The sequence below is a fragment of the Bradyrhizobium agreste genome (assembly GCF_016031625.1).
Lineage (GTDB): Bacteria > Pseudomonadota > Alphaproteobacteria > Rhizobiales > Xanthobacteraceae > Bradyrhizobium > Bradyrhizobium agreste.
Genome location: NZ_JACCHP010000021.1, coordinates 1 through 57,671, shown reverse-complemented (window position 1 = coordinate 57,671; position 57,671 = coordinate 1). Strand labels below are relative to the sequence as shown.

Genomic DNA, 57,671 nt, shown 5'->3' with positions numbered 1-57,671 from the left:
GGCGATCTCGCCGGCGACGATGAGGAGGAATTCACCGGCCGCGAGCGGCAATGAGAAGTGCCCGACCATGATCGCGGCGAGCGCGAAGCGGTAGAGGATCAGCGCGGTGGCGTCGTTGGCGAGACCCTCGCCCTCGAGCACGACCAGGATACGGCGCGGCATGTTCAGCCGGCGGGCGATCGCGAGCGGCGCCACCACGTCGGGCGGCGCGACGATGGCGCCGAGCAGGAAGCCGATGGTCCAGGGCAGGCCGATCATGTAGTGGGTGGCGGCCGCCACCATCGCCGTGGTGAAGATCACGGCGCCGACCGCGAGCAGCACGATCGGGCGCAGGTTTTTCTTGAATTCGCGCCAGCTCATCGCGACGCTCGCCGAGTAGATCAGCGGCGGCAGCACCACGAGCAGCACCAGCTCCGGCGGCAGCTCCACCGTCGGCATGCCCGGCACGAAAGCGAGGCCGACGCCGGCCAGCATCAGCAGGATGGCCGGGGCGACGCTGAAGCGTCGTGCGGCCAGTGCCACGCCTGCCAGCACGGCCAGCAGGATGAGAAAGGTCTGAAACTTCGCTTCCATGATGGTCTGTCTTGACCCGGAAGCGACGGCTACGTCAATGCGCGACTCACGCCAGCCGCTCGGCCACCATCCGGCCGATCCGCGCGAACGCGGATGCGATCTGCGCCGCACTCGGCGTGCCGCCCTGGGTATAGGCCGCGATCAGGATCGGCGTATCGGGCTTCGGCCAGGCCACCGCGATGTCGCCCGAGGCGTCCTTGCCGTTGTTGCCGGTCTTGTCGCCGATCTTCCAGGCCGCGGGGAGGCCGCCACGCAGGCGGTTTGCGCCGGTCTTGCAATTCACCATCCATTCGGTGAGCTGCGCGCGCGAGGCCGGCGACAATGCGTCGCCAGTCACCAGCCGCCGCAAATTTCCCGCCATCGCCGCCGGCGTCGTGGTGTCCCGGGGATCGCCCGGCTGCGAGCGGTTGAGCTCGGGCTCGTTGTGGTCGAGCCGCGAGGTGGTATCGCCGAGCGACCGCCAGAATGCGGTTAGCGCGGCGGGGCCGCCGATCCGCGCCAGCAGCAGATTGGCGCAGGTGTTGTCGCTGAGCTCGACGATGGCCTTGCACATCTCGCCGACCGACATCTTGCCGGCCGCGAGATTTTCCCTCGCCACCGGCGCGTATTCCAGCAGATCCGCCTGGCCATAGGGGATCATGGCCGCGAGTTGCTCCTCGCCGCGATCGACCCGCGCCAGCACGTTGGCTGCGAGCGAAGCCTTGAACGTCGAGCACATCACGAACCGCTCGTCGGCGCGCCAGGCGAGCTTTGCGCCAGTCGCGAGATTTTCCGCATAGAGCCCGATCCGCCCGCCGCTCTCGCGTTCATAGGCTTCGAGTTCGGGCGGCGCCTCTTCCGCAAGTGCCGGAGAGGCGGCCATCCAGCAGAGCGAGACGAGCAGGGAACGGCGATCGAGAAGCATGGGGATTTCCAGGCGAGTGGGGTGGGAGGTGTAGCCGACGCTGCATCCGCGTCGCAATGAAGCGGCGAGAGCTGCGTTCGCAATGACGGAAAATGGATAGCGAGTGCGTCCGATTTCGGGCAGCGGAAGTTTTTGCCCTCACTCCCTCAAATCATATCGGTACGACTTCGACACGATCTGCCAGCCGTCGGCGAGCTTCATCGCCACCAGATAGTCGGTGAAATAGCGCGGCGGCAGCTGGCAGCGCACCTTGATGAAGGCGGTCTTGTCGTCCGAACGGTCGATGGTGACAATGAAGTCCTCGCGCGGCTTGCCTTCGGCCTTGGCCGAGGCGCGCTTGCGCACGCGGTCGAGCCAGTCCGGCACGGTCAGAACCTGGAGCTCGCCCTTCTCGACCCAGCGCAGATCGGCGGAGGGATGGAAGATGGCGCCGAGCTTGTCGGCGTCGCCCTCGTAAAGTCCGTCAAAATAGGATTGCACGACGGCTTCGACGCTCGACCGGTCCTGACTCATGGATCGCTCCTTTGCATGATGGCTTCGGGCCAACTTAGTCATACACGTCAAAATGCGCTATGGATGTGTCAGCGATTTGCGCGAAGGCGTCACGATGACAGAATCAGAAAATTCGAACGCTCGCATTCTTGTCGGCGAATGCTATTGCCGCGCCGTGCGCTTCGAGGTGGCCGATGCATTCGCCTATGCGATGAACTGCCACTGCTCGAACTGCCGGCGCACCACCGGTGCCGCCTTCAAGCCGTTCGCCGGCATCCGGCAGGACAGGCTCCGCATTGTCAGGGGTGGCGACCTCCGGCTGATTTTCGGCGACGACACCACCCATGACGCGCATTGTGGCCGCTGTGGCTCGCTGCTCTATTCCCTGGTGCGGGAGGGACAGTGGGTCCATGTCGCTATGGGAACCCTGGTCGATGCCCCCTCGATCCGGCCGAGCGCCCAGATTTTCGTGGGCTCGAAGGCGCCCTGGCACGAGATTGCGGACGATCTGCCGCAATATCGGGAGCACATCGGGGTTGTCTGACGGAACCCGGTCCGCACCGCCGTTTGTTGGCGAACCGCGACAGCGCTGGCGCGACAAACAAAGGAGGGCGTCCGGCCTGTCGTCGGGGTCCTCTTCGTGACCTCCATCACAAGAGCCGGTCGTGGATGTTGCTAAAGCGGTCCCAAAGGGCCGCACGGCCCGGAACTATCGGAAGTCGTGTCATGCGCAGCTTGCTCAGACTTTGTCCGCTTCTCGTCGCACTCGGCCTGATGTTCGGCGCCGGGCCGGCTTTGGCCGGAAAACGCGTGGCGCTGGTGCTGGCCAATTCGGCCTATCAGCACGCGCCCTCGCTCGCCAATCCCGTCAATGACGGGTCGGTCATGGCCAAGACGCTGAAGGAGGCCGGCTTCGACGTCGTCGAGTCCCGGCACGATCTGTCGGCGCTGGACACAAGGCGCGTGCTGCGCGACTTCGCCGACGCGACCCGAGATGCCGATATCGCCGTGGTCTATTACGCCGGCCACGGTATCGAGGTCGAGGGCTCGAACTACCTGATCCCGGTGGATGCCAGGCTGGAGCGCGACACCGACGTCTATGACGAGGCGCTCTCGCTCGACCGTGTCCTGGTCGCGGTCGAGCCCGCCAAGCAGCTGCGTCTGGTGATCCTCGATGCCTGCCGCGACAATCCGTTCAGCAAGCGGATGAAGCGCACGATCGCCTCGCGCGGCATCGGCCGCGGCCTCGCCCAGGTCGAGCCGACCAGCCCCAATACGCTGATCGCCTATTCGGCCAAGGCCGGCTTCACCGCGCAGGACGGCGACGGTGCCAACAGCCCGTTCACCATCGCGCTGTCGAAGCATCTGACGACGCCGGGCCTCGACGTCCGCCGCGCCTTCGGCTTCGTGCGCGACGACGTGCTGAAGTCGACCGGCAACAAGCAGGAGCCGTTCGTCTACGGCTCGCTCGGTGGCGAGGACGTGCCGCTGGTACCGGTCAAATTGGCGCCGGCAGCGCCGGTGGCCAATCCCCAGGCCGATATCCGCCGCGACTACGAGCTCGCGCTCCAGGTCGGCAACCGGCCGGCGTGGGAAGCCTTCCTCGCCCAGCATCCGGACGGGTTCTATGCGAGCCTCGCCAAGCTCCAGCTCGAGAAGATCGGCGCCGAGCAGGCGCATGCGGCGGCGATCGAGAAGGCGAAGCAGGCCGAGGCCGAGCGCGACCGCCTTGCTGCGCTCGGCGCGCAGAAGGATGCGCAGGCCAGGGCCGCGGCCGATGCGAAGGCCGCCGAGCAGGCGCAGCTTGCTGCGCAGAAGGCCAAGGAGCAGGCACAGCAGCAGGCGGCCGCCGCCGAGCAGCAGCGCGTCAATCTCGCCGCTACGGCGCCGAGCGCTGCGCCGGCCACGAGCGCCGCCGGCACCAACGTCGCCGCGCTCACGCCAGCGACCGCGCCGGCCGATCTCAACCGCGCGGTGCAGAGTGAGCTCGGCCGCGTCGGCTGCTTCTCCGGCCAGGCCGACGGCAATTGGAATACGTCCTCGCAGCGGTCGCTGTCGCAGTTCAACCGCTATGCCGGCACCAAGCTCGACGTGAAGGTGGCGAGCACCGATGCACTCGATGCGGTCAAGGCCAGGCCGTCGCGGGTCTGCCCGCTGGTCTGCGAGCATGGTTTCAAGGCCGAAGGCGACAAGTGCACCAGGATCGTTTGCGGCGACGGCTATGTGCTGAACGCCGACAATGAATGCGAGAAGAAGCGCGCCGGCAAGCCCGCGTCAAAGCCCGCGACCTCGCGGCGCGACGACGGCGAGGACCGCCCTGCACGGCAGCGGGCCGGTGCTGCAGCGGGCGGCTACGGTGCAGCTGCGGCGGCTGGCGCGGGCCGTGCCTCGAGCGGCAGCGGTCAGATTTTCTGCAACGCTCTGCTGTGCCGGCCGGTCAAGCCCGGTTGCCACCTCGTCTATCGCGGGGGCGGCGGCCCCCACGTCGATGCCAACGTCGAGGTCTGCAACTGAAGGGGCACCGCTCCCCTGACCACCTAAACTCAGTTCTTCCGCTCGGCCACGAAACGCGCGGCGGCCTGCAGCACGGCGGCGCGGTCGCCGAAGATCGAGACGGCGCTGTCGGCGCGCGCGAGCAGGTCGCGAACGCGCTGCTTGGCGCCTTCGATCCCGAGCTGGGTGACGAAGGTGGTCTTGCCGAGCGCGGCATCGGCGCCGGCCGGCTTGCCGAGCGCGGCCGCATCGCCCTCGACGTCGAGCAGATCGTCGGCGATCTGGAAGGCTTCACCGAGCGCGCGGCCGTAATCGTCGAGCGCCTGATATTCCGCCTTCGAGGCCTGGCCGAGGATTGCGCCGGCGATGCAGCCGTAGCGCAACAGCGCGCCGGTCTTCATTTGCTGGATACGGGCGACATCGATCGGCTCGTTGCCGCCAAAGCGGCCTTCGCCGGCGAGATCGAGGATCTGGCCGCCGACCATGCCGCCGATGCCGGCGCAGCGCGCCAGCGCGCGCGTCAACAGCAGCCGCACATTGGCGTCGCGATGGACCTCGTCGCGGGTGATGATGTCGAAGGCGAGCGTCAAGAGGCCGTCGCCGGCGAGGATCGCGGTGGCGTCATCGGTCTGCTTGTGCAGGGTGGGGCGGCCGCGGCGCAGGTCCGAATTGTCCATCGCCGGCAGGTCGTCATGGATCAGCGAATAGCAATGGATGCATTCGAGCGCGGCGCCCACCAGCAGGGCCGACTCGCGCGGCACGCCGAACACGGCGGCGCTCTCGACCACCAGGAACGGCCGCAAGCGCTTGCCGCCGTTCAGGCTCGAATAGCGCATTGCGTCCATCAGTCGCTTGGGCCGTGCGATTTCGTCGTGCAGGATGTCGTCCGATAGCAGGCGCCCGAGCAGGGCTTCGGTGTCATCAGCGGTCTTGTCCAGACGTTTGGCGAAATCGGACGGGGGCGTGCCGGTCATCAAGAGGGGCTCCAGAACTAAAATTCGGCCGGACAATCCTTTATGCGCCCGCGCCAGTCAATCGTTGGGAAGGCCTAAAAAGTGCTGGAAAAGGCCCGAATTATCACAGACTTAATACTCCAGCCCGTGGCCGCTCGTCAGTTTGCACCGGAAAGGTCGATTTGCGCATCGTCAAGATCCTGCTGGTGGTGCTCGCGGTCGTGGTCCTCGCGCCCTATGTGATCGCGCCGTTCTACCGCACCGGCCACCCTGTTTCGACGCTGATGGCCTGGCGCAGCTTGCGCGGCGCGCCGATGCAGCGGGAATGGATCGATCTCGCCGACATGTCGCCCGCTCTGGCGCGCGCGGTGGTGGCGGCCGAGGATGCCCATTTCTGCAAACATCACGGCATCGATTGGGGCGCGCTGCGCGAGGCGATCGATGACGCCAGGGAGGACGGCACCGCCTTCCGGGGCGCCTCCACCATCACCCAGCAGGTCGCGAAGAACCTGTTCCTGTGGCAGGGGCGGGACTTCGTCCGCAAGGCGCTCGAATTCCCGCTGGCGCTTTGGATCGACTTCGTCCTGCCCAAGCAGCGGATTCTCGAAATCTACCTCAACATCGCCGAGCTCGGCCCGCAGGGGCAGTTCGGGGTCGAGGCGGCCAGCGCCTATGCCTTCGGTAAATCGGCCGAAAGCCTCTCGCCCCGCGAGGCGGCGCTTCTGGCCTCGATCCTGCCGAATCCGGTCAAACGCAGCGCCCGGACCCCGGGACCGGGCGTCCGGCGGCTGGCAGCCACCTATATGGCACGGGGGCAGGCAAGCTCGCTTGCGACCTGTTGGCGGGAAAATCGCTGATTTTAGCCCGTTCCGGGCGTATTTTCCGGCCCAAGAGCCTAGCTTTACGGCCAGCCTTCCTCTATAAGCGCGGCCTTGATCGGCATTCAGCTCGCCTCGTATTGCGGGTGCTGAGCCGTCCCTTCGCGGACGATGCCCTGATGACACCAATCCCTAGAGGATAATGAAATGGCCGTTCCGAGAAGAAAAACCTCGCCGTCGCGCCGTGGCATGCGCCGCTCGGCGGACGCCATCAAGAAGCCGACCTATGTGGAAGACAAGGACTCCGGCGAGCTCCGTCGTCCGCACCATCTCGACCTCAAGACCGGCATGTACAAGGGCCGCCAGGTCCTGAAGAAGAAAGAGTCCTGAAGCCAGGATCTTTCGCGGGCGGGAGATCGGACCCGCCCGGTTCGGCCAACCCATGAGATAGACGGTGACGGCGGCGGAGCGGATGCTTCGCCGCTGCATTGTTCTGTCCGGATATCTTGATCGAGAAGGCATCAAGCCGATGGTCGGTTTCCCGCTGCATTGCCCAGCGCACGCGCCGCCGCGTCACCTATGTCGCCGAAACGACGGTGCCGGCGCCGCGCAAGGCCAAGCGCAGGGCCGAAGCGCCGGCCGACGACGTGGAGTCCGAGCGCAAGTTCGAGCCGGTGATCGCGCCGCAGCCGGCGCCGCCCGCGCCTACCGCGCAATCCGTCGCCGAATCCGTGCTGATGGACCATCCGTCGCCAAAGCCGGCGCAGACCGCGCCCTCGTCGGAAATTCCCTCGCCGCAGCTGCAGCCGGGGAACGGCACACCGTCTTCCGACACGCCGCCGCGCTGACCGACCTCAAGCCACCTGCCGTGTCCGCGCGCTGACGCTTTGCAGCGGGCACTTGCTGCCATAGGCCATCAGCGCATCTTCGGAGGAGGCGCGGCGGAGCCGGGTCGTTTGCGGCAGCTGCTCGGCATTGGCGATCAATTGTGTGACGAAGCTCGGATCCGGGCGCGGCAGAGGTGCCTTGTGAACCCACTGCAACGTCGGCATCAGCGGCACCAGGGCCGTGCCTGTGCCGTTGTCCGCCCCGTCCGATCGATCCGTACTCGACATCGCAATCACCGTTGATCCGGCGAGACTGTCGCGTTTCGGGACGCGGGCGCCGGTGCGAGTCCTGTACTCGCAAGGCCTATGCCGGCCGGGCCGGCTTGGTTCCCCGCACCGGGGAAACGTGGTTTCCAAATTGTTTATCAACTTTGCCTAGGGTCGGGGACGAATCTGGCTCTATCCTGTGCCGGCTCAGGACTTTTCCACTGTCCCGAAACGAGGCGACTTTGACCCCTGGATTGCCGCAAGCCTCCGACATCCTGGCCGCGCTCGGCCAGGCCGTGTTCGCCTGGGACATCGCCAGCGATGCCATCGTCTGGGGTGAGCAGGTCAGCGCCGTGTTCCCCGGCATTCCCGCCGAGCGGCTCGCGACCGGCGCCGAATTCGCCAAGCTGATCGAGCCCGCGCAAACGCTGCGGACGGCGGCGCTGGCGCTGACGTCCCCGGTGCACGGCGCCGACGGCACCCCCTACCGGGTCGAGTACGGCGTGCGCATGAGCGCCTCCGATCCCGTGATCTGGATCGAGGAGACCGGCCGCTGGTTCGCAGGTCCCGACGGCCGTCCCACGCGAGCGATCGGCTCCGTCCGCATCAACAATGAGCGCCACGCCCGCGACGAGGAATTGAGCAGGCTGGCCCGGCTCGATCCGCTGACCGGGGAGCTCAACCGCTCGCATCTGATCGCGGCGCTGGCCGAGGCGATCGAGGAGACGACCCGCTTCCGCTCGACCGCCGCCTTCATGCTGGTCGGCATCGATCATCTCGCCCGCGTCAACGATGCCTTCGGCTTCGACGTTGCCGACGCCGTGATCCTCGACATCGCCAAGCGCATTCGCGCGCGCCTGCGCGGCGGCGACGTGCTCGGGCGCTTCTCTGGCAACAAGTTCGGCCTGATCCTGAAGAACTGCACCGTCGACGACATGAACGTGGCCGCCGAGCGCTTCCTCGCCGGCATCCGCGACGAGGTGGTGCCGACCAAATCCGGCCCGGTCTCGGTCACGGCGTCGATCGGCGCCGTCAGCCTGCCGCGCTATGCCCGCAACACCGATGAGGCCGTCAATCGCGCCCACGAGACGTTGGATGCCGCCAAGCGCCGCCGCTCCGGCTCGTTCGCGGCCTGGCGTCCGGATGCCGCGCGCGACGCACAGCGCCGCGTCAACATTCGCGTCACCGACGAGATCGTCACCGCGCTCAACGAGCGCCGCATCAGGCTCGCCTATGAACCCGTCGTCTCCGCGGTCTCGCGCGAGCGCGCATTCCATGAATGCCTGGTGCGGATGGACCAGGGCGATGGCCAGGTGCTGCTCGCGCCCGACATCGTGCCGGTCGCCGAACGGCTCGGCCTGATCCGCCTGGTCGATCACCGCGTGCTCGAGCTCGTGGTCGCCGAGCTCGCGGCGGCGCCCGACGTCTGCCTCAGCCTCAACATCTCGCCGGATACGACCATGGATCCCGACTGGTGGGCGGGGATCGAATCGCTGATGCTGGCTCATCCCGGCGTTGCCGAGCGGCTGATCGTCGAGATCACCGAGACGGTCGCGATCCAGGACATCGACGACGTCCGCGCCTTCGTCAGCCGCCTCAAGCATTTCGGCAGCCGCATCGCCATCGACGATTTCGGCGCCGGCTACACCTCGTTCCGCAATCTGCGCAAGCTCGGCGTGGACATCGTCAAGATCGACGGCGCCTTCGTGCAGAACATCACCCATTCCGCCGACGACCGCGCCTTCGTGCAGACCCTGATCGACCTCGCCCGCCGCCTCGACATCAAGACCGTCGCGGAATGGGTGCAGGATGAGGAAGCCGCGAACATGCTGCGCGATTGGGGCTGCGACTACATCCAGGGACGCCTGATCGGGCTGGCTTCGGCCGAGCGTCCGTGGGGCGTGCCGTCGGACAGTGCGCTGCCTGCTGTGAGCTGAGATGGCGTAGGGTGGGCAAAGGCGCACTTGCGCCGTGCCCACCATTCCTCTTTCATGGATACAGATCGTGGGCACGCTTCGCTTTGCCCACCCTACGAGACGAAGAAGTCCTCACGCCCCCTCGTCCAGTGCCACCAGCTCGCGCTTCTTGCGCAGCGACGGCAGCAGCGGTGCGATCAACAGCACCAGGGCAAGCGCGAGACACGCTCCCGAGATCGGCCGCTGCACGAAGGTCCAGAGATCGCCCTGCGACAGGATCAGCGACTTGCGCAAATTGTTCTCCATCATCGGCCCCAGCACGAAGGCCAGCACCAGCGGTGCCGGCTCGTAGCCGAGCTTGCGCATGAAATAGCCGATGATCCCGAACGCGATCATCACATGGACGTCGAACACGTTGTTGCTCGAGCAGTAGACGCCGAGGATCGTGAACAGGATGATCAAAGGGAACAGGATGTTGTAGGGCAGCTTGAGCAGCTGCACCCACATCCCGATCATCGGCAGGTTCAGGATCAGCAGCATGAGGTTGCCGATATACATGCTGGCGACGATGCCCCAGAACAGGCCGGGGTTCTGCGTGATCAAAAGCGGGCCCGGCTGCAGGCCGTGAATGACGAAGGCCCCGAGCAGCAGCGCCATCACCACGTTCGGCGGAATGCCGAGCGTCATCAGCGGGATGAAGGCGCCGCCGGCCGCGGCGTTGTTCGCCGATTCCGGGCCGGCGACGCCCTCGATCGCACCGTGGCCGAACCTTTCAGGGCTCTTCGACAGCCGCTTCTCCAGCGCGTAGGACGCGAATGACGCGACCACCGCGCCGCCGCCCGGCAGGATGCCGAGGAAAAAGCCGAGGATGGTGCCGCGGCCGACCGGACCTGCGCTCACCTTCCAGTCCTCTTTGCTGGGCAGGAGATGGGTGATCCTGGTGTTGATGACGTCGCGCTTGATCGCCTGCTCGGTGTTGAGCAGCACCTCGGCGACGCCGAACAGGCCCATCACCACGGGCACGAGGCCGATGCCGTCGATCAACTCCATGCGGCCGAAGGTCAGCCGCGGCTGCGCGGTGATGCTGTCGAGCCCGATCAGCCCAAGCACGACACCGATGCACGCCATCAGCAATGCCTTCGGCATCGAGCCCTGGGTCAGGAAGGTGAGCACGACGAGGCCGAGTACCATCAGGCTGAAATACTCGGCCGGGCCGAAGGCAATGGCGAGGCTGGCGAGCTTCGGCGCCACCAGCATCAAGGCCACCAGCGCAAAGGTGCCGGCAGCGAAGGAGCCGAACGCGGCGATGCCGAGCGCGGGGCCCGCGCGGCCCTGCTTCGCCATCTGGTGGCCGTCGATGCAGGTGACGACCGAGGCGGCCTCGCCGGGGATGTTGACCAGAATCGAGGTGGTCGAACCGCCATACATCGAGCCGTAATAGATGCCGGCCATCATGATGATGCCGGATTCCGGCGTGCCCGACAGCGTCACCGGCAACAGCAGCGACATCGCCGAGATCGGGCCGATGCCGGGCAGCACGCCGACCAGCGTGCCGATGAAGACGCCGATGAAGCAGTAGAGCAGGTTGATCGGCAACAGCGCGACGCCGAATCCATGTGCCACGTTGAGAAGCGTATCCATGACGTCAACCGATCCCGAACAGGCCTGACGGCAACTGGATCAACAGCAGCCGCTTGAGCACCCACCACATGCCCGAGGGCACCAGCACCGCGATCGGGACCGCCAGCGTCCATCGCACCGGATCGATCAGCCGCAACAGCAGCAGCATCAGCGGGATCGACGACAGCAGGAATCCCAGCGGCTCCAGCGCGAACGCGAATGCGGTGAGGCAGGCGATGAGGACAAGCGGCTTGCTCCAGCGCACGTTCTCCCAGCGCGAGGCCAGCGTCGGCCCGCCTTCGGTGACCGCCGAGACGATGATGGCGCCTGCGAACACGCACATCAGAATGCCCGTGTAGAACAGCACATAGCCGGAGCCGGGATCGTTGATGGTGCCGAGCTTGATCCTCCAGCCCGACCAGATCACGAAGCCGCCGAGCGCGAGCCCGATCAGCCCGCCCCAGAGTTCGGAATTGCTGAGGCGGAGCTTGACGTTGGTGTCGTTGTTCATCGCGATTCTCGTGCCCCGGACGCAGCGCAGCACGTAGTGATGCGCTGCAGAGCCGGGGCCCATGAGTGTGGACGAAAAGATGGGTCCCGGCTCTGCGGTGCATCGCTGAAGGAGCGCTGCACCGCGTCCGGGACACGCTGGTGGCTCTACTTCTTCGCAAGCCCGAGCGTCTCGATCACCTTGCGCTCGGACTCCGTGACCTCGACGACGAATTTCTTGTAATCCTCGGTGCTCTTGTAGTTCGGCACCATGTCGTATTTGGCGAGCGTGGCGATCACCGCGGGATCATCGATCGCCTTCTTGAAGGCATCGTGCAGCTTGGCGACGATCTTGGGATCCATGCCTTTCGGTCCCGCGATGCCGAACGGGGAATCATAGACCATGGGATAGCCGAGCTCCTTCAGCGTCGGCACGTCGGGATAGTTCGGCGAGCGGGCGCCGGTCCACACCATCAAGAGCCGCAGCTTGCCGGCGTCGACCAGCGGCCGCCATCCCGTGGAATCCGCTTGCAGCATGGTGTGCTGCCCCAGCACGGCGGCGTTGGTCTCGGCGCCGCCCTTGAAAGGGACCTGCGTCAGCTTGATGCCGGACATCGCGGCGATCTGCTCCATGCCGATATGCAGCGAGGTGCCGGCGCCGGGCGTCGCATAGGTCACCTTGCCCGGATTCGCCTTTGCGAACTCCACCACGTCCTTCCAGCTCTTGAACTGCGATTCCGCGCTGGTGGTCACGCCAAAAGTGTAGCCGGTGAGATGGACGATATAGGTGAAATCCTTTGCCGGATCCCACGATACCTCCTGCATCAAGGGCAGACGGAACACGGTGATCGGGATCTGCGAGATGGTATAGCCGTCCGGCTTCGCCGCCGCCGCCATCGTCGCCGGCCCGACCGTGCCGCCGCCACCGGCCTTGTTGTCGATCACGATCGGCTGGCCCAGCACCTTCGAGGCACTGTCGGCGATCGCGCGCATCGAGATATCGGTCGATCCGCCGGCCGGCCAAGGCACGATCAAGGTGATCGGCTTCGTCGGATAGTCTTGCGCATTGACGGCCGTGGAGAGCAATGCGCCCATGACGGCGTGCACCGCGGCAAATGCAATCGTCTTCAGCCCATATCCCGACATCGAAAGCCTCCCTCGCAGCGCCTCTCTGGGGGCGCCGTCTCTCGTTCTTGTGAGGCGATTGTTCCTGAATTTGACGGAGAAGAAAAGCGTATTGCGCACATCGCTGTACGGCCGTCGGTCAGCTAACGCCGACAGAGCCGACATATGCGACAATTCGTCGTTTGGTCGCGTGCCGAGCGGCGGAATTTGAGCGGCCGAAGCGGTCAGGCCACGCGCCGGACCATGTTCAGCGTCTCGATGGTGCGGCCGACTTCCGAGGCGAGACACGGCTTGCCGAAATAATAGCCTTGCACCGCCGTGCAGCCGCATTCGCGGACGAAGTCGAGCTGCTCCTCGGTTTCCACTCCCTCCGCCGTGGTCTCGACGCCGAGCACGGAGCCGAGGCTCGCGATCGTTCTGACGATGGCAACGCTCTCCGGGCTTTCGCCGAGCGTCCCGACGAAGGAGCGGTCGATCTTGATGCGGTCGAACGGAAACTTGCGCAGGTAGCTCAGCGAGGAATAGCCGACACCGAAATCGTCGAGGCTGACGCGCACCCCGAGCGCGCGGAGCTGGTGCAGGATGTCGATGGTCGCCTTGCTGTCGTCGAGCAGCGCCGTCTCCGTGACCTCGAGCTCGAGTCGCTGCGGCGGCAGGCCGGCTTCCGCGAGCGCGCTCGTGACCATCGCCACCAGGGCGCGGGAGCGGAATTGCACCGGAGACAGGTTCACCGCGACGGTGACGCCGGGCCAGGATGCGGCGGCCGCGCAGGCGGTGCGCAGCACCCATTCGCCGATCGGAACGATCAGCCCGTTCTCCTCTGCAATCGGGATGAACTCGGCCGGAGAGACGAAGCCGCGCGAGCGATGTTTCCAGCGCAGCAATGCCTCGAAGCCGGTGAGCTCGGAGGAATCGAGCCGCATCTGCGGCTGGAACACCAGGTGGAATTCACGCCCTTCCAGCGCGCCGACCAGGTCCTGCTCCAGCGCGTGCCGGCTGCGCGCCTGTTCCTCCATCTCGGGCTCGAACAGCTGATAGGCGCCGCGCCCCTTGGCCTTGGCCTGGTACAGCGCGAGGTCGGCGCACTTCATCAGCTCGTCGGCATCGAGTCCATGGTCGGGCGCGATCGCGATGCCGACGGAGACGCCGACATGGATCGACTGGCTTTCCAGCGGCGGCGGATGACCGATGATGTCGACCAGACGGCGGGCGAGCTCCTCGGCCGATTGCGGCTGCGGCCCGCGCTGGAGAACGGCGAACTCGTCGCCGCCAAGCCGCGCAACGGTGTCGTGCTCGCCGACATTCTCCTTGAGGCGCGCCGCGACCCAGCGCAGCAGGCGGTCGCCTGCGGCGTGGCCGAGGCGGTCGTTGACGGTCTTGAAATTGTCGAGGTCGAAGCAGAGCACCGCCATGGCGCCGCCGGCGATCGCGATCTGGTTCAGTCCCTCGCCCATCTTCTCGCGGAACAGCGTGCGGTTGGGCAGGTCGGTCAGCGAATCGTGCCGGGCCATGTGCGCCACCCGGGCCTGGGCCTTGTGGCGCTCGGTGACGTCCTCATAGGTCACGACCCAGCCGCCATGCTCCATGCGCTTGTGGTTGAGCTTGATGATGCGGCCGTCGTTCAAATGGCAGTGCAGCGTGTGCTCGCCCTCGCGCAGCCTCTCGACGTAGTCGGCATAGAGCTTGGCGCCGGTCATGTTCGGATGGATGCCGAGCTCGCAGGCGTGGTCCATGATCTCCCGCATCGAGACGCCCGGCTTCACGATCTCCGGCGACAGTCCGTACATCTCGATGTAGCGGCGGTTGCAAACGATCACGCGCAGGCTGGCGTCGAGCATGCACAGGCCCTGGCTCATGTTGTTCAGGGCCGCGTCGAACCGGCGGTACTGCTCACTCAGCTCCTCGATCGCGCGTTCGCGCTCGGTAATGTCCTCATAGGTGGCGACGAAACCGCCTTCGGCCAGCGCGCAATAGCGCACCGAAATCACCGTGTCGTTCGACATGCGCCGGCGCATCGGCGAGGAGTCGCGGCTCGCGATCCGCGCGCGGGCGGTTTCGAGGATCTGCTGCGGGCTGTATTCGGAGTTGAACGCGCCGTTCGCCATCGATCGCTCGATCAGTTCGGCCAGATGGGTGCCGGGCCGGGTCTCCTCCGGCGACAGCCGGTAGATCTTGCGGTAGGTGGTGTTGCAGATCCGAAGCCGCATGTCGCTGTCATAGAAGGCGAGCCCGTGCGCCATGTTTTCCAGCGCCGCATCGAGCATGAAATTCTGCTGCCGCAGCGTTTCCTCGTATTGCAGCCGCTCTGTGACGTCCTCGTGCACCGTCACCCAGCCGCCGTCGGGCAGGAAGCGGGAGACCGCCTGCACCATCCGCCCGTCGTAGCGCATCACCAGCAGCGTCTTCGGCTTCCTGCTCCGCACATCCGCCAGCCGGCTCTGGTAGAACTGGTCGCCCGACATGCCCGGCAGGTTGCCGCGCGACATCCAGTGCTCGATCACCGTAGAATGCGCGACGCCCGCCTTCACGATGTCAGGATCGAGGTTGTAGAGCTTCAGGAACCGATCGTTGCAGACGACCACACGGCTGTCGACGTCGTACATGATCAGTCCGTGCGACATGTTGGCGAGCGCGTGCTGGCTGCGCTCGGTCTGCACCCGCAGTTCCGCTTCGAGCCGCGCGAGGCGGGTGACGTCGTCGCAGATCGTCATCCAGCCGCCGCCGGGGAGCGGCTTCAGCTCGAGCGACATGACGAGGCCGCTCGCCAGCAATTGCTCGGTGCGGAACGGTTTGCCCGCGGCGATCTGCGCCATTCGCGTCGAATACAACGCGTCGAGCTGGTCTTGCGGAAAGTTGCCGCGGCTTGCGCTGTGCGCAAGCACCTCCCGGTAGCTCGTGCCGACCCGCACGATGTCGGCCGACATGTCGAACAGCGTGAGGTAGCGCTGGTTCGCCAGCACGATCCGGTTCTCGGCATCGTAGACGCAGACGCCCTGCTCCATGTGATCGAGCGCAAGCTGGCTCAGCGCGACCAGGGCGTCCGGTCCCTGCTCACGGCCTGTACCAAGCTCGCTGTCGCGGGTCGACGTCATGGGTCGGCAGGGCCTCGGCAGGCAATAGACTGAAGCAACCTAATTCAGCGGCCGAGGCTAGCGAAAAGACCGGAAAATTCCCTTAAGCGCCGTAGTTTACGGAGGGTGACCGGCGATGGCGAAGATGACGGTGCTGGAATGCTGGCTGCGGGTCCAGATTACGGCCCGTACAGCACGAGCTCCGTGTCGGTGAGGTCGCCGAGCTCCGGCTGGTGCGGGCCCCTGAAGTATTTCCGGCCGCGCCGCTCGGTGTAGATGCCGACGAGGCCGGAAATCGGCCCGTTGGTGTCGATGGCCACCGCGATCTTGCCGAGCCGCAGCAGCAGCCGTCCGATGCGGCCGGCGCATTCGGCATAGTCTGCGGCGCTCCGGCAATAGATCAGTTTCATCGCGGGCGGTGCGATGAAACCGCGGCGGATGCGCACCGGTTGCAGGATGAAGGGGAACGTCCCCTTCGGCGTGCGGCAGACGAGGCTGAGGCAATTGTAGCGCGCATGTCGCGTCAAGAGCTCGGTCTCCGCCTCGGAAAGCCCCTTGATCTCCTTGGCGTGCGGCGGAATGACCTCGACCTCGCTCCAGCGCGGCACGCGCGCCAGCGCCGGGACCGAGAAGAATATGCCGCGGCAATAGGCGCGAAAGCCCTGCGTCTCGATGATCGGCCAGGTCCACGGCGCCGGGCTGATGTTGAAATAAGTGACGTGCTTGTGCCGCTGGGCGATCTTGGTCAGCAGCGGAGCGTAATTGCGGTAGGCCGGGTCAACATACCAGCTCGACAGATTGCAGCGGATGGCGGTCTCTTCGCCTTCCTTGCGTGCGGTGTAGATCAAGAGCAGCACGCCGACTGGCGTGCCGCCGTCGTCGAGCATGTAGCCGAAGCGCGGATAGCCCTCCGGCACGGTCCGGAAGGCCTGCCGACGCAGGCCCTGAATCCAGTAATCGCGTGAACGGCCGGCGAAGCCGCGCGTCAGCAAGTCCGCGATCTTATTGACGTCGGATTCGGTGATCTCGCGGCATCGGACCTTGGTATGGATCACGCTCGTCTTGCCCGTGGAAATGACCGGCCTCGTGAGTTGTGTCAGCGCCAGCCTTCGCCGTGGGCCTCGGCCGCGACAGGCGGCTGCAGGCTCAGGATGTCCCGCACCCTGGCGGGCCAGGCGGAAAGATCGGTGCCGTGGGTGTGGAACATGGCGACGGCCAGACGGTCCATGCCGAAGGCCACGCAGCCGGTGTGCGCCGGCTCGCCGTTGGCATCCTGGATTCCCCAGGTCGTGCCGAAATGCTCGCGGTGATAGTTGAAGCTCATGCACGCCGTCGGCTGCTCCTCCGAGCGCAGCGGGATGAGGAGCTCGAACTTGAGCTGCTGCTGCTTCTGGCTCACCGCCTTCATCTGGCCGACCCGGCCGAAGAACGGATCGCTGGCATAGTCGACGCGGAAAGTGAGACCGAGGTCGGTCGCGATCTTCTGCGCACGCACCATCCAGCGCTCGCGGAAATCGGCAACGTCGTCGGGGCTGCCGATGCAGACATATTCGCGCATGCGGAACGATTGCAGCCGGTCGAGATGCTTCGAGGGCTCGCGGCGGAAGCAATCGGCGGCAACGTCGAAGCGCAGGCCGCCCTTCGGCAAAGGTCCGCGGCTCGCCGCGATCGGATAGACCGGATAGCAGGCGGCCGGTGACAGCACGAGATCGGCCGGCGAAAGCGACGTCGTCCAGTCGCCGCCGGCATCGAAGCGGCTCACCGCGGCGTTGATCTCGCGTTCGGTGCCGTGCAGGCCGCAGACGCAGCCGAGCAGGTTCGGAAAGCTCTTGAGATAGCCGGACTTCTCCAGCTGCGCCCGGCTCATCACCGGCGGGAAGCGCATCACCTCGGTGCCGGCCTCGCGATGACCGGTGATCAGGGCAGCCAGCTTCTCGACGATGCCCTCGTAGAGTGCGGTGCGGGCATAGACGCCATCGGCGCCCATGCGGTGGAACAGCTTGTCGGCGAGATGATCGAGCGGATCGCTCATCTGCGGCGCGGTCGCGGGCGAATTGGGAAAGACGGCAATATTCATGGTTCGATGTCCTGCTATCTCAAAATTGTTCTTGTTGAAGCGGTCGCGGAGGCACGTCAGTCGCGAAGGCTCGTCGGCACGCCGCTCATCAATGTCGATGTCGCGGCATTGGCCAGGATCCGGTCGTTGTTGATCATGATCGGCGACGACAGCACGTCGCGGAGGTGACGGCCCATGGTGAACTCGCCGTCATTGCGGTAGCCGGCGAGGCCCGCGGTGCGCATCGCGTGCATCACGGTCTCGACCGCGAGCTCGGAGGCCTGCACCTTCAAAAGCGTGATCGAGGACTGGAAGTCGAGCGAGGTCAGCGCACGCTCGTCGTGCTCGACGCGGGCGAAAGCGTCAATATTGGCGGCAATCAGCGCGCGCAGCTTGGCCAGCGACATCTTGGCGGCGGTGAAGTGCGCCGCGGCCGGGGGCATCTGTCCGCCGGACGAGCGCGCCGCCTTGCGAATGAAGGCCTGCGCGCGCGTCACCGCCGCAGCAGCGATGCCGGCCCAGGCCGACGACCAGCACAGATGCGCGAACGGCGTCATCGTCTGGGCGTGGATCTTGTCATAGGATTCCGGGAAGACGCGGTCGGCGGGACAGTCGACCTTCAGCTCGAATCCGGTCGAGCAGGTGCCGCGCATGCCGAGCGTTTCCCAGCCCAGCGTCCGCTTCAGCGTATAATCGTCCTTGGCGAGCGCCAGCAGCACCTGGTCGGAGGCGGCGGCGTCGGTGGCGCGGCGGGCGATGGTGACGAGACCATCGGCTTCGGCGCCGTAGGAGATCACGGTGGCGTCGCGCACCAGCGAAACGGTGTCGCCGGCGTGGTCGACCGCAGCGGCGCTGGCGCGGATGTTGCCGCCATTCTGGCCTTCGGTGGTGGAGGAGGCGAGCAGCCACTGGTCGCGGGCGATCCGGCGCATCATGGTTTCCATCCACGGGATGCCATGGCCGTGCCTGATGACGCAGGCGACCTTGGTCTGGTGCATCGCGTAGATCATCGCCGTGGACGCGCAGGCGCGTCCGAGCGTGTAGCAGATGTCGGTGACGTCGTGGATCGAGGCACTGAGGCCGCCGAACTCGACCGGAACCATCACGCCGAGCAGCTTCTGCTCACGCGCGACGTCGAAGGCCTTGTGCGGGAAGCGGGCGTCGCGATCGACCGCGTCTGCGTCGGCCGCCGCCGCTGCGGCGGTCCGGGCGGCGCGCTCGATCAGGGAAAGACCCTGCTCGAGAAAGCTCGTCTGCATTTCGTCGCCAGTGAGGACTGCTTCACGCACGTTCATACTCGTCCGCCTCCGGTTTGCCGTTCGAGATCGCCGGCATCATTCGCGATGCCGCTTGACGCGATCCTCCAGCCATCTTTGCTTGTGAGACGAGGCTACGGATTTAATTCAAATTCGTCGATGAAATAGAGGGTAAACAAAACCCAATTCCGAACGAACAGTTAAGGTGCGGTTGTTCGCATCACCGGATTTTCCGGCATCGCGTTAGGACTCTGGAAGAAGCCTGGATTTTTCGACAATCCGAGTCATCGTTTACTAAGAAACGCGAAGTATTGGTGCCGCCCATTGCAGGACCGGCAGCCCGCACCCATCGTAGCCGGCAGTCCGGTCCGACCCCGATAGACAGATGGGAATTTGCCGATGCAGGCCTTCGATACCGATTTGCGCAATCGCATCATCAAGCTGGTGAAGGGCATCCTCGAACAGAATTCGCTTCCCGCAGACGTTACGCCTTCGGCCAAGCTCGTCGATATCGGCCTGACCTCGATGGACATGGTCAATCTCATGCTTGGGGTCGAGGCCGAATTCGACTTCACCATCCCGCAGTCCGAGATCACGCCGGAGAATTTCCAGTCTGTCGAGACGCTGGAGCGGATGGTGGCGACCCAGCTGCAGCCGGCGACCGCGGCTTAACCAGGGGCGCATCTCCCCACCACGTTCCAAATCTGCCGCAAAACTGGCATAGCTTAACCATGTCAGATTTGGCGGACAGGGTGGAGCAGGCATGACGCAGGCGGTATTGGGCATCATCGGCGGCTCGGGCATCTATGACCTGCCCGGCTTGGAGGGTGCGCGCGAAGAGATGATCGAGAGCCCCTGGGGCGAGCCGTCCGCGCCGTTGCGGCGCGGCTCCATCGCCGGCCTGCCGATCGTGTTCCTGCCCCGGCATGACAAGGGGCATCGGCTGTCCCCCTCCGACATCAACTATCGCGCCAATATCGACGTGCTGAAGCGCGCCGGCGTCACCGATCTGATTTCGCTCTCGGCCTGCGGCTCCTTCAGGGAGGAACTGCCGCCTGGGACCTTCGTTCTCGTCGACCAGTTCGTCGACCGCACCCATAAGCGCGAGAGCTCGTTCTTCGGCCGCGGCTGCGTTGCGCATGTGTCGATGGCGCACCCGGTCTCGCCGCGGCTGCGCATCCATCTGGCGGCCGCCGCGGAAGCGGAAGGCATCGCGATCGCGCGCGGCGGCACCTATGTCTGCATGGAAGGACCGCAATTCTCCACTTACGCGGAAAGCATGACCTACAAGACGCTGGGCTATTCGGTGATCGGCATGACCAACATGCCCGAGGCCAAGCTCGCGCGTGAGGCGGAGATCTGTTACGCTACCGTCGCGATGGTGACGGATTTCGATTGCTGGCATCCCGATCACGATGCGGTCACCGTGCAGGACATCATCCGCATGCTGAACTCGAACGCCGACAAGGCGAAGGCGCTGGTGGCGCGGCTGGCCAGGGATTTTCCGCGCGAGCACGAGCCGTGCCCGATCGGTTCGGACCGTGCGCTCGATAGCGCGCTGATCACGGCGCCCGAGGCGCGCGATCCCGAGCTCCTGAAGAAGCTCGACGCGGTGGCCGGGCGCGTCCTGCGCCCGTGAGACGCAACAAGAACGAAAAGGCAGAATGCCATGAAGGTCGACGGCAAGCATTTCCGCAGCATCTGGCGCGAGCGCGACGGCTGGTCGGTCGGTGCGATCGATCAGCGCCGGCTGCCGCATGAATTCGTCATTGCGCGGCTGACCTCGTGTGAAGATGCGGCCGTTGCCATCCGCGACATGCTGGTGCGCGGCGCGCCGCTGATCGGCGCCACCGCCGCCTACGGCATGGCGCTCGCGATGCGCGAGGATGCCTCCGACGCCGGGCTGCAACGTGCGTATGACACGCTCGTCGTGGCGCGGCCGACCGCGATCAATCTGAAATGGGCGCTGGACGAGATGCGCTCTTCGCTCGCGCCGGTTGATCCGGTTGAGAGGGCGGAAGCGGCCTATGCGCGCGCTGACGAGATCGCCGAGCAGGACGTCGAGATCAACCGCGGCATTGCCGACAACGGGTTGAAGCTGATCGAGGCGACCGCGGCGAAGAAGCCGGGCGACGTGGTCAACGTGCTGACCCATTGCAACGCCGGCTGGCTCGCCACCGTTGACTGGGGCACGGCGACCGCGCCGATCTATCTTGCGCACGAGCGCGGCATCAAGGTCCATGTCTGGGTCGACGAGACCCGGCCACGGAATCAGGGCGCCTCGCTGACCGCCTGGGAGCTCGGCCATCACGGCGTGCCGCACACGGTGATCCCGGACAATACCGGCGGGCACCTGATGCAGCACGGCATGGTCGATCTCGCCATCGTCGGCACCGATCGCGTCGCCGCCAACGGCGACGTCTGCAACAAGATCGGCACTTACCTGAAGGCGCTTGCCGCGCATGACAACGGCGTGCCGTTCTACGTCGCGCTGCCGTCGCCAACGATCGATTTCGCCGTTCATGACGGCGTCCGCGACATCCCGATCGAGCAGCGCAGCGGCGTGGAGGTCACCGACATGACCGGCCGCACCGCGGACGGTCGGCTGGAGACAGTGCGCATCGTGCCCGAGAGCTCGCCGGTCGCGAACTACGCCTTCGACGTGACGCCGGCGCGGCTCGTCACCGGTCTCATTACCGAGCGCGGCGTGCTGAAGCCGGATCGCGCATCGCTGGCGGCGGCGTTTCCGGAGCGGATCGCTGTTGCGGCGAAGTAGCCTTGGCCGGGCGATATCTCGCCACGGCCGTCATTGCGAGCGCAGCGAAGCAATCCAGAATTCCTCCGCGGATGCAGTCTGGATTGCTTCGCTACGCTCGCAATGACGGAGAATGACGCGCTACCGCAGCTTCAGCCCCGTCGCCGTCTCGAGCTCCGCAATCGCTTGTGCCCCACTCGTCACCTTGATCGTCGTCATGCCCATCTGACGCGCCGGCTTCAAATTGACGCCGAGATCGTCGAGATAAACGCACTTGTTCGGATCGACCTTCAGCGTCTCGACCATCATCCGGTAGATGCGTGGATCCGGCTTGCGCAGGCCGATCTTGGCGGATTCGATGACGTGATCGAACAGCACCATGACTTCGGCAATGTAAAGCGAGCGTCCCGTCATGCTGCCGATCGCGTTGGCCGGCAGATTGTTGGTGATGCAGCCGGTCTTGAATTGCGCCTTGACGCGCTTCAGGGCCTCGACCATCTCCGGGCGCAGATCGCCCTGCAGCAGCGGCAGCACGTCACGGCCGCGCACCTCCGCGCCCAGCGCGAGCGATTCGGCGGCAAACAATTCGTCGAACGTCTCGATATCGACCTCGGCCCGCTCGAATTTGGCCCAGGCGTTTTCCAGATGATTGGCGGCGTTGGTGCGCCGGATGATATCGGCGGGCAGGCCGCGTTCGGTCTCGAACCGCGTGAACGCCTCGAAGGGCGAGCTCGTCAGCACGCCGCCGAAATCAAAGATCACCGCTTCGACCGTCAATGTCCTGCCCTCGTCAATTGCTTTCCAGGAGGGCTAGCATGCGCTATCGGCAAGAGCCAGTCCGAAGCAATCGCCCGCCTTCATCCGATGCCAATCCGTATTCCCATGAAGATGCCTGCCGCCTTGATCGCAGCTGCGCTGCTGCTTGCGACGCCAGCCTCCGCGATCGTCGGCGGCGGCACGCCGCAGGCCGATGGCGTCGCCCGCGCCGTCGTCACCATCGTCGGCTCGCGCGGCAATTTCTGCACCGGCAGCCTGATCGCCCCGAGGCTGGTACTGACGGTCGCCCATTGCGTGCAGCCTGGCGCGGATTACAAGGTCGTCGATCGCGGCGCCGACGGCCAGCCGCAATTGCTGAACGTGCGCAGCGTCGCGATCCATCCGAACTTCAACATGCAGGCGATGCAGGCGCATCGCGCCACCGCCGACGTGGCGCTGCTGCAATTGGAAATTCCACCCAAGGGAAAATCCTCGGTGACGGTCGGCGCGCCGACGATTCCAATTCAGGTCGGCAGCCGCTTCGTCATCGCCGGCATCGGCGTCACGGTTCGCGGTGACGGCAAGAGCGGCGGCACGACGCGCGTTGCCGGCCTCGTTGCAACCGGACAGCCCGGGACGCTCCAGATTCGCCTGGTCGATCCCGTAACCAACGGTGTTCGCGACGGAATTGGCGCCTGCACCGGCGATTCCGGCGGCCCCGTGTTCGAGGACAGGCCGAACGGTCCCGTGCTCGTCGGCCTCATCAGCTGGTCGACAGGACCGAACAACGCCGCCGGTTGCGGCGGCTTGACCGGCGTGACGCCGCTGACGCTCTATCGCGACTGGATCTTGCAGACCGCGCGGAGCTGGGGTGCGGCTCTGTGATTTGACCGCGACTTGATCTATGTCATTTTGAAGCGGAGGCGCGGCGGGTGATCATGCTCGTCGCGGAGGAAACGCGCCGCCCATCAAGGACGGCCACATAGACAAGCAAGGCATAGAAGCAACAATGAATGTCGCTGTTCGCAGTCACGCCACGGCCAAACAGGCTTCTGAACATTTCGACGTGCTGATCGTCGGCGCCGGCATCTCCGGCATCGGTAGCGCCTATCACATCCAGAAGCAGCTTCCGGGCACGAGCTACGTCATCCTGGAGACGCAGGAAACATTCGGCGGCACCTGGAGCACACATCGCTATCCCGGCATTCGCTCCGACAGCGATCTCCATACCTTTGGCTACAGCTTCAAGCCTTGGGTCGGCCCGCCGATTGCGACCGCCGAGGAGATCCTCTCCTATATGAAGGAGGTGATCGACGACAACGATATCGCGCGGCACATCCGCTACAAGCACAAGATCAATTCCGCGAGCTGGTCGAGCGAGCAGAATCTCTGGACCATCGAGGCGGTGACGACCGATACCGGCGAACCCAGGACCTTCACCGCGAACTTCCTCTGGATGTGCCAGGGCTATTATCGTCATTCCGAAGGCTACACGCCGCAATGGAAGGGCATGGATCGCTTCAAGGGCCGCATTGTCCATCCGCAGACATGGCCCGACGATATCGACCTTGCGAACAAGAAGGTGGTGGTGATCGGCTCGGGCGCGACCGCGGCAACGCTGGTGCCCAACATCACCGACAAATGCGCCCATGTCACCATGCTGCAGCGCTCGCCGACTTACTTCCGCCTCGGCCGCAACGCCATCGAGATCGCGGAAGAATTGCGCCGGCTGCAGGTCGACGAAGCCTGGATCCACGAAATCGTGCGGCGCAAGATCCTGTTCGAGCAGGATGCGTTCACGAAGCTTTGCGTGTCCAAGCCCGAGCAGGTCAAGAAGGAGCTGATCGGCCAGATCAGCGCCGTGCTCGGTCCCGATTACGACGTCGAGACCCACTTCACGCCAAAATACCGGCCGTGGCGGCAGCGCATCGCCTTCGTGCCGGATGCCGACCTGTTCAAGGGCATCGCCAGCGGCAAGGCCTCCGTCGTCACCGACGAGATCGAATGCTTCGTCGAGAACGGCATCCAGCTCAAGTCCGGCAAGCTGCTCGAGGCCGATGTCATCGTCACCGCGACCGGCTTCAATCTTGCCGCGCTCGGCGACATCGCCTTCGAGATCGATGGCAAGCCGCTCGTCTTCGGCGACACCGTCACCTATCGCGGCATGATGTTCACGGGCGTGCCGAACATGGTCTGGGTGTTCGGCTATTTCCGCGCCAGCTGGACGCTGCGCGTCGATCTGGTCGCCGATTTCGTCTGCCGACTGCTCGGCCACATGAAGGCAAAGGGGGCAAGGAAGGTCGAAGTCAAGCTTCGGCCTGAAGACCACAACATGCCGATCCTGCCGTGGATCGATCCGGAGAACTTCAACCCCGGCTACATGATGCGCAACATGGACCTGTTGCCCAAGCGCGGCGACAAGCCGGAATGGCAGCACAGCCAGGATTACTGGACCGAGAAGGACGAGATCCCGAAGACGGACCTCGACGACAAGGCGTTTGTGTACGGGTGATGTAGCAGGGGAGGCGACGCGCTCGCCTCGCCCTCCACTGTCGTCCCGGGGCGCGAAGCGAGCCCGGGACCCATAACCACAGGGAGTGGTTATGAAGCGAGCTGGTCACTCCGAGTCTTCGCCAAACATCTCCCTGGGGTTATGGGTCCCGGATCGGCGCGCGCTTGAGGCGCGCTTGTCCGGGACGACACCGTTTGCTCGGTTGGCAGCGCTTCAACTCATCTACACCGCGCTCACGAATTCCGCCGCGTCGCATTGGCGGCGATCGCGGCCGCCGCGGTCCGGTTCTCGACGCCGAGCTTGGCGTAGATCTGCTCCAGATGCTTGTCGACGGTGCGCGGGCTGAGGCCCAGAATTTGCGCGATGTCGCGGTTGGTCTTGCCCTTGCTGAGCCAGGCCAGCACCTCGCCCTCGCGCGTGGTGAGGCCGAGCTCGCTGGTGAATTCGGGCGGCAGCGCGGTGCCGGCTTCCTTGGAGAGCCGCAGCAGGAATTCGTTCGGCGCGGTCTCGCCCATGTAGTAGAAGCGGAGCTGCGGATTGTCGGGCAGCGACGCTGCCTGGGATTTCGCGCCGCTCCTGGCCTTCGCCTGCTCGAGCCATTGCAGCAGCGCTGGCGGCAGCACGAAGTCGTCGGCCTGCGCCCCGTGATGGTCGGACAGCAGCTTCTGCGCCTGCGGCGTCGCCCACAGCACATTGCCCTGGCGGTTGACCGCGAACAGGAAGCGGCCGGAGACGTCGAGCGCGGCGCGCGCGCTCTGGGTCAGCCGGGCATTGCCGAGATGGACGCGGATGCGCGCCAGCATCTCCTCAATCACGATCGGCTTGGTCACGTAATCGACGCCGCCGGCTTCCAATCCACGCACGATGTGCTCGGTCTCGGCGAGACCCGTCATGAAGATCACCGGGACATTGGCGAGACCCGCATCGCGTTTGAGCCGGCGGCAGGTCTCGAAACCATCGATGCCGGGCATCACGGCATCGAGCAGGATGATGTCGGGCGTGATCTGGTCGACGATACGCATCGCCGCGGCGCCGTCGAGCGCCACCATCACCGTCATGCCGGCGCCGTCGAGCGCGTCGGTGAGCAGCCGGAGCGTCTCCGGGGAATCGTCGACAACGAGCGCGACGTCACGCTTCTTCGGTTCAATGCTCATAAGCATGCAACGTCTTCAATGTGGCCATGTACTGGTCGAGATCGAAGCGATCGACCAGCGACCGCATCTGCGCGACGAAGTCGGCATGTTCGGGGTGCTCGCTGCCGATCTCGTCCAGCTTCAGCTGGATGCCCTTGACGTAGCCGATCTGGCCGAGCCCGATCAGCGCCTCGATGTGCCGTAGCGGCGGCTTCGATCCGGTCTCCGGATGCCAGAACGGCACCGCGACCTCGTGCGAGCCGTATTGCCATTCGATCTTGAGCAGCTGGCGAATCGTCTCCAGCAGCCGCGGGATGTCGATCGGCTTCATCAGGTAGCCGTCATGGAAGGGCTGCGCCAGCGGCGCGCCATGAGCCTCGAGCGCGCTCGCCGACACCATCAGGATGCGCGCCTGATGGTGACCGCTGGCGCGCAAGGCCTCGGCGACCGTCCAGCCGTCCATGGCAGGCATCGAGATGTCGAGGAGGAACAGGTCGGGCCGGCAATGCTGCGCCAGTGCGAGGCAACCGGCGCCATCGGGCGCGCTGAGCAGGATGAAGCCGAGCGGCGTCAGCACCTCGCGCAAGAGGTCGCGATGCACGGGATCGTCGTCGGTGACGAGGATGGTCTTGCGTGGGCCGTGATAACCCGAGACCGGCGCCTCCACCGGCGCGATGCGCTGGGGATTGGTGACCTCCGAGAGCAGGATCTTGACCTTGAACGTCGAGCCGGTGCCGACCGTGCTCGTGACCTTGATGTCCCCGCCCATCACGCCGGCGAGCAGGCGGCTGATGGTGAGCCCGAGCCCGGTGCCGGTCTGCGGCTGCGAGGCGCCGAGCGCACCCCGCTCGAACGGCGCGAAGATGCGTTCGAGGTCCTCGCCCTGGATGCCCGGGCCGGTGTCGATCACCTCGAACTCGGCGACCGGGCTGCGGTAGTGCACCACGAACTGCACGCTGCCGGACTGGGTGAACTTGATGGCGTTCGAGAGCAGGTTGATCAGCACCTGACGCAGCCGCTTCTCGTCGGCATAGACCACGCGCGGCAGCGTCGGCGGCCGCCTGAACACGAAATCGATGCCCTTGGCCGCGGCCTGGAGGCGGAACATGCCGACGAGCTGGTCGAGGAATTCGCTGAGGCGCACCTCGTCTCGCGACAGATACAGCCGCCCCGCCTCGATCTTGGAGATGTCGAGGATGCCGTCGATCAGGCCGGAGAGATGGTCGGCGCTGCGGCGGACGACGCGAACCTGGTCGCGCGGCTTGGCGCCAAGCGTCGTATCCTGCTCGAGCAGTTGCGCATAGCCGCTGATCGCATTGAGCGGCGAGCGCAGCTCGTGGCTCAACCCGACCACATAACGGCTCTTGGCGAGATTGGCGGATTCGGCGACTTCCTTGGCGCGCTGGAGCTCGGCGTCGGTGCGCTTGTGCGCGTCGATCTCCTGGATCAGCAGCGCGGTCTGCCGCCGCGTCTCGGCCTCGGCGGCACGGCGGCTCTGCTGCGCCAGCACGAACAGCCACGCCACCACGCCGATGATGATGCTTAGCGCGAAGAAGACCTTCCACAGCACGTCGGATACGAGCTCGTTGTCGCCGTGCACGCTCGCCGACGTCTGCAAATAGATCAGCCCCAGCACCAGGGCGATCAGCCCGGCTGAGATCACGAACACGCCGATATAGTGGCCGACCTGCGAGTTGATCCGGGCGTAGATCGGCTGCGGCATCAGCCTGCCCAGCGTCTCCGACACCTGCGCCTGGAATCTCGCGTGCGGCTTGCACAGATCGTGGCAGCGTGCGTCCAGCGAACAACACAGCGAGCAGATCGGGCCGGCGTAAGCGGGGCAGGAGGCCATGTCCTCCGGCTCGAACGAGTGCTCGCAGATGCAGCACTGGATCGCCTCGATGTTCTGCCAGCTCCGCTTCGGCTTGCGCGCGATGTAGTACTTGCCATCCGTAGCCCAGGCGATCAACGGCGCCGTGAGGAAGGCCGCCGCGAGCGCGATGAAGGCCGACAGCGCCTTCGCGGTCGGCCCGAACAGGCCGTAGAAGGCGCTGATCGAGACGATGGTCGCGATCATCATCGCTCCCACGCCGACCGGATTGACGTCGTAGAGATGCGCGCGCTTGAACTCGATCTGCTGCGGCCGCAATCCAAGCGGATTGTTGATGACGAGATCGGCGACCAGCGCGCCGACCCAGGCGATCGCGACGTTGGAATAGAGCGCCAGCGTCTGCTCCAGGGCCTTGTAGACGCCGATCTCCATCAGCAGCAGGGCCACGATGACGTTGAAGACCAGCCAGACCACGCGCCCGGGATGGCTGTGGGTCAAGCGCGAGAAGAAGTTCGACCAGGCGATCGAGCCGGCATAGGCATTGGTGACGTTGATCTTGACCTGCGACAGGATCACGAAGGTGCCGGTCAAGGCCAGCGCGAGATCAGGCTGCGACAGCACATAGCGGAAAGCTTCGAGATACATGTGCGCCGGCTCGGCGGCCTCCTCGGGCGGCACGCCGTGGCTGAGCGCGAAGAAGGCGAGGAACGAGCCGGCCAGCAGCTTCAGCGCGCCCAGCACGATCCAGCCTGGGCCCGCGCTCATCAGCGCCACCCACCAGGAGGCCTTGGAGGCCCGGCGGTCGCGCGGCAGGAAGCGCAGGAAGTCGACCTGCTCGCCGATCTGCGCCACCAGCGAGAACACGACCGAGGCCGCAACGCCGAACAACAGCAGATCGAAATGCCCGTTGAGATTGCCGTGCTCGCCGGAGAACTTGTGCCAATCCGCAAAGGAGTGCGGGTTGTGCCAGGCGATCGCGGCGAACGGAATGATGTGAAGGATCACCCACAGCGGCTGCGTCCACAATTGGAAGCGGCTGATCAGCGTGATGCCGTAGGCCACCAGCGGGATGATGACGACGGCGCTGATGAGGTAGCCGACCGGCCGCGGAATCCCGAAGCACATCTCGAGCGCGGAGGCGAGGATCACGGCCTCGATCGCGAAGAAGATGAAGGTGAAGGAGGCGTAGATCAGCGAGGTGACGGTCGAGCCGATGTAACCGAAGCCGGCACCCCGCGTCAGCAGGTCGATGTCGATGCCGCATTTGGCGGCATAATACGCAATCGGCACCCCGCAGCCGAAGATGATGACGGAGACCACGACGATGGCCGCAGTCGCGTTGGTGACGCCATAGTTCAGCGTGATGGTCCCGCCGATCGCCTCCATCGCCAGGAACGAGATCGCGCCCAGTGCCGTGTTGGCGACGCGGGCGGCGGACCAGCGCCGCGCGCTCTTGGCGGTGAAGCGCAGGGCGTAATCTTCCAGCGTCTGGTTGGCGACCCATTGATTGTACTGGCGCCTGACGCGGTCTATTCGCTGCCGCCCTGCCACTGAAACCCCACTCCCGATACGGACCCGGACCCCTCGCAAATTCCGTACCAGAAGCCTACGTCGGCATTTTGCGGTGCAGTATACGCGATCTTGCGTATCCGCGGCCTGCATAAATTCGAGCCATCCTCACAGCCACCAATCGCGTGGTCTCGAACAAAAGTGGGGTGCTCATGTCAGACGAAGCAAACAAGGGCCTGTTGTCGCCGTTGCGGCGCAAATTGCTGATGGGGATGGCGGCCGTCCCTGCCATCACGATGCTGCCGCGGGCATCCTTTGCGCAGGCGCCGGCGACCTCGGCGGTCAATACCACGGGTTTGGCCGTCACCGACACCGAGGTCACGGTCGGCATCCTGCATTCGGCGACCGGCACCATGGCGATCTCGGAGACCGGCTCGATCCAGGCCGAAAAGCTCGCGATCGAGCAGATCAACGCGGCCGGCGGCGTGCTCGGCCGCAAGATCAAGTTCATCCAGGAGGACGGCGCGTCGGACTGGCCGACCTTCGCCGAGAAGGCGAAGAAGCTGCTCGTCAACGACAAGGTCGCGGCCATCATGGGCTGCTGGACCTCGGCCTCGCGCAAGGCGGTGCTGCCGGTCGTCGAGCAGTATAACGGCATGCTCTACTACCCGACCTTCTACGAAGGCCTCGAGCAGTCCAAGAACGTGATCTACACCGGCCAGGAAGCGACCCAGCAGATTCTCGCCGGTCTGAACTGGATCGCCAAGGAGAAGGGCGCCAAGTCGTTCTTCTTCATCGGCTCGGACTACATCTGGCCGCGCACCTCCAACAAGATCGCGCGCAAGCACGTCGAGAACGTGCTCAAGGGCAAGGTCGTCGGCGAGGAATATTATGCGCTCGGCTCGACGCAGTTCAACTCGGTCATCAACAAGATCAAGCTGACCAAGCCGGACGTGATCTTCACCGACGTCGTCGGCGGCTCGAACGTCGCCTTCTACAAGCAGCTCAAGGCGGCCGGCGTCGATCTCGCCAAGCAGCCGCTGCTCACGATCTCGGTGACCGAGGACGAGATCGACGGCATCGGCGGCGAGAACATCGCGGGCGCCTATGCCTGCATGAAGTACTTCCAGTCGCTCGACAATGCGAACAACAAGGCTTTCGCCTCGGCGTTCAAGAAGATGTGGGGCGAGAAGACCGTGATCGGAGACGTCACCCAGGCTGCCTATCTCGGCCCCTGGCTGTGGAAGCTGACAGTCGAGAAGGCCGGCTCCTTCGACGTCGACAAGATCGCCGCGGCTTCGCCCGGCGTCGAGTTCAAGGGCGCGCCGGAAGGCTATGTGCGCATCCACGAGAATCATCACCTCTGGTCGAAGACCCGCGTCGGACGCGCCAAGCTCGATGGCCAGTTCGAGCTGATCTACGAGACCGCCGATCTCGTCGAGCCGGATCCGTTCCCGAAGGGCTATCAGTAAGTCGCGGCCCCCGTCGCACTTTCCCCTCAAGGCAAACCCGCTCCCTGGCGTGGATCGCAAGTCCATGCCTCAAGCCCCCGCGTCGCGAACCTGCTCGCGACGCGGGACCCTTTCCCGACGGAGGACATGGATGTTCGGCGACTATTCGATTGGCGACCTCGGCTCGATCTTCGTCATGCAGGGCTTCGCCGGACTGATCCTGTTCTCCGTCTACGTCCTGATGGCGCTCGGCCTTGCGATCATCTTCGGCCAGATGGGCGTCATCAACATGGCCCATGGCGAATTCATGATCCTCGGGGCCTACGTCACCTGGATGACCTCCAATCTCTTCCAGGCCTATTTGCCGAGCCTGTTCAGCGGCTACTTCTTCCTCGCGATGATCCTCGCCTTCCTCGCCTCCGGCGCGCTGGGCATGCTGGTGGAATGGGTGCTGATCCGGCACCTCTACAAGCGTCCGCTCGATACGCTGCTCGCGACCTGGGGCCTCAGCCTGATGCTGCAGCAGGCCTACCGCTCTGTTTTCGGCGCACGCGAGGTCGGCGTCGAGCTGCCGCAATGGATGCTGGGCTCACTGCGCGTCACCGACAGCATCGAGGTGCCGATCAACGGCGTCTTCGTGATGTGCCTCACCGTGCTGATCACCATTGCCGTCGCCTACGTTCTCTACATGTCGCGCTGGGGCCGCCAGGTCCGCGCGGTCGTGCAGAACCGCGTCATGGCCGGCGCCGTCGGCATCAACACCGAGAAGGTCGACCGCTACACCTTCGGGCTCGGTTGCGGCATCGCCGGTGTCGCCGGCAGCGCCTTCACCATGATCGGCTCGACCGGGCCGACGTCGGGCCAGCTCTACATCGTCGATACCTTCCTGGTGGTCGTGTTCGGCGGCGCCGCCAGCCTGCTCGGCACCATCGCCTCCGCGTTCTCGATCTCACAGACGCAATCGACCCTCGAGTTCTTCATGTCGGGCTCGATGGCCAAGGTGCTCACGCTGCTCGCCGTCGTCGGCATCCTGATGCTGCGGCCGCAGGGTTTGTTCGCCCTCAAGGTCCGCAAATAACGAGAAGCAGGCAAGTCATGATCATCAACTCACGCTTCTTCAACCGATCCGAACTGATGGGCTTCATTGCGCTCGCCGCGGTGTTGTTCGTGATCCTGCCGCTGACGCTGGATGTGTTCCGCCTCAATCTTGTCGCGAAATACCTGACCTACGCCTTCGTCGCGATCGGCCTCGTGCTGTGCTGGGGCTATGGCGGCATCCTGAGCCTGGGGCAGGGCGTGTTCTTCGGCCTCGGCGGCTATTGCATGGCGATGTTCCTCAAGCTCGAGGCATCGAGCGTCGAGAACACCAAGATCCAGTCGACGCCCGGCATCCCTGACTTCATGGACTGGAATCAGATCACGGCGCTGCCGTTCTTCTGGCAGCCGTTTCACAGCCTCACCTTCACCATTCTCGCCATCATCCTGGTCCCCGGCCTGTTCGCCCTGATCATCGGCACCGCGATGTTCAAGCGCCGCGTCGGCGGCACCTATTTCGCGATCATCACCCAGGCCGTCGCCGCCATCCTCACCATCCTGATCGTGGGCCAGCAGGGTTACACCGGCGGCATCAACGGCATGACCGATCTGCGCACGCTGAAGGGTTGGGACATCCGGCCCGACCACGCCAAGATCATCCTGTACTTCGTCGAGGTGGTGCTGCTGTTCGCCTGCATCGGCATCGCGCAGTTCATCCGCCTGACCAAGCTCGGCCGCATCCTGGTCGCGATGCGCGAGCAGGAAGACCGTGTCCGCTTCTCCGGCTACAGCGTCGCCAATTTCAAGATCTTTGCCTTCTGCATGGCCGCGATCTTCGCCGCGATCGGCGGCGCCATGTTCGCGCTCAATGTCGGCTTCATGTCGCCGTCCTTCGTCGGCATCGTGCCGTCGATCGAGATGGTGATCTACACCGCGGTCGGGGGACGGATGTCGATCTTCGGTGCGATCTGGGGCGCCATCCTGGTGAATTTCGCCAAGACCAGCCTGTCGGAATCCTTCCCCCAGCTCTGGCTGTTCGGCCTCGGCGCGCTGTTCATTGCGGTCGTGCTTGCTTTCCCCAACGGCCTGTCCGGGCTCTGGGCCGATTACGTGCAACCGCGCATCGATCGGCTGTTCGCCTCGCGCAAGGCGAAGGCGGACTGGGCCGACAATTCCGTCGCCGACGGCGCACCGGCAGAGTGAGGGGGCAATCATGCTCATCGGACATCACGATGCCGATGCCGCGCTGGCAGTGAGGAGATAGATCATGCTCATCGGTCATCAGCCCAAGGACTTCCTGCTCGCTGTCTCCGGCCTCACCGTCTCGTTCGACGGGTTCAAGGCGGTCAACGACCTCTCCTTCTACGTCGAGGAGAACGAGATCCGCGTCATCATCGGCCCCAACGGCGCCGGCAAGACCACGGTGCTCGACCTGATCTGCGGCAAGACCAAGGCGACCTCGGGCTCGATCCAGTTTCGTGGCAAGGAGCTCACGAAGATGAAGGAGAACGAGATCGTGCAGACCGGCGTCGGGCGCAAGTTCCAGACCCCGTCGGTGTTCGAGGATCTCACCGTGTTCGAGAACCTCGAGATCTCGTTCCCGCGCGGCCGCACCGTGTTCGGCTCGCTGACCTTTCAGCGCGATCAGCTGGTGAAGGACCGGGTCGAGGAGGTCGCGGAGATGATCTTCCTCAAGGACAAGCTCGACACCTATGCCGACGAGCTCAGCCATGGCCAGAAGCAGTGGCTCGAGATCGGCATGCTGCTGATCCAGGACCCGGACCTGTTGATGTTAGATGAGCCCGTCGCCGGCATGAGCGTGTCCGAACGCGCCAAGACCGCCGAGCTGCTCAACCGCATCATCAAGAACCGTTCGGTGCTGGTGATCGAGCACGACATGAAGTTCGTCGAGGACATCGCACACAAGGTCACCGTGCTGCACCAGGGCCAGATCCTCTCGGAAGGAACGATGGAGAAGGTCAAGAACGATCCCAAGGTCATCGAAGTGTACCTGGGGCATTGACGATGGCGCGTACGGGGCGGGCAAGCGCGGCGCACTCCGTCCACCTCTCCCGGAGGGAGAGGTCGAATTGCGCAGCAATTCGGGTGAGGGGCTTCGCTCCCTCGAGAAACCTGCGCCCCCTCACCCGCGCCTTCGGCGCGTCCTCTCCCCGGTGGGGAGAGGTGAAGAAGCAGCGAGCCTAGGAGCACATCATGCTGTCCATTTCCGATCTCCACGTCGCCTACGGCCAGAGCGAGGTGCTGCACGGGCTCAACGTCAAGGTCGCGGCGAACGAGATCGTCGCGATCATGGGCCGCAACGGCATGGGCAAGACCACGCTGATGAAGTCGCTGATGGGCATCCTGCCGGCCAGACGCGGCTCGGTGAGCATGGACGGCGCCGAGCTCGGCAACCTCAAGAGCTTTGAGCGCGTCGCCAAGGGCCTCGCTTATGTGCCGCAGGGCCGCATGATCTTCTCCACCATGACGGTGAAGGAGAATATCGAGACCGGGCTCGTCGTCGCGGGCGAATCCGAGGTGCCCGGCGACATCTACGAACTGTTTCCGGTGCTGCTGGAGATGAAAGGCCGCCGCGGCGGCAATCTGTCCGGCGGCCAGCAGCAGCAACTCGCGATCGCGCGCGCGCTCGCCACCAAGCCGAAGGTGCTGCTGCTGGACGAGCCGACCGAAGGCATCCAGCCCTCCATCATCAAGGAGATGGCGCGCACGTTGAAGCGCATCCGCGACGAGAAGGGGCTCTCGATCGTCGTCTCCGAGCAGGTCCTGAGCTTCGCGCTCGACATCGCCGACCGCGTGCTGGTGATCGAGAACGGCGAGATCGTGCGCGACGATCCGCGCGATGCCGTCGATGCCGCGCAGGTCTCGAAATATCTGTCCGTCTAACCAACTGTGTAAAAGGGGAGCATCTCGATGCCAGAGACACTGATCAAGGTCGATCTCACCAAATCGGCCTATGAAAACGACATGGTGCATAACCGCTGGCACCCCGACATCCCGATCGTGGCCTGGGTCAATCCCGGCGACGATTTCATCATCGAGACCTATGACTGGACCGGCGGCTTCATCAAGAACAACGATTCCGCTGACGACGTGCGCGACATCGACCTGTCGATCGTGCACTTCCTCTCCGGCCCGATCGGCGTCAAGGGCGCCGAGCCCGGCGACCTGCTCGTCGTCGACCTGCTCGACGTCGGTCCGCTCAAGGAGAGCCTGTGGGGCTTCAACGGCTTCTTCTCCAAGCAGAACGGCGGCGGCTTCCTCACCGATCATTTCCCGCTGGCGCAGAAGTCGATCTGGGACATCAAGGGCCTCTACACCTCGTCCCGCCACGTGCCCGGCGTCAGCTTCGCCGGCCTGATCCATCCCGGCCTGATCGGCTGTCTGCCCGATCCCAAGATGCTGGACACCTGGAACAAGCGCGAGAGCGAGCTGATCTCGACCAACCCGACCCGCGTGCCCGGCCTTGCCAATCCGCCGTTCGCACCGACCGCGCACGGCGGCCGCGCCAAGGGCGATGTGAAAGCCAAGATCGGCGCGGAGGGCGCGCGCACCGTGCCGCCGCGCGAGCATGGCGGCAATTGCGACATCAAGGATCTCTCGCGCGGATCGAAGATCTATTTCCCGGTCTATGTCCCCGGCGGCGGTCTCTCCATGGGCGATTTGCATTTCAGCCAGGGCGACGGCGAGATCACCTTCTGCGGCGCCATCGAAATGGCCGGCTGGCTGCATCTGAAGGTCGAGGTGATCAAGGACGGCGTCGCCAAGTACGGCATCAAGAACCCGATCTTCAAGCCGTCGCCGATCACGCCGAACTACAAGGACTATCTGATCTTCGAAGGCATCTCGGTGGATGAAGCCGGCAAGCAGCACTATCTCGACGTTCACATCGCCTATCGCCAGGCCTGCCTCAACGCCATCGAGTATCTCAAGAAGTTCGGCTACTCCGGCGCCCAGGCCTATTCGATCCTCGGCACCGCGCCGTGCCAGGGCCACATCTCCGGCGTGGTCGACGTGCCCAACGCCTGCGCCACGCTGTGGCTGCCGACCGAGATCTTCGACTTCGACGTGATGCCGTCGGCGGCCGGACCCATCAAGCACATCACCGGCGATATCAAAATGCCGATCTCGCCGGACAAGTGAACGTGCGTTCTATCCCCGTCATCCTGAGGTGCTCGCCTTGCAAGGCAAGGCGAGCCTCGAAGGACGACGCCCGGCTGCATCTCGGCCGTACATCCTTCGAGGCTCTAGATGAGGCGCAACGCGCCCCATCTAGAGCGCCTCAGGATGGCGGATTAAAGAACACGAAGGACAACACGATGCCGGTCTACGAATATCTCTGTGACGATTGCGGGCCCTTCAAGGACCTGCGCCCGATGGCGGAATGCGACGATCCGCAAAGCTGTCCGCACTGCGAGGCCATGGCGCCGCGCGTGATCCTGACCGCGCCGAACTTCTTCTGCATGCCGGCCGACAAGCGCAAGGCCCACGCCGTCAACGAACGCAGCGCGCACGCGCCGCAAACGCTGGCGCAATACAAGGCCTCGCACGGCCCGGGCTGCGGCTGCTGTTCCTCCGGCAAGACGGTGAAGGAAAAGAGCTCGACCGACAGGAAAAAGCCGGCGCGGTTGATGACCAAGACCAGGAGCGGCGCCAAGGGTTTTCCGACCGCACGTCCCTGGATGATCAGCCACTAACCCACGCGATGACCTCAAACGAATAAGAGACAGGAGCGCTCGACATGCTTCACGGTGACATCTCCAGCAGCAACGACACGGTCGGCGTCGCCGTCGTCAATTACAAGATGCCCCGCCTGCACACTAAGGCCGAGGTGCTCGACAACGCCCGCAAGATCGCCGACATGATCGTCGGCATGAAGGTCGGCCTGCCCGGCATGGATCTCGTGATCTTCCCGGAATATTCCACGCAAGGCATCATGTATGACGCCAAGGAGATGTACGAGACCGCGTCCGTGGTGCCGGGCGAGGAGACCGCGATCTTTGCGGAAGCCTGCCGCAGGGCCAAAGTGTGGGGCGTGTTCTCGCTCACAGGCGAACGTCACGAGGAGCATCCGCACAAGGCGCCCTACAACACCCTGATCCTGATGAACGACAAGGGTGAGATCGTGCAGAAGTACCGCAAGATCATGCCCTGGGTGCCGATCGAAGGCTGGTATCCCGGCAATTGCACCTATGTCTCTGAGGGCCCGAAGGGGCTCAAGGTCAGCCTGATCATCTGCGACGACGGCAATTATCCGGAGATCTGGCGCGATTGCGCCATGAAGGGCGCGGAATTGATCGTGCGCTGCCAGGGCTACATGTATCCGGCCAAGGAGCAGCAGGTCATGATCTCCAAGGCCATGGCCTGGGCCAACAACGTCTATGTCGCCGTCGCCAATGCCGCCGGCTTCGACGGCGTCTATTCCTATTTCGGCCACTCCGCGATCATCGGCTTCGACGGCCGCACCCTCGGCGAGTGCGGCGAGGAGGATTACGGCATCCAGTACGCCCAGCTGTCGAAGCATCTGATCCGCGACGCGCGTCGCAACGGCCAGTCGCAGAACCATCTCTACAAGCTGGTTCACCGCGGCTACACCGGCATGATCAATTCCGGCGACAGCCCGCGCGGCGTCGCGGCGTGCCCCTATGATTTCTACAAGAACTGGATCAGGGACCCCGAGGGCACGCGCGACATGGTCGAGGCCATGACCCGCGCGACGCCGGGGACCGAGGAGTGTCCGATCGACGGCATCCCGAACGGGTCGGCGGCGAGCAATTACTGAGCTGTTTGGTGGATGCCGCCTTACCCTCCCCTGGAGGGGGAGGGTCGATCGCGCGCAGCGCGAGCGGGGTGGGGTGATCTCTCAACACGGGCAGTGTGCGAGGTGGAGAGACCGTCACCCCACCCCGTCTCACATCTCGCTACGCTCCATGTGAGCCGACCCTCCCCCTCCAGGGGAGGGTGAGAAAGAGTGCTACCGTTTCTTCTCTTCGGGCCTGCGCGGCGGCCGCGGCGGCACAGGGATCCCCGCCATCTTGTTGGCGGCCTCGCTGACGTCGAGCAGCGAGCGGCGAATGTCGTCGAGATAAGCCGCCGACTTCTTCTTCATGGTGCCGGCGAGCTCATGCAGCCCCTGGATCTTCTCGAACAGCTCGTCGGCCTTGCCGTCAACGAAGCCCGGCACCGCGCCCTCGATCTTCCCGACCGCCTTGTCGAAGCCCGCGAAGGCGCTGTCCACCTTGGCCATGACGGAGTCGATCTCGCCGCCCTTGCTCCTGAGATCGGCCGTGTAGGTCTCGAACGTGTGCAGGCCCTCCTTGATCGCGGGGGCGTTGCTCACGATGGTGCGGTCGACGCTGTGCAGCGTCTCGACGATGGTTTCGGCATCGCTGAGGTCGGCCGTCAGCACCGGGATGCCGTCCGCACCCAGCGGCACCGGCGGTGCGGAAGGGGCGCCGCCGATCAACGAGATCGCGGCAACGCCGGTGAGGCCCTGGAACTCGATTCCAGCCACGGTGTCCTTGCGGATCGGCGCGCTGTTGTCGAGCATGACGAGCGCCACGATCCTGCGCGGACTCTCCAGCTTGATCGACTGGATCTGGCCGACGGGCACACCGTCGAAATTGACCGGCCCGCCGCGGCGCAGCCCGCTGGCGGAGCCGCCTTCGAACACCACGCGCAACTGGCTGCGGCTCTGGATGGTGCGCCATTTCTGCACGCCGAGCAGGCCGCCGAACGCCACGGCGATCGCCGCCAGCGTTGCCGTTCCGATCACAAGATTGCTTGCGCGTGCCATGCAGGGAGGGTTTTACGGCCAAAGCGGGAAAGTTGGAAGAAGGCCGCAAGGGTACATCGGGCGGGTTAACGACTTGTCCGCCGAAGCTCGAAAGAGCGAAGGCGGAAGCGCAACCTGCCTCCGCGACATCAACGTCCGGCCGCCCGCCTGGCCGCAGCATTGTTCAGCACGATCAGGGCATCGACGGCGACGCCGGTTTTGGCGTTGATCAGGAACGGGTTGATGTCGATCGAGGCGATACGATCGCCCGCATCCGCAATCAGGTTGGATAGCCCGACCAGCGCCTTCACGGCCGAGGCCTCGTGCAAGACCGGCCTGCCGCGATAGCCCCGCATCTTGATGCCGGCCTTGGTGCGGCCGATCAGGAGCCGCGCTTCGCTCTCGTCCAGCGGCGCGCCGGCAAGCGCGACGTCCTTCATCAGCTCGATGTCGATGCCGCCGGTGCCGAACAGCACGACGGGCCCCATCTCGGCATCGAGCGAGGCGCCGACCACCAGCTCGAGCTCGGCCTTGACCTGCTGGGCGATCAGGATGCCGTCGAGCTTCGGCTTGCCCTTGAGCTTCGCCACGCGCGCGGTGATGTCGGCGAACGCCTTCTTCACCTCGGCTGCGCTGTTGAGGTTCAGCACCACGCCGCCGATATCGGACTTGTGCAGGATCTCCGCGCTGACGAGTTTTGCCACGACCGGAAAACCGATCTGCTTGGCAATCTTCACCGCGTCCGTCGCGGTCCGTGCGATCGCCTCCTTCGAGGTCGGGATGCCGTAGGCCTTGAGCAGCTTCTTCGAGGCGACCTCGTCGAGAGCGGCGCCGGTCGCCGATGTCAACGTCTTCTCCAGCACGGCGCGCGCGGCGGGCTTCGAGCTCGAGACGATGTCGGGCACCTCCTTGCGCAGCTTGGCGTAAGCGAGCAGCGATCTGATTGCGGTCACCGCGCGGTCCATGCCCTGCATCACCGCGAGATGCGGCAGCGACTTCCGCAAGCCCTTGGTGTATTCGGTAAAGCCGATCGACATCGCGCTGATGTAGAGCACGGGCTTTCCGGCCTTGCTCGCCATCTCGTTGACGATACGCAAATTGCGCTCGCGCAGCTCGTGCGGTGCCTTCGGCAGCTCGGCATCGACGATGACGATGTCGATATCGGGGTCGTCGATCATCAGCTTGATCGACTTCATGTAGACGGAGGGGTCGACCACCGCGGCGAAGCCGGCGTCGAGCGGATTGCCGACGATCGAGCCGGGGCCGAGCATCTTCGCCAGCTCCGCGCTGACATGCGGGCTCAGCGGCGTAAAGTTGAGGCCTGCGGCGTAGAAGGCGTCGATCAGCATGCCGCGCTTGCCGCCGGAGAGCGTTACGGCCGCGAGCCGGTCGCCTTTCGGAACGGCCGCGTGCACGAAGCACTCGGTGGTCTCGATCAGTTCGTCGAGGCCGCCGACCCGGATCACCCCTTCGCGCGTCGCGATCGCGTCGAACGTCTCGATCGAGCCGGCGAGCGCGCCGGTATGCGCCATCGCTGCGGCGCGGCCGCCTTCGGAGGCGCCGAGCTTGAGCGCGATCACGGGCTTGCTCGCCGCGCGCGCCGCCTTGCAGGCGTCGCGGAAGGCCTTGGTGTTGCGCACGCCTTCGAGGTAGACGACGATCACCTTGATGCTCGGATCCTCGGCGAAATAGCGCATCAAGTCCGGCGTCTCGAGCCCAGCCTCGTTGCCCGTGGTCACCATGTAGCCGACGCCGACACCGCGGTCTTCCAGCGCCTGGCGGATCGCCATGACGATGGCGCCGGATTGCCCGGCGATCGCCACCGCGCCCTGTTCCATGGTGACGATACGATCGTCGATATTGGTGAAGAGCTTCTCGCCGGCGCTCAGATTGCCGAGGCAGTTCGGGCCGGTGACCGCGAGCCCCGTCTCGCGCACGGCCGCCTGCAATTCGGCAGCGAGCTTCTGGCTTTCGTCATCCTGCAGCTCGCTGAAGCCCGAGGTGACGATGGTGGCCGAGCGCGCGCCGGCCGCTGCGGCGTCGCGGATCACCTGCACGGCAAAGCGCGCAGGCACCAGCACCAGGACGTGATCGGGCTTCTCGGGAAGACTCGCAAAGTCCTTATGGCAGGGAACGCCCCAGATGGCGTCGCGCTTGGCGTTGACCGGATAGAGGCCGCCCTCGTAGCCGTACTTGACCAGATTGTTCCAGATGCGCTCGGCATAATTGCCGGGTTTGTCGGTTGCGCCCACCAGCACGATGTTGCGCGGGTGCAGCATGGCATGGATGCCCTTGACGATGTCGCTGGCATCGCGCGGCGGAGACCATGAACGGGACGCGGACGCAGCAGACACATGGGCTTCCATGGCGTGACCTCACCTGTTGTTCTTATTGGTGGTGCGTCACTTTCTATGGCGAGTCCTTCGGAGTGGCAACCGTGCGGGTGGTATGCCGTGTGATGGAATGAAGTGCGCTTCGGTGCGTGTCGGCCCGGTGGGCGATTTATCCGTCTGCGCCAATCAATGTCGCGTGCAGGATGTAGCGCTCGGGGCCGGATGTGACGGCATCGAATGGCCAGCAGGTCGCGAGCACGAGCTCGAAATCTCGTGCCGTGGCGTCGATCCCCGATGCATCGAAACGAACCACGGCCGAGGAATCCGCGCGATAGCGAAAATGTCGGCCGTCACGTCGTGTGACATCGATGATGTCACCGATGGCGACATTCCGCAGGAAGCGGAAATGCGTGTCGCGATGTGCGGCATAGACGGCTATCCCGCGTTCGCCCGCATCGGCGGTGTGCTGGATATGGCCGGGTCCGAAAGCAAGCGCCTGTCCGCTCGCGCCTTCCAGCACGATGGTGCTGGCGCCGATCCGCCTGACCTCGATCCGCGCAACCGGCCAGGTGTCGGCCCATGACCAGGGCTTTACCGCCACGCCCGTTGCCACGCTCCTGTCGAAAGCCCGCTCCAGCAGTACCTGCGCCAGCCATGCCTTGGCATGGATATAAGCTCCGTCGCCGAACAGGATGAGGCCGATCAGGGCCAATACGAGGGGAGAGATGAGGCGGGGCATGGTTTCCGCAATGACAGTTAGAAAAAAGGCGCGCGCGGCCATTTGGAGGGGACGGGCAGCCGCGCGCGCTAACAGAGGAGTTCGGGGAGGCTCCTCTCTCAAACGGCGTCAGTGAGCAAGGTCTGACGCCGGTTGAACACGAACAGGATCACGGCGAGTACGATCAGGATGAAACCCGCGACCATCTTCAGCTCGGCCGAGGTCGCGGTCTTGGGCAGGCGGATCGCGTCGGGCGCGGCAGCAATCGGCCGTCGCGTCGCCGGCTGATTGCGCGCATCGGCATGGCGCTCGCGCAGCTGTGTCGGCGTCGGATGCGGCCGCTCGCCGAATACCTTGTCGAAGTCCCAGCCCGCGGGCAGGTTGATCGGCAGCTCGCTGAGCTTGAGCGGCGCGCCTTCGGGACGGCTTGGCGTCTTGTCGACCGCAACGAGGCTGGTCAGCCGCGTGACGATCTGATGGTCGAGCGCCAACGCCAGGATCGCCTTGTCGGCGTCTTCGGATGTCATCTCGCGCAGGGTGCGCGCCACCTCCGCATCGGCGATCTTGCGCCTGGCCCAGAGCTTTGACAGGCCCTTGCCTTCGGCCGCGTTTTGCAGCGGCAACGTCACCGACCACTGACGATCGCCGACGCGGCCCTTGATCTCGAGCAAGCCTGCGAGCTTGTCGAGTCTCGCCGCCAGCACCAGGGGCTCGTCGCGATACACGTCGGGAATGATCGCCGGGGTGACGTCGGCCTTGGCCTCGGAAAAAGTTGCGGTGAGGCCGGTCACGGCCGGATTCTCCAGCTTGGCGAACAGGCCGCGCATGCGCTCCTCCACCTGCTCGACGGAGCCGATATGGGTGAAGGCGCCGCGGCCGAGCTCGGCGGCGCGGGTCATGAGATAAGTGTTGGGCGCGGACCCGATGCCGACCATGAAGACGCGCGAGCGGCCGCGCATCGTCGTGATCGTATCGAACAATTGCTGCTCGTTGCCGATCGCGCCGTCGGTCAGGAACACGACCTGGCGGACCATGTTGCTTTCGCCGAGCCTGTCGGTCAGTGCCGCGCGCATCGCTGGCACCATCTCGGTGCCGCCGCGCGCCTGCAAAGCGCCGACGAAGGAGGTCGCCTCGCGGACATGCGCGGCATCGGCCGGCACGGCGGCCGGAAACAGCACGTCCATGGTATCGTCGAAGCGGATGACGTTGAAGCGGTCATTCGGCTGCAGGCGGCCGAGGGCGTAGAGCAGGCTCGCCTTGGCCTGCACGATGGACGTGCCGCCCATCGAGCCGGAATTGTCGATCACGAACACGACCTCGCGCGGCAGCGGCTTCTGCATCGCCTGCTCGGCGCTCGGCGGGGTGACGATGGCGAGCAGGTAATCGGCATCGCCGATGTGCTCGCGAAACAGGCCGACCGACGGCGCTTTCTCCGCAGCTGGCTTCCAGGTCAGCTCGAAGTCGCGGTCGGCGGGCGCGACGCTATCGGCGAGTGTGATCACACGCGTCGTGGTGTCCGGGCTTTCCGTCCTGACGTTGTGATGGTGGCTCTTGACCTCGCCGAGCGCGAAGCCGGCCTGCAGGCGTACCGTGATGCTGGTCGGATTGACCGGCGCATTCCTGGCGGGATCCAGCACAGACGGCGAGATGCGCTCGCGATCCGGCACCGGATCCGACGCCGCCGCGCCCCAGCCCGAGCCATCCTTGCGGAAGTCGACGCTCTGGATGATCGGCGCTGGATTGTAGCGCGGTCCGACCACGAGTGGCAGGCGCAACGAATATTCGCTGCCGACTTGATGCACCGGCTCCTGGTATTCGATCTGCACCAGCACGGTTTCGCCGGGACCGATATTGGCGACCGAGTTGGTGAAGATGTTCGGCCGTTCCTGCTCGGTGAGCGCGGCCTTCTGGCCGGCGCGGCGCGCCTCCTCGTAGATCACGCGCGCCTGCTGCCGCTCCTTGATGTCGCCGATGATGACGCGGTCGCCGACCACCATCTTCAGCGTATCGACGGCGCCGCCGGCCGCGAGCGGATAGACGTAGGTGGCCTCGACCCAATCCTTGCTCGGGTTGCGGAATGCTTGCGTGACGCGGGCGCGCAAGGTCGGGCCCGACACCGTGATATCGACATCGGTCCCAAGGCGGATCGCCTCTAGGGTGGCGCCGTCCTCTTTCAGCAGCAGGCTGCCCGACCGTGCCTCGCCGGGCTGGAGCAGGCTGGCCTGTTCGGTCGTTGCCGACCAGCTCGCCCCAAAACTCACCAGCAGGGCCAGGAAGGCGACCAGCATCACCGCGATGCCTTGCGCGAGAAGAAACAGTCCGACCTTGATGAGGCGGCTCAACAGCGGGTGTTCGTCGCTGTCGGCCGTGTCGTAGGCGTCCATTTGGCGTGCTCCCGAAGCAGGTTTGCTGGTCCTCAGCATCCGCCGGCGGGGCGGCCTGTCGCGAGCAGAATGATCGGCAATGTTCCGCCGTGGCCGGCCCAGGCTCGTTTCGGCCGGGGCGGCCATGTGCGGTTTTGTGCTGGTTTGTCCGCCCTGCTAGAGTGACCGGCGTGGAGCAGGGCTGACGATGCAGACGCAGGACAAGATCACCGACAAGCAGCTCTCGGACGAGCAGAGCCGCGAGATCGCCGAGACCATTCGCGAGGAGCTCGCCCGGCGCCGGATCTCCCGGCAGGCGCTGGCCGAGCAGGCCAAGCTCAGCCTGTCGACGCTGGAGAAGGTGCTCGGCGGCCGGCGGCCGTTCACGCTGGCGACGACGGTCCGGCTGGAGCAGGCGCTCGGCGTTTCCTTGCGCAAAAGTGTTGTCGTGGTGACGCCCCCGGCCGCGAACGACGTCGCGCCCGACAGCCTCGGCTCCTATGCCCACCGCGCGGTGACCTGGCTCGAGGACGTCTACATCACCCTGCGGCCGTCGTTCGGCGACAAGGATGCGATCTTCGCCTATCGCACCGAGATCGCCTGGGAGCCGAAGGTCTCGTCGCTGGTCTTTCGCGAGGGCGAGCGGACCGATGCCGCCTACGAGCATACCGGCGAGGTCGCCGTGCCCCATCAGTCCGGCTTCATCTACCTCGTCATCATCAAGCACGGCCAGCACCGCGTGATCACGGTGTCGCGGCCGACGGTATCCGGCGAGATGTACGGCATCATCTCGACGCTGCGCGCCGGGCCCGGCTCGCAGCTCACGCCGATCGCCGCGCCGATCGCCTATGTGCCGCTCAGGAATATTCCAAAACCCTCCTTGGGCCGGGTTGCGCCCGACGATTCCAACCATGCCTTGTATCGAAAGCACTTGCGCCGCACGGTGGAGGAGCCGTTTGCGCTGTTTCTGACGTTGTGACCCCGCGAGAAATAATCCAGCATCGGCCGTCCTTGCGTCTATAATTCTTGCGCTCAGTTGCTGCCTTGCTTGAAGCGTCCGCGCCAATCAGCCACTCCGCGCAAGTGAGCCGCCAAGGTTCCAGCCATGGTGGCCGAGACGAATCCGTTCGAGGCGAGTCTCGCGATGAAGAGCCCGTTCTATACCGCCGAGCACGACGCGTTCCGCGAGGTGATGCGGCGCTTCGTCGAGAAGGAGATCACGCCCTTCGCCCATGAATGGGACGAAGCCGGCGAATTCCCGCGCGAGCTCTATCGCAAGGCGGCCGAAATCGGCCTGCTGGGACTTGGATTCCCGGAGGAATATGGCGGCGTCGCAGCCGACCAGTTCATGAAGATCGTGGCGAGCCAGGAGCTTGCGCGCGCCGGCGCAGGCGGCGTCAGCGCCAGCCTGATGAGCCACACGATCGGCTCGCCGCCGATCGCGCGGGCGGCACGGGCCGAGGTGAAGGCGCGCGTGCTGCCGCAGGTGCTGGCCGGCGAGAAGATCTCCGCGCTGGCGATCACCGAGCCGGGCGGCGGCTCCGACGTCGCCAACCTGCGCACCCGGGCGCGGCGCGACGGCGATCACTACGTCGTGAGCGGCGAGAAGACCTTCATCACCTCAGGCATGCGTGCCGATTATCTGACCGTCGCGGTGCGGACCGGCGGCGAGGGCGCCGGCGGCGTCAGCCTGCTCCTGATCGAAGGCGATACGCCCGGCCTGTCCAGGACGAAACTCAAGAAGATGGGCTGGTGGGCCTCCGATACTGCGACGCTGCATTTCGACGACTGCCGCGTGCCCGCCGAAAATCTGATCGGCGAGGAGGGCCAAGGCTTCAAGATCATCATGCAGAACTTCAACAGCGAGCGCATGGGCATGGCCGCGAGCTGCACCGCCTTTGCCCGCGTCTGCCTCGACGAGGCGATCGCCTACGCAAAGGAGCGCAAGACCTTCGGCAAGCCGCTGGCGCAGCACCAGGTCATCCGCCACAAGATCGTCGACATGGCGCAGAAGGTCGCGGCTTCCCAGGCCATGCTGGAGATGCTGGCCTGGCGGCTCGAGCAGGGCGAGAGCCCGGTCGCCGAGATCTGTATGATGAAGAACCAGGCGACGCAGACCATGGCGTTCTGCGCCTCGGAAGCCGTGCAGATCTTCGGCGGCGCCGGCTTCATGCGCGGCATCAAGGCCGAGCGCATCTACCGCGAGGTCAAGGTCAACGCCATCGGCGGCGGCACCGAGGAGATCATGAAGGATCTGGCATCGCGGCAGATGGGGTTGTGAGCCCCACCATCATTCCGGGGCGACGCGAAGCGTCGAGCCCGGAATCCATCGGGCCGCACGTACCGTAGAAGAATGGATTCCGGGCTCGCGCTCCGCGCGCCCCGGAATGACAAAGGGGAAAGAATGCTATTCACCGCCGACCACGACGACATCCGCCGCTCCTTACAAAAATTCATCGCGGGCGAGATCAATCCTCACGTCGACGCGTGGGAAAAGGCCGACATTTTCCCGGCGCATGAGCTGTTCAAGAAGATGGGCAGCCTCGGCTTTCTCGGCCTGAACAAGCCGGTCGAGTTCGGCGGCTCGGGCCTCGACTATTCCTACGCGCTGATGATGGCGGAGGAGCTCGGGGCCATCACCTGCGGCGGCGTGCCGATGGCGATCGGGGTGCAGACCGACATGGCAACGCCGGCCTTGGCGCGGTTCGGCTCGGACGAGGTGCGACGCGAATTCCTGGCGCCCTCGATCTCCGGTGACTACGTCGCCTGTATCGGCGTCTCCGAGCCGGGCGCCGGCTCCGACGTCGCCTCGATCAAGACCCAGGCGCGCTCCGACGGCGACGATTACGTCATCAATGGCGGCAAGATGTGGATCACCAATGGCACCCAGGCCGACTGGATCTGCCTGCTCGCCAACACCGACGACGGCCCCGTTCACCGCAATAAGTCGCTGATCTGCGTGCCCATGAAGGCCAAGGGCGTCACGGTCGCGCGAAAACTCGACAAGATGGGCATGCGCTCCTCCGACACCGCGCAGATCTTCTTCCACAATGTCCGCGTGCCCAAGCGCAACCGGATCGGCGAGGAGGGCCAGGGCTTCACCTACCAGATGATCCAGTTCCAGGAGGAGCGCTTGTGGGGCGCGGCCGCCTGCCTCAAGGCGCACGAATACATCATCGAGCAGACCATCGAATACACCCGCAACCGCAAAGCCTTCGGCAAGTCGATCCTCGACAACCAGGTCGTGCACTTCAAGCTCGCGGAGATGCAGACCGAGGTCGAGCTCTTGCGCGCGCTGATCTATCGCGCCGGCGAGCAGCTGGTCGCCGGCGAGGATGTGACGCGGCTTGCGACCATGGCCAAGCTGAAGGCCGGCCGGCTCGGCCGCGAGCTCACCGACGCCTGCTTGCAATTTTGGGGCGGAATGGGCTTTACCAACGAGACGCCGGTCAGCCGCGCCTATCGCGACAGCCGCCTGACCTCGATCGGCGGCGGTGCCGACGAGGTCATGCTGATGGTCCTGTGCAAGATGATGGGCACGCTGCCTGGCAGTCATAAAGTTTGAGCATGATCTTGTCGGAAAACCGCTTCACACTTTTCCGGATCATGCTCTAGGGGAACGCCTGATGATCACGCTCTATCACTGCGATGCCGCGCGCTCGTTCCGTCCGCTCTGGATGCTGGAGGAGATGGGGCTGCCCTATGACTTGAAGATGCTGCCGTTCCCGCCGCGCGTTTTCGCCAAGGACTATCTCGCGCTCAATCCGCTCGGCACCATCCCCTTCGTGATCGATGGCGAGACCAGGATGACGGAGTCCTCCGGCATCTGCCATTACCTCGGCGTCAAATACGGCCCGACGCCGTTGATGGTCGGCCCCGAGGATCCCGCCTACGGGACGTTCCTGAACTGGATGTATTTCAGCGACGCCACGTTAACCTTCCCGCAAACGCTGGTGCTGAGATACACCCAGCTCGAGCCGGAGGAGCGCCGCAACCCGCAGGTCGCCACCGATTATGCGAAATGGTTCTTAGGGCGCCTGCGCGCGGTCGAGGCAGCGACCGCGAATGCCGAAACATTGTGCGCAGGCCGCTTCACCGCCGCTGACATTGTCATCGGTTATGCGCTTCGGCTCGCGAGCAATATCGGCCTTGCCAGGGATTTCGGGCCCAATGTCGCAGCCTATTGGGCGCGCCTGCAGCAGCGCGACGGCTACAAGCGCGCGGTTGCTGCGGAGCAAAAGGCCGGGGAGGAGCAGAATGTCGCGCCGCGGGTGAGGGCGTAGGTTCCAGAGCCGTCATTCCGGGCGATGCGCAGCATCGACCCGGAATCTCGCGCAGCAATCTCGAGGTTCCGGGTTCGCGCTGCGCGCGCCCCGGAACGACGCACTATGTCTTTTGACAGCGCTATCCTATCGTGACAGCGCCCAAATTTCCGCTAAGGTGACCTCCGTCCGCAGCGGCCCAAGAGCCGCGCGAGGAGGACCCCAATGGAATATAACGGTCGCGAATCCGACCACCTGATGCTGATCACGCCGGAGCGGGTGTTTTATGCAGGCCTGCTCGGCCGTCCCCGCAAACGGACACCCGGCTGCTGCCACGTCTATGTCGCGGTGAAGGGCAATCTGCACCTGACGATCGACGACGTTCTCGCCACCGGCGAGCTGTTCGTCACCCTGCCGAACCAGCGGCATTCCATCGCCAGCGACTATCGCACCGTGATCAGCGTGACGCTGGAGCCGGAAAGCATGCCGGATGGCGTGATCGAAGCCTTGGCCGCGCGCCTGACCGGACCCGACCAGGCCGCCTATGCCCGCAAGATCCTCGCCGCCTACGCCTTGCTGCGTCAGCGCCGCTATGGCGACATCACCACGGCCGAGTTTGACGAGATGTGCTTCGGCGAGGCGTTGCCGCGCCGCGTCTTGGATCCTCGGGTGATGCGTGCGGTGGCCCGCATCCAGCGCTTCTCCGGCGAGCCGGTGACGGCGGATACCTGCGCCGCTGAAGCCGGGCTGTCGGCCTCGCGCTTCCTGCATCTGTTCAAGGAGGAGACCGGCATCTCGTTCCGCTCCTTCCGGGCCTGGAAGCGCGCGCGGCATCTGCTGCACTTCGCCAACCAGGACCTCAACCTCGCCCATCTCGCGCAGGACATCGGCTATCCTGACTCGACCCATTTCAGCCATTCGATCCGCCGCTTCTACGGATTGAAGCCGCGCGCGATCTTCGTCGGCTCGCGCGATCTTGCGATCTATCGCAGCACCGAGACGGTGCGGATGGCGGAGGCTTCGTAGGACCTCCTTTCCCAGCTTCTCCGCGCAAGAAGCCGCATCTCGCGCGTCACATGATCGCCGCCGTTGAATTCTCAACGCGCGAGACATCGAACGCATGAGCGACAAGGCCGTCATCACCTGCGCGCTGAACGGCGTGCTCACCGACCCCAGGCAGCACAACGTGCCTGTCACGCCCGAAGAGATGGCGCGCGAGGCCAAGGCTGCGTTCGAGGCCGGCGCGTCCATCATGCACATCCATCTGCGCCAGCAGGCGCCGGGCAAGGGACATCTGCCGTCCTGGGAGGTCGCGGTCAGCAAGGAGATCCAGCAGGCGATCCGAGAGGCCTGCCCGGGCGTGATCATCAACCACACCTCGGGCGTGTCAGGGCCGAATTATTCAGGCGCGCTCGACTGCATCCGCCAGACCCGGCCGGAGATCGCCGCCTGCAACGCCGGTTCGCTGAATTACCTGAAGGTGAAGGCAGACAACAGCTGGGCCTGGCCGCCGATGATGTTCGACAATGCGGTCGAGAAGGTGAAGGACTATCTCGACGTCATGAACGCGGTCGGCACCATCCCCGAGTTCGAATGCTTCGACGTCGGCATCGTCCGCTGCGTCGGCATGTACACCCAGGTCGGCATGTACAAGGGCCCGCTCGAGTACAATTTCGTCATGGGCGTTGCCTCCGGCATGCCTGCCGATCCCGAATTGCTGTCGATCCTGTTGAAGCTGAAGCGTCCCGAGGCGCATTGGCAGGTCACCGCCATCGGCCGCGAGGAGATCTGGCCGCTGCACCAGCGCTGCGCCGACCTCGGCGGTCACTTGCGTACCGGCCTCGAGGACACCTTCTATCTCGCCGACGGCAAGAAGGTGACGTCGAACGGTCAGCTGGTCGAAGCCGTCGCCGCCTGCGCAAGGCGCGCCGGCCGCGAGATCGCGTCGCCGGCGGAAGCGCGGAAGATCTTTGGGACGAACAGGTAGTCACACACTCCGTCATTCCGGGATGGCCCGAAGGGCCAGGCCCGGAATCCATAACCACGATCGGGAGTATGGATTCCGGGCTCGCGCTCCGCGCGCCCCGGAATGACGGGCAGGAGCACTAATGTCCACCATCGAAAACTCCATATCCCCCGGCAGCGCCGCCTACCAGGCCAATCGCGACGGCATGCTCGCGCTGATCGGCCGCATGCGCGCGCTGGAGGAGCGCACGCGCGCGGCGTCCGCGGCGGCCAAGGACCGCTTCCACAAGCGCGGCCAGCTGCTGCCGCGCGAGCGCGTCGCGCTGGTGCTCGATCCCGGCGCGCCCTTCATCGAGCTGTCGACGCTCGCCGGCTACATGTTCGACGTGCCGGATGCGAGCAAGAGCGTGCCGGGCGGCGGCGTCATCGCCGGCATCGGCTTTGTCTCGGGCATCCGCTGCATGGTCAGCGCCAGCGATTCCGGCATCGATGCCGGCGCGCTGCAGCCTTACGGCCTCGACAAGACGCTGCGGGTGCAGGAGCTCGCGCTGGAGAACAAGCTGCCTTACGTCCAGCTGGTCGAAAGCGCCGGCGCCAATTTGCTGCGCTACCGCGTCGAGGATTTCGTGCGCGGCGGCAACATCTTTCGCAACCTGGCACGGCTCTCGGCGGCGGGACTGCCGGTCGTCACCGTCACGCACGGCTCCTCCACCGCGGGCGGCGCCTACCAGACCGGCCTCTCCGACTACATCGTCATGGTCCGCGGCCGCACCCGCGCCTTCCTCGCCGGGCCGCCGCTGCTGAAAGCCGCCACCGGCGAGATCGCGACCGAGGAAGAGCTCGGCGGCGCCGAGATGCACACGCAAATCTCCGGCCTCGGCGACTATCTCGCCGAGGACGATCGCGACGCACTTCGCATCGCGCGCGAGATCATGGCGGCGCTGCAATGGGAGCGGCCGGGCAAAGCCTCAGTGCAGTTCAAGCCGCCGCGCTACGACCAGGACGAGCTGCTCGGCATCATGCCGATGGACCACAAGCGCCCCGTCGACATGAAACAGGTGATCGCGCGCATCGTCGACGATTCCGATTTCACCGAGATGGCGCCGAATTACGGCCCGGCCACCGTTTGCGGCCATGCTCGCATCGAGGGCCAGGCGATCGGCATCATCACCAATAACGGCCCGCTCGATCCCGCCGGCGCCAACAAGGCGACGCATTTCATCCAGGCCTGCTGCCAGACTCGCACGCCGCTGCTCTATCTCAACAACACCACCGGCTACATGGTCGGCAAGGCCTATGAAGAGGCCGGCATGATCAAGCACGGCTCCAAGATGATCCAGGCGGTGACGTCGGCGACGGTGCCGCAGATCACGATCTATTGCGGCGCCTCGTTCGGTGCCGGCAATTACGGCATGTGCGGCCGCGGTTTCCATCCGCGCTTCTGCTTCTCCTGGCCCAACGCCAAGACCGCCGTGATGGGCGGCGAGCAGGCCGCCGAGACCATGGCGATCGTGACCGAGGCCGCAGCGGCCCGCCGCGGCAAGCCGATCGAGAAGGACAGGCTGGAGGCGATGAAGGCTGAGATCATCGGCGTGTTCGACGGCCAGATGGACGTGTTCTCGACCAGCGCCCGCGTGCTTGACGACGGCGTGATCGATCCGCGCGACACCCGCGCGGTGCTGTCGGAGGTGCTCGCGATCTGCCGCGAAGGCGATGCGCGCACACCCCAGCGCATGCAGTTTTCGGTGGCCCGCCCATGAGGAACGGAACAGTGCAGCAGCGGCCGTTCTTCAAGCTTCTGGTCGCCAACCGCGGCGAGATCGCGCTGCGCGTGATGCGCAGCGCGCGAAAACTCGGCCTTGGCGTCGTCGCGGTCTATTCCGATGCGGATCGCAATGCGCTCCATGTGCGCGAGGCCAATCAGGCCGTGCGCATCGGCGAAGCCTTGCCGGCGCAATCCTATCTCAACATTCCCGCGATCATCGCCGCAACCAAGGCCAGCGGCGCGGATGCCGTTCACCCCGGCTACGGCTTCCTCGCCGAGAACGAAGAGTTTGCGCGCGCCTGCAAGGACGCCGGCCTGGTCTTCATCGGCCCGTCGCCGCAAGCGATCGAGGCGATGGGCAACAAGGCCGGCGCGAAGGAGATCATGAAGACGGCCGGCGTGCCGATCGTGCCCGGCTACCAGGGCGCCGACCAGGACGACGACGTCATGCTCGCCGAAGCCAGGAAGATCGGCTTTCCCGTGATGATCAAGGCGGTCGCCGGCGGCGGCGGGCGCGGCATGCGGCTCGTCTCCGATGCGGCGTCTTTCCCCGATGCGCTGCGCAGCGCGCGGTCGGAAGCGAAGGCCGCATTCGGCGATCCCACACTCATCCTCGAACGCGCGATTCAGAATCCTCGACACATCGAGATCCAGGTGTTCGGCGACAGCCACGGCAACGCCATCCATCTCGGCGAGCGCGACTGCTCGGTGCAGCGGAGGCACCAGAAGCTGATCGAGGAGGCGCCGTCGCCGGCGGTCACGCCGGAGCTGCGCGCGAAGATGGGCGAGGTCGCCGTCGCCGCGGTGAATGCGCTGCGCTATGAGGGCGCCGGCACGCTGGAATTCCTGCTCGATGCCAGCGGCGCGTTCTACTTCATGGAGATGAACACGCGCCTGCAGGTCGAGCATCCCGTCACCGAGGCGATCACCGGGCTCGATCTCGTCGAACTGCAGCTGCGCATCGCGCGCGGCGAACCGCTGCCGATCAAGCAGCAGGACGTCAAGTTTTCCGGCCACGCCATCGAGGTGCGGCTCTGCTCGGAAGATGCCGGGCAGGATTTCATGCCGCAGTCCGGCCGCATGGCGCGCTGGCAGGTGCCGGAGGGCATCCGCGTCGAGCACGCGTTGCAATCGGGCTCGGAGATCCCGCCGTTCTACGATTCCATGATCGCCAAGGTGATCAGCCACGGCGCCACGCGCGAGGAGGCGAGGGGACGGCTGATCGTCGGCCTGGAGCAGCTCACCGCGTTCGGCGTGACGACCAATCAGGCGTTCCTAATGTCGTGTCTGCGCCATCCCGGCTTTGCCAGGGGCGAGGCGACGACGGCGTTCATCGGTACTTATCGCGACGAGCTGCTGGCTCCGCGTGCGGATGCGGCATTCGTGATGGCGCTGGCAGGCCTGCTGCTCTACGTCACGGCCCCGCGCGCGCCGTCGTGGCAGGCCGGGCGGAGCCTCGCCGCCACCTTTCCGCTGCCGGCGAAAATCGAGATCGCCGGCCACGCGCACGAGCTCGAAGTTACGCGCGAGCGCGACGGCAGCTACATCGTCGTCGCCGAAGGCCGCCAGGAGAAGTTCGAGATCGACCAGCTCGGTCCCGACGTCATCCGCTTCCGCCACGCCGGCGTGATGGACAGCGCCAAATTCCTGCGCGACGGCGATCGGCTCTATCTCCAGCACCGCGGCATTCCGCTCGCGGTCACCGATCTCACCCTCGCCGCACCGCAGGCCGCGGCAAGCAATGGCGACGGCAAGGTTCGCGCCGCCATGAACGGCCGCGTCGTCGCCGTCCTGGTCAAGCCCGGCGACAGCGTCAGCGCCGGCCAGCCGGTGCTGACGCTGGAAGCGATGAAGATGGAGCACGTCCACAAGGCCGGCATCGACGGTGTCGTCAGCGCGATCGATGTTGCCGAAGGCGAGCAGGTGACCACGGGACGGATCGTGGCGGAGATCGGCGCTGGGTAGTCGCTCCGCCCCGCCTCGCTGACCATAAATACGAGCGATTTCAATAAGGTTGCAGCTCGCAAAACTTGCTCACAATCTCGATTGAACATTGTTCATTTTCAGGATACGAATATTGAACGTTGTTCATTTTATTGGAGTCTCGCATGTTGCACGCAGACGATCCCGCCCGAGCGGCCAATGCCAGGCTATCTTCACTGTCTTGCCGTTTCGCGCTTGGCGCGCTGCAGGCTCGCGAAAAATACCTGCTGGGTGCTCTCTTCGTCCTGACGTTGACCGCGCTCTTCGCGCCCGCATTGCCCGCCGCCGCCTGGCACATCCCGCATTTCGTCGACAACCGCACCTGGCTCGGCGTGCCCAATGCCGGCGACGTGCTGAGCAATCTCGCTTTCCTCGCGATGGGTGTGTGGGGCTCGGAGCGCCTGCGCGCCAGAAATGATGCGCCCGTCGGTGCGAGCTGGTTCTTCGTCGGACTGATCCTCACCTGCCTGGGCTCGGGCTTCTATCATCTCGACCCCGACGTGCCGCAACGGCTCGTGGCCGATCGTCTCGGCATGGCGGTCGCATTCGCAGGCTTTCTCGGCATCGCGGCCAGCGATCGGATCAGCACGCGCGCAGGCGAAGCGGTGCTGGTGCTGACGATGATCGCGGGCCTGCTAGCTGCCTGGGTGGCACGCGAGAATCTCACGCCCTGGGTGGTGGTGCAGTTCGGCGGCATGGCGCTGGCAGTGGGCCTCGCGTTCACACGCCCGCGGCCTGGCGCACTCGGCGTGCCGCTCGGCGGCGTCATCGCCTTCTATGTGCTGGCCAAGCTTCTCGAGCTGGGTGATGTGACGGTGTTCGAGGCGACCGGCCACGTGGTTTCGGGCCACACGCTCAAACATCTCGCCGCCGCGCTCGCGGCCTTGCCGGTGATCCGGGCGCTGTCATCTAGGCCGTGGACTCGTTAAGCGGCTGGCCGCCGCCTGATGTCCGCTTAAGCCCTGACACCGGCGGAGAAGCAGCAATCTTCCAATGTCGCTGAAGGGCCAACACCCGACATCGACCATCTCATTCGATCACTTCATCTGCGCGTGCGAGAAGAGTTGATGGAATGCTGAGACCTAGGGCTTTGGCGGTCCTTAAATTTACTATCAACTCAAAACGCGTTGGCTGTTGAACAGGCAGGTCGGCAGGGCTCGTGCCTTTGATAATCCTGTCTACGAAATATGCACCACGGCGCCACAAGTCGATGGAGTCCGGCCCGTACATAAGCAGGCCGCCGGCTTTCATGAACTCATTGAGCGGATACATGACGGGTAATCGCTCTTTGGCCGCGAGACCTGTGATCCGGGGAGCTTGCGACGCTGTCACGGCATCGGAAAGAAACACAGCCGCCTGAACTTGATTTTTTACCATCGATGCAAATGCGGGCTCAATGCCGGCAGGGTCGACAATATCAACTGGAACTGCCGTGATCCCCAATGACGCGGCAACTCTTTCTGTTTCCTGCCACATAGGTGCGAATGTTGCGATAGAGGGGTTACGAACGATGGCTACACGCTTAAGATCGGGAATGACTTCCTTGAGAATTTCTAGGCGCTTACCGCTCAGCTCAGGGGCAATATTGCTCAACCCGGTGATACTGCCGCCGGGCCGCGCTAGACTTGCAACGAACCCCGCCTCGACGGGGTCCCCCACCGCAGTCATCACGATCGGGATATCTTTAGTGGCGCGCTGTGCAGCCGCGATGGCCGGACGGCTTGAAACGACCATGACGTCGACTTTCGCTGCGATCAGTTCGCTGGCGAGCACGGGCAGGTCCGCTATCTCGCCGTCGGCATAGCGTTCCACAAGTTCAATATTGCTACCGAGCGCATACCCAAATTGCGACATGCCTTCAAGGAAGGCAGAAAGCGCCGAGCGCGTCGTTGCAGCTGACGTTGTTGCAAGAATGCCGATTCTATGGGGTTTTGGTTGGGCGCGGCCAACTAGAGGCCACGCAGCTACCAGGCTGCAGACCAAGGTTACGAATTCTCGCCGCTTCATGCATGGCTCCTAGGCCCACGAAACAGACTGTATCAGTCAGATTGGCATTCTAAATGGAGCACAGATTGGACGTGGATCGCCACTGGCAAATGTCGCAGATGGGTCACAAGCCGGTCCTGGAACGGCTGCTTGCGGCGCGTCGGCTGTGGGCCAACAACGGAAGTCGCGCCTTATTCGATCACCTCGTCGGCACGGGCGAGCAGCGATGGGGGGATTTGGATGCCCAAGGAGCGCGCGGTTGCCGAGTTGAAAACCAAATTGAACTCCGTAGGCTGCTGAATGGGCAGATCATCCGGCCGAGCACCTTTTAGAATACGTGCGGCGTAAGTGCCGATTTTTTGAAAAGTTCCGACAAGGCTGGGCCCGTAGCTCATCAAGCCACCGGCCGCCGGAAATTCGCGGAATTCGTAGGAGGCCGGAAGCGAATGTCGATTTGCCAATGCGACAATTTGCGCACGCAGGTTAAAAAACATTGCATCGTTGCTGACGAGCACTGCCCCGACTTGGGCACTGACTAGCTGCCTGAATGCTGGTTCGAGGTCATCCGGGTTGCGCGCCTTGGCGACTTTCAAGGGCCGCCCGGTCGAACGGGCAATTTCGTCGATTTCCTGCAGCAGGTCTTGATTGTCAGGGTTTACCAAAAATCCGATGGTAGCGTTTTGCTGGAGCAGCTCCTGAATCAGTTCGAGACGCTTGAGGACAAGCGTCGCTGTCATCATAGATATTCCCGTGGCGTTGCCTCCGGGATGAGCGAAGCTCTTTGCCAGCCCGAGCTTCACCGGGTCTGACGCGATTATGAATACGATCGGAATGGTTGAAGTTGCCCTCCTCGCGGCGAGCGCAACTACATTGCCCCCTCCGATGATCAAGGCCGGATTGAGGTGCAAGAGCTCTTGTGCGAGCTCCGGAAGCCTATCGTGGTTTCCTCGTGCCCACCTACGTTCTATCGTGACGTTTCTTCCGACCATGTAACCACTCTCCGCGAGACCTCTTTCGAACGCTGCGTCATAAGAGCTCGTCATGTCAGGTGACCCCACGGACAGCACACCAATGATAGGTACCGCCGACTGTTGCGCGCTCGCCGCAAGCGGCCATAGAGGTGCCGCACCGACAAGAAGCGTGATGAACTTGCGCCGTCTCATGTCCGCTCCCAAGCTCTCATGCGGATCGTAGCGGTCTAGGCGGGCACAATGATAGAGGCTTGAAACCGCCATGACAGCCCATTGTCGCACCGCACAGCCAATGTCGTAGTTGGGTCAAAGGCTGCCCTTCGCGTCTCCACATGGGTTTCCGCTCGGCCCTCGGAAGCGGACTGTGCGAGGCCAACAGGGGAAGCCAGCCACGGGCCATTAAGCGACATTGCCAAGTCGAGGCTATCAATTGAACCGCGGGCGTAGGGCGGCGCCGCAGGGCGCGCGGCGCGCTGATATGTGCTAAGCTTTTCTGGCCGGTTAAGCATCGGGAGAGGATTGTGACGCGACGCGAGTTCATCACACTCGTCAGCAGCGCGGCGGCAATCCGACCGCTCGGCGCGCGTGCAGAGCGCCCGCCAGAACGTGTCCTCTATTTCACATACTCGGCCGGCTATCGGCACGACGTCATACCACTTTCCGAAGCAATCCTGACGCAGCTTGGAAGGA

At 64.8% G+C, this 57,671-nt stretch carries 48 protein-coding genes and 1 pseudogene (1 of these 49 running past the window's edge); 28 read left to right on the top strand and 21 right to left on the bottom strand.

Annotation, left to right across the window (positions count from 1 at the left end):
- From HZZ13_RS27510 to HZZ13_RS27500, 3 genes are all read right to left on the bottom strand, one after another.
- Window positions 1–573 carry the beginning of a Na+/H+ antiporter gene (locus HZZ13_RS27510; RefSeq protein ID WP_197962639.1) on the bottom strand. 1,035 nt of this gene lie to the left of the window's left edge, so the window shows 573 of its 1,608 coding nt (coding positions 1–573); it begins with the start codon at window positions 571–573; its stop codon lies off the left edge, out of view.
- A gap of 46 nt (window positions 574–619) precedes the next feature.
- Complete coding sequence (gene bla, locus HZZ13_RS27505) at window positions 620–1,477, bottom strand: class A beta-lactamase (protein WP_197962637.1); 858 nt, start codon at window positions 1,475–1,477, stop codon at window positions 620–622.
- 138 nt (window positions 1,478–1,615) lie between these two features.
- A complete protein-coding gene (locus HZZ13_RS27500) occupies window positions 1,616–1,990 on the bottom strand; it encodes a nuclear transport factor 2 family protein (protein ID WP_025033299.1) in 375 nt (124 codons plus the stop codon).
- A 94-nt stretch (window positions 1,991–2,084) separates the two neighbouring features.
- Here HZZ13_RS27500 and HZZ13_RS27495 point away from each other — a divergent pair, with 94 nt between their 5' ends.
- Together HZZ13_RS27495 and HZZ13_RS27490 are read left to right on the top strand one after the other, a co-directional pair.
- Window positions 2,085–2,513 (top strand): GFA family protein, encoded by a 429-nt coding sequence (locus tag HZZ13_RS27495; protein WP_197962780.1) that lies wholly within the window; start codon window positions 2,085–2,087, stop codon window positions 2,511–2,513.
- A gap of 182 nt (window positions 2,514–2,695) precedes the next feature.
- Entirely contained in the window at window positions 2,696–4,483 is a 1,788-nt protein-coding gene (locus HZZ13_RS27490) for a caspase family protein (protein WP_197962635.1), read from the top strand.
- A 29-nt stretch (window positions 4,484–4,512) separates the two neighbouring features.
- Here the strand turns inward: HZZ13_RS27490 and HZZ13_RS27485 are convergent, their stop codons facing one another.
- Window positions 4,513–5,436 (bottom strand): polyprenyl synthetase family protein, encoded by a 924-nt coding sequence (locus HZZ13_RS27485; protein ID WP_197962634.1) that lies wholly within the window; start codon window positions 5,434–5,436, stop codon window positions 4,513–4,515.
- 161 nt (window positions 5,437–5,597) lie between these two features.
- Here HZZ13_RS27485 and mtgA point away from each other — a divergent pair, with 161 nt between their 5' ends.
- The 3 genes and pseudogenes from mtgA to HZZ13_RS27470 form a co-directional block, all read left to right on the top strand.
- Window positions 5,598–6,272 carry a monofunctional biosynthetic peptidoglycan transglycosylase gene (gene mtgA, locus HZZ13_RS27480; RefSeq protein WP_197962632.1) on the top strand — a complete coding sequence of 225 codons (675 nt, stop codon included), beginning with the start codon at window positions 5,598–5,600 and terminating at the stop codon, window positions 6,270–6,272.
- Between the two features lie 168 nt (window positions 6,273–6,440).
- Complete coding sequence (rpmF, locus tag HZZ13_RS27475; RefSeq protein ID WP_007598106.1) at window positions 6,441–6,623, top strand: 50S ribosomal protein L32; 183 nt, start codon at window positions 6,441–6,443, stop codon at window positions 6,621–6,623.
- A 158-nt stretch (window positions 6,624–6,781) separates the two neighbouring features.
- Window positions 6,782–7,081 (top strand): annotated as a pseudogene (locus tag HZZ13_RS27470) (hypothetical protein); the annotation flags it as partial.
- Between the two features lie 6 nt (window positions 7,082–7,087).
- On the opposite strand, the gene HZZ13_RS27465 reads toward HZZ13_RS27470, so the two are convergent.
- Window positions 7,088–7,348, bottom strand: a complete 261-nt coding sequence (locus tag HZZ13_RS27465; RefSeq protein ID WP_197962630.1) for a hypothetical protein — start codon at window positions 7,346–7,348, stop codon at window positions 7,088–7,090.
- 221 nt (window positions 7,349–7,569) lie between these two features.
- Here HZZ13_RS27465 and HZZ13_RS27460 point away from each other — a divergent pair, with 221 nt between their 5' ends.
- On the top strand, window positions 7,570–9,264 hold the full coding sequence (locus HZZ13_RS27460; protein ID WP_197962628.1) for a bifunctional diguanylate cyclase/phosphodiesterase: 1,695 nt from the start codon (window positions 7,570–7,572) through the stop codon (window positions 9,262–9,264).
- A gap of 111 nt (window positions 9,265–9,375) precedes the next feature.
- Here the strand turns inward: HZZ13_RS27460 and HZZ13_RS27455 are convergent, their stop codons facing one another.
- The 7 genes from HZZ13_RS27455 to HZZ13_RS27425 all read right to left on the bottom strand — a co-directional run bounded on the left by HZZ13_RS27455 (window position 9,376) and on the right by HZZ13_RS27425 (window position 18,899).
- The gene (locus HZZ13_RS27455) at window positions 9,376–10,884 is read right to left on the bottom strand and encodes a tripartite tricarboxylate transporter permease (RefSeq protein WP_197962627.1); all 1,509 of its coding nucleotides are present in this window, start codon (window positions 10,882–10,884) and stop codon (window positions 9,376–9,378) included.
- Between the two features lie 4 nt (window positions 10,885–10,888).
- Entirely contained in the window at window positions 10,889–11,374 is a 486-nt protein-coding gene (locus HZZ13_RS27450; protein ID WP_197962621.1) for a tripartite tricarboxylate transporter TctB family protein, read from the bottom strand.
- Between the two features lie 146 nt (window positions 11,375–11,520).
- On the bottom strand, window positions 11,521–12,498 hold the full coding sequence (locus HZZ13_RS27445) for a tripartite tricarboxylate transporter substrate binding protein (RefSeq protein WP_197962620.1): 978 nt from the start codon (window positions 12,496–12,498) through the stop codon (window positions 11,521–11,523).
- Window positions 12,499–12,701: 203 nt separating this feature from the next.
- Entirely contained in the window at window positions 12,702–15,569 is a 2,868-nt protein-coding gene (locus tag HZZ13_RS27440; RefSeq protein ID WP_197962619.1) for a PAS-domain containing protein, read from the bottom strand.
- A 158-nt stretch (window positions 15,570–15,727) separates the two neighbouring features.
- On the bottom strand, window positions 15,728–16,603 hold the full coding sequence (locus HZZ13_RS27435) for a GNAT family N-acetyltransferase (protein WP_197962612.1): 876 nt from the start codon (window positions 16,601–16,603) through the stop codon (window positions 15,728–15,730).
- A gap of 41 nt (window positions 16,604–16,644) precedes the next feature.
- Window positions 16,645–17,625: an amino acid--[acyl-carrier-protein] ligase gene (locus tag HZZ13_RS27430; RefSeq protein ID WP_197962610.1), complete on the bottom strand. Its 981-nt coding sequence runs from the start codon at window positions 17,623–17,625 to the stop codon at window positions 16,645–16,647.
- A 56-nt stretch (window positions 17,626–17,681) separates the two neighbouring features.
- Entirely contained in the window at window positions 17,682–18,899 is a 1,218-nt protein-coding gene (locus HZZ13_RS27425; RefSeq protein ID WP_197962609.1) for an acyl-CoA dehydrogenase family protein, read from the bottom strand.
- A 360-nt stretch (window positions 18,900–19,259) separates the two neighbouring features.
- On the opposite strand from HZZ13_RS27425, the gene HZZ13_RS27420 reads away from it, so the two are divergent.
- The 3 genes from HZZ13_RS27420 to mtnA all read left to right on the top strand — a co-directional run bounded on the left by HZZ13_RS27420 (window position 19,260) and on the right by mtnA (window position 21,636).
- Window positions 19,260–19,532, top strand: a complete 273-nt coding sequence (locus tag HZZ13_RS27420; RefSeq protein WP_197951689.1) for a phosphopantetheine-binding protein — start codon at window positions 19,260–19,262, stop codon at window positions 19,530–19,532.
- A 91-nt stretch (window positions 19,533–19,623) separates the two neighbouring features.
- Window positions 19,624–20,499 (top strand): S-methyl-5'-thioadenosine phosphorylase, encoded by an 876-nt coding sequence (locus tag HZZ13_RS27415; RefSeq protein WP_197962607.1) that lies wholly within the window; start codon window positions 19,624–19,626, stop codon window positions 20,497–20,499.
- A gap of 30 nt (window positions 20,500–20,529) precedes the next feature.
- Window positions 20,530–21,636 (top strand): S-methyl-5-thioribose-1-phosphate isomerase, encoded by a 1,107-nt coding sequence (gene mtnA, locus HZZ13_RS27410; protein ID WP_197962605.1) that lies wholly within the window; start codon window positions 20,530–20,532, stop codon window positions 21,634–21,636.
- Between the two features lie 120 nt (window positions 21,637–21,756).
- Here the strand turns inward: mtnA and HZZ13_RS27405 are convergent, their stop codons facing one another.
- The gene (locus HZZ13_RS27405) at window positions 21,757–22,392 is read right to left on the bottom strand and encodes an HAD-IA family hydrolase (RefSeq protein WP_197962604.1); all 636 of its coding nucleotides are present in this window, start codon (window positions 22,390–22,392) and stop codon (window positions 21,757–21,759) included.
- Between the two features lie 105 nt (window positions 22,393–22,497).
- On the opposite strand from HZZ13_RS27405, the gene HZZ13_RS27400 reads away from it, so the two are divergent.
- Window positions 22,498–23,256: a S1 family peptidase gene (locus tag HZZ13_RS27400; protein ID WP_197962603.1), complete on the top strand. Its 759-nt coding sequence runs from the start codon at window positions 22,498–22,500 to the stop codon at window positions 23,254–23,256.
- Window positions 23,257–23,380: 124 nt separating this feature from the next.
- Window positions 23,381–24,883: a flavin-containing monooxygenase gene (locus HZZ13_RS27395; RefSeq protein ID WP_197962602.1), complete on the top strand. Its 1,503-nt coding sequence runs from the start codon at window positions 23,381–23,383 to the stop codon at window positions 24,881–24,883.
- Window positions 24,884–25,116: 233 nt separating this feature from the next.
- Here HZZ13_RS27395 and HZZ13_RS27390 read toward each other — a convergent pair whose 3' ends face one another.
- Together HZZ13_RS27390 and HZZ13_RS27385 are read right to left on the bottom strand one after the other, a co-directional pair.
- A complete protein-coding gene (locus tag HZZ13_RS27390) occupies window positions 25,117–26,043 on the bottom strand; it encodes a response regulator (protein WP_197962601.1) in 927 nt (308 codons plus the stop codon).
- Window positions 26,027–29,398, bottom strand: a complete 3,372-nt coding sequence (locus tag HZZ13_RS27385) for a hybrid sensor histidine kinase/response regulator (RefSeq protein WP_197962600.1) — start codon at window positions 29,396–29,398, stop codon at window positions 26,027–26,029. The genes HZZ13_RS27390 and HZZ13_RS27385 overlap by 17 nt, the downstream gene beginning before the upstream one ends.
- A gap of 170 nt (window positions 29,399–29,568) precedes the next feature.
- Between HZZ13_RS27385 and urtA the strand changes: the two genes are divergently transcribed.
- From urtA to HZZ13_RS27345, 8 genes are all read left to right on the top strand, one after another.
- Window positions 29,569–30,828, top strand: coding sequence for an urea ABC transporter substrate-binding protein (gene urtA, locus HZZ13_RS27380; protein ID WP_197962599.1), 1,260 nt, complete (start codon window positions 29,569–29,571; stop codon window positions 30,826–30,828).
- Window positions 30,829–30,958: 130 nt separating this feature from the next.
- Window positions 30,959–31,885 carry an urea ABC transporter permease subunit UrtB gene (gene urtB / locus HZZ13_RS27375; protein WP_197962598.1) on the top strand — a complete coding sequence of 309 codons (927 nt, stop codon included), beginning with the start codon at window positions 30,959–30,961 and terminating at the stop codon, window positions 31,883–31,885.
- Window positions 31,886–31,902: 17 nt separating this feature from the next.
- Window positions 31,903–33,045 (top strand): urea ABC transporter permease subunit UrtC, encoded by a 1,143-nt coding sequence (gene urtC, locus HZZ13_RS27370; RefSeq protein ID WP_197962597.1) that lies wholly within the window; start codon window positions 31,903–31,905, stop codon window positions 33,043–33,045.
- 64 nt (window positions 33,046–33,109) lie between these two features.
- Window positions 33,110–33,865: an urea ABC transporter ATP-binding protein UrtD gene (gene urtD / locus HZZ13_RS27365; RefSeq protein ID WP_197962596.1), complete on the top strand. Its 756-nt coding sequence runs from the start codon at window positions 33,110–33,112 to the stop codon at window positions 33,863–33,865.
- A gap of 191 nt (window positions 33,866–34,056) precedes the next feature.
- Window positions 34,057–34,746, top strand: coding sequence for an urea ABC transporter ATP-binding subunit UrtE (gene urtE / locus HZZ13_RS27360; protein ID WP_197962595.1), 690 nt, complete (start codon window positions 34,057–34,059; stop codon window positions 34,744–34,746).
- A 27-nt stretch (window positions 34,747–34,773) separates the two neighbouring features.
- Entirely contained in the window at window positions 34,774–36,003 is a 1,230-nt protein-coding gene (fmdA, locus tag HZZ13_RS27355) for a formamidase (protein ID WP_197962594.1), read from the top strand.
- Between the two features lie 176 nt (window positions 36,004–36,179).
- On the top strand, window positions 36,180–36,557 hold the full coding sequence (locus HZZ13_RS27350; RefSeq protein WP_197962593.1) for an FmdB family zinc ribbon protein: 378 nt from the start codon (window positions 36,180–36,182) through the stop codon (window positions 36,555–36,557).
- A gap of 44 nt (window positions 36,558–36,601) precedes the next feature.
- Complete coding sequence (locus tag HZZ13_RS27345) at window positions 36,602–37,642, top strand: aliphatic amidase (protein WP_197962592.1); 1,041 nt, start codon at window positions 36,602–36,604, stop codon at window positions 37,640–37,642.
- A gap of 192 nt (window positions 37,643–37,834) precedes the next feature.
- Here the strand turns inward: HZZ13_RS27345 and HZZ13_RS27340 are convergent, their stop codons facing one another.
- The 4 genes from HZZ13_RS27340 to HZZ13_RS27325 form a co-directional block, all read right to left on the bottom strand.
- Window positions 37,835–38,656: an MlaD family protein gene (locus HZZ13_RS27340; RefSeq protein ID WP_197962591.1), complete on the bottom strand. Its 822-nt coding sequence runs from the start codon at window positions 38,654–38,656 to the stop codon at window positions 37,835–37,837.
- Between the two features lie 128 nt (window positions 38,657–38,784).
- Entirely contained in the window at window positions 38,785–41,001 is a 2,217-nt protein-coding gene (locus tag HZZ13_RS27335; protein ID WP_197962590.1) for an acetate--CoA ligase family protein, read from the bottom strand.
- A gap of 136 nt (window positions 41,002–41,137) precedes the next feature.
- Window positions 41,138–41,707 carry a class GN sortase gene (locus tag HZZ13_RS27330; RefSeq protein WP_197962779.1) on the bottom strand — a complete coding sequence of 190 codons (570 nt, stop codon included), beginning with the start codon at window positions 41,705–41,707 and terminating at the stop codon, window positions 41,138–41,140.
- A gap of 98 nt (window positions 41,708–41,805) precedes the next feature.
- Complete coding sequence (locus HZZ13_RS27325) at window positions 41,806–44,070, bottom strand: marine proteobacterial sortase target protein (RefSeq protein ID WP_197962589.1); 2,265 nt, start codon at window positions 44,068–44,070, stop codon at window positions 41,806–41,808.
- Window positions 44,071–44,257: 187 nt separating this feature from the next.
- Here HZZ13_RS27325 and HZZ13_RS27320 point away from each other — a divergent pair, with 187 nt between their 5' ends.
- From HZZ13_RS27320 to HZZ13_RS27280, 9 genes are all read left to right on the top strand, one after another.
- Window positions 44,258–45,028 (top strand): helix-turn-helix transcriptional regulator, encoded by a 771-nt coding sequence (locus HZZ13_RS27320; protein ID WP_197962588.1) that lies wholly within the window; start codon window positions 44,258–44,260, stop codon window positions 45,026–45,028.
- A 165-nt stretch (window positions 45,029–45,193) separates the two neighbouring features.
- Complete coding sequence (locus HZZ13_RS27315) at window positions 45,194–46,330, top strand: acyl-CoA dehydrogenase family protein (RefSeq protein ID WP_197962778.1); 1,137 nt, start codon at window positions 45,194–45,196, stop codon at window positions 46,328–46,330.
- Window positions 46,331–46,453: 123 nt separating this feature from the next.
- Window positions 46,454–47,614 (top strand): acyl-CoA dehydrogenase family protein, encoded by a 1,161-nt coding sequence (locus HZZ13_RS27310; RefSeq protein ID WP_197962587.1) that lies wholly within the window; start codon window positions 46,454–46,456, stop codon window positions 47,612–47,614.
- Between the two features lie 61 nt (window positions 47,615–47,675).
- On the top strand, window positions 47,676–48,332 hold the full coding sequence (locus HZZ13_RS27305; RefSeq protein ID WP_197962586.1) for a glutathione S-transferase family protein: 657 nt from the start codon (window positions 47,676–47,678) through the stop codon (window positions 48,330–48,332).
- Window positions 48,333–48,536: 204 nt separating this feature from the next.
- Window positions 48,537–49,337, top strand: coding sequence for a helix-turn-helix domain-containing protein (locus HZZ13_RS27300; RefSeq protein ID WP_197962585.1), 801 nt, complete (start codon window positions 48,537–48,539; stop codon window positions 49,335–49,337).
- A gap of 94 nt (window positions 49,338–49,431) precedes the next feature.
- Complete coding sequence (locus tag HZZ13_RS27295) at window positions 49,432–50,298, top strand: beta-keto acid cleavage family enzyme (protein ID WP_197962584.1); 867 nt, start codon at window positions 49,432–49,434, stop codon at window positions 50,296–50,298.
- Window positions 50,299–50,419: 121 nt separating this feature from the next.
- Window positions 50,420–52,036, top strand: a complete 1,617-nt coding sequence (locus HZZ13_RS27290; RefSeq protein ID WP_197962583.1) for an acyl-CoA carboxylase subunit beta — start codon at window positions 50,420–50,422, stop codon at window positions 52,034–52,036.
- Window positions 52,033–54,006 carry an acetyl-CoA carboxylase biotin carboxylase subunit gene (locus HZZ13_RS27285; RefSeq protein ID WP_197962582.1) on the top strand — a complete coding sequence of 658 codons (1,974 nt, stop codon included), beginning with the start codon at window positions 52,033–52,035 and terminating at the stop codon, window positions 54,004–54,006. Before HZZ13_RS27290 ends, HZZ13_RS27285 begins: the two co-directional genes overlap by 4 nt.
- A gap of 143 nt (window positions 54,007–54,149) precedes the next feature.
- On the top strand, window positions 54,150–54,953 hold the full coding sequence (locus tag HZZ13_RS27280; RefSeq protein ID WP_197962581.1) for a hypothetical protein: 804 nt from the start codon (window positions 54,150–54,152) through the stop codon (window positions 54,951–54,953).
- Between the two features lie 100 nt (window positions 54,954–55,053).
- Here HZZ13_RS27280 and HZZ13_RS27275 read toward each other — a convergent pair whose 3' ends face one another.
- Both HZZ13_RS27275 and HZZ13_RS27270 read right to left on the bottom strand, forming a co-directional pair.
- Entirely contained in the window at window positions 55,054–56,031 is a 978-nt protein-coding gene (locus HZZ13_RS27275; RefSeq protein ID WP_197962580.1) for an ABC transporter substrate-binding protein, read from the bottom strand.
- Between the two features lie 170 nt (window positions 56,032–56,201).
- The gene (locus tag HZZ13_RS27270; RefSeq protein ID WP_197962579.1) at window positions 56,202–57,173 is read right to left on the bottom strand and encodes an ABC transporter substrate-binding protein; all 972 of its coding nucleotides are present in this window, start codon (window positions 57,171–57,173) and stop codon (window positions 56,202–56,204) included.
- Window positions 57,174–57,671: the final 498 nt, after the last annotated feature.

Coding starts and splice junctions, on each gene's coding strand:
- HZZ13_RS27310 (WP_197962587.1), top strand. CDS start 46,454: ATGCTATTCACCGCCGACCACGACGACATCCGCCGCTCCTTACAAAAA.
- HZZ13_RS27415 (WP_197962607.1), top strand. CDS start 19,624: ATGACGCAGGCGGTATTGGGCATCATCGGCGGCTCGGGCATCTATGAC.
- HZZ13_RS27295 (WP_197962584.1), top strand. CDS start 49,432: ATGAGCGACAAGGCCGTCATCACCTGCGCGCTGAACGGCGTGCTCACC.
- urtB (WP_197962598.1), top strand. CDS start 30,959: ATGTTCGGCGACTATTCGATTGGCGACCTCGGCTCGATCTTCGTCATG.
- HZZ13_RS27300 (WP_197962585.1), top strand. CDS start 48,537: ATGGAATATAACGGTCGCGAATCCGACCACCTGATGCTGATCACGCCG.
- urtD (WP_197962596.1), top strand. CDS start 33,110: ATGCTCATCGGTCATCAGCCCAAGGACTTCCTGCTCGCTGTCTCCGGC.
- HZZ13_RS27320 (WP_197962588.1), top strand. CDS start 44,258: ATGCAGACGCAGGACAAGATCACCGACAAGCAGCTCTCGGACGAGCAG.
- bla (WP_197962637.1), bottom strand. CDS start 1,477: ATGCTTCTCGATCGCCGTTCCCTGCTCGTCTCGCTCTGCTGGATGGCC.
- HZZ13_RS27275 (WP_197962580.1), bottom strand. CDS start 56,031: ATGAAGCGGCGAGAATTCGTAACCTTGGTCTGCAGCCTGGTAGCTGCG.
- HZZ13_RS27430 (WP_197962610.1), bottom strand. CDS start 17,625: ATGAATATTGCCGTCTTTCCCAATTCGCCCGCGACCGCGCCGCAGATG.
- HZZ13_RS27330 (WP_197962779.1), bottom strand. CDS start 41,707: ATGCCCCGCCTCATCTCTCCCCTCGTATTGGCCCTGATCGGCCTCATC.
- HZZ13_RS27305 (WP_197962586.1), top strand. CDS start 47,676: ATGATCACGCTCTATCACTGCGATGCCGCGCGCTCGTTCCGTCCGCTC.
- HZZ13_RS27420 (WP_197951689.1), top strand. CDS start 19,260: ATGCAGGCCTTCGATACCGATTTGCGCAATCGCATCATCAAGCTGGTG.
- HZZ13_RS27325 (WP_197962589.1), bottom strand. CDS start 44,070: ATGGACGCCTACGACACGGCCGACAGCGACGAACACCCGCTGTTGAGC.
- HZZ13_RS27490 (WP_197962635.1), top strand. CDS start 2,696: ATGCGCAGCTTGCTCAGACTTTGTCCGCTTCTCGTCGCACTCGGCCTG.
- HZZ13_RS27445 (WP_197962620.1), bottom strand. CDS start 12,498: ATGTCGGGATATGGGCTGAAGACGATTGCATTTGCCGCGGTGCACGCC.
- HZZ13_RS27485 (WP_197962634.1), bottom strand. CDS start 5,436: ATGACCGGCACGCCCCCGTCCGATTTCGCCAAACGTCTGGACAAGACC.
- urtE (WP_197962595.1), top strand. CDS start 34,057: ATGCTGTCCATTTCCGATCTCCACGTCGCCTACGGCCAGAGCGAGGTG.
- HZZ13_RS27500 (WP_025033299.1), bottom strand. CDS start 1,990: ATGAGTCAGGACCGGTCGAGCGTCGAAGCCGTCGTGCAATCCTATTTT.
- HZZ13_RS27425 (WP_197962609.1), bottom strand. CDS start 18,899: ATGAACGTGCGTGAAGCAGTCCTCACTGGCGACGAAATGCAGACGAGC.
- HZZ13_RS27270 (WP_197962579.1), bottom strand. CDS start 57,173: ATGAGACGGCGCAAGTTCATCACGCTTCTTGTCGGTGCGGCACCTCTA.
- HZZ13_RS27350 (WP_197962593.1), top strand. CDS start 36,180: ATGCCGGTCTACGAATATCTCTGTGACGATTGCGGGCCCTTCAAGGAC.
- HZZ13_RS27495 (WP_197962780.1), top strand. CDS start 2,085: ATGACAGAATCAGAAAATTCGAACGCTCGCATTCTTGTCGGCGAATGC.
- HZZ13_RS27290 (WP_197962583.1), top strand. CDS start 50,420: ATGTCCACCATCGAAAACTCCATATCCCCCGGCAGCGCCGCCTACCAG.
- HZZ13_RS27450 (WP_197962621.1), bottom strand. CDS start 11,374: ATGAACAACGACACCAACGTCAAGCTCCGCCTCAGCAATTCCGAACTC.
- HZZ13_RS27335 (WP_197962590.1), bottom strand. CDS start 41,001: ATGGAAGCCCATGTGTCTGCTGCGTCCGCGTCCCGTTCATGGTCTCCG.
- urtA (WP_197962599.1), top strand. CDS start 29,569: ATGTCAGACGAAGCAAACAAGGGCCTGTTGTCGCCGTTGCGGCGCAAA.
- HZZ13_RS27390 (WP_197962601.1), bottom strand. CDS start 26,043: ATGCTTATGAGCATTGAACCGAAGAAGCGTGACGTCGCGCTCGTTGTC.
- mtnA (WP_197962605.1), top strand. CDS start 20,530: ATGAAGGTCGACGGCAAGCATTTCCGCAGCATCTGGCGCGAGCGCGAC.
- HZZ13_RS27400 (WP_197962603.1), top strand. CDS start 22,498: ATGAAGATGCCTGCCGCCTTGATCGCAGCTGCGCTGCTGCTTGCGACG.
- HZZ13_RS27465 (WP_197962630.1), bottom strand. CDS start 7,348: ATGTCGAGTACGGATCGATCGGACGGGGCGGACAACGGCACAGGCACG.
- rpmF (WP_007598106.1), top strand. CDS start 6,441: ATGGCCGTTCCGAGAAGAAAAACCTCGCCGTCGCGCCGTGGCATGCGC.
- HZZ13_RS27280 (WP_197962581.1), top strand. CDS start 54,150: ATGTTGCACGCAGACGATCCCGCCCGAGCGGCCAATGCCAGGCTATCT.
- HZZ13_RS27285 (WP_197962582.1), top strand. CDS start 52,033: ATGAGGAACGGAACAGTGCAGCAGCGGCCGTTCTTCAAGCTTCTGGTC.
- HZZ13_RS27315 (WP_197962778.1), top strand. CDS start 45,194: ATGAAGAGCCCGTTCTATACCGCCGAGCACGACGCGTTCCGCGAGGTG.
- HZZ13_RS27455 (WP_197962627.1), bottom strand. CDS start 10,884: ATGGATACGCTTCTCAACGTGGCACATGGATTCGGCGTCGCGCTGTTG.
- HZZ13_RS27440 (WP_197962619.1), bottom strand. CDS start 15,569: ATGACGTCGACCCGCGACAGCGAGCTTGGTACAGGCCGTGAGCAGGGA.
- HZZ13_RS27340 (WP_197962591.1), bottom strand. CDS start 38,656: ATGGCACGCGCAAGCAATCTTGTGATCGGAACGGCAACGCTGGCGGCG.
- HZZ13_RS27395 (WP_197962602.1), top strand. CDS start 23,381: ATGAATGTCGCTGTTCGCAGTCACGCCACGGCCAAACAGGCTTCTGAA.
- fmdA (WP_197962594.1), top strand. CDS start 34,774: ATGCCAGAGACACTGATCAAGGTCGATCTCACCAAATCGGCCTATGAA.
- urtC (WP_197962597.1), top strand. CDS start 31,903: ATGATCATCAACTCACGCTTCTTCAACCGATCCGAACTGATGGGCTTC.
- HZZ13_RS27345 (WP_197962592.1), top strand. CDS start 36,602: ATGCTTCACGGTGACATCTCCAGCAGCAACGACACGGTCGGCGTCGCC.